Origin of the sequence: Lysinibacillus sp. S1 (assembly GCF_044986265.1) — a bacterium.
Taxonomy (GTDB): domain Bacteria; phylum Bacillota; class Bacilli; order Bacillales_A; family Planococcaceae; genus Lysinibacillus; species Lysinibacillus capsici.
In genome coordinates this window covers 2,298,347-2,356,017 of the sequence record NZ_CP173154.1, presented here as the reverse complement: position 1 = coordinate 2,356,017, position 57,671 = coordinate 2,298,347, and the positions used below count along the sequence as shown (strand labels likewise).

Below are 57,671 nucleotides of genomic sequence, written 5' to 3'. Positions count from 1 at the left end.
CACATGTACTAAGCATTGGAACACCTGAAGCAATGGCAGAAGAGGCAGCTAATCGAGTAGAAATGGGCTATCGCTCTTTTAAAATGAAGGTAGGTACAGAGGTACTTCGTGATGTAGCCCGTATAAAAGCGGTACGTGAGCGAGTAGGCGAAGACATTGCTATTCGAGTGGATGTAAATCAAGGTTGGGGTAATGCTGCCACTACTTTACAAGGTTTACGTGCTATGAAAGATTTAAATATCGATTGGCTAGAGCAACCTGTCGATAGCGAAGACATTGATGGAATGGTAGAAATTAAATCAAAGTCTGATGTAACATTAATGATTGATGAAGGACTACGAGGCGTACGTGAAATGCGTGAAATTATTGCCAAGCGTGCAGCAGATAAAGTAAATATTAAATTAATGAAGTGTGGTGGCATCTATCCTGCTATGAAGCTTGCTGTTATGGCGGAAATGGCAGGAATTGAATGTCAAGTTGGTTCCATGGTAGAGTCGTCAGTTGGTTCTGCTGCAGGCTTCCATGTAGCATTTTCTAAGAAGATAATGACGAGTGTAGAACTAACGGGTCCATTAAAATTCTCAAAGGATGTTGGGAACTTACATTATGATGTGCCATTTATTTGCTTAAATGAGAAACCCGGATTAGGGGTAGATGTAGATGAAGCTGTCATCCAGGAATTATGTAAGTTTTCAACTGTTGTCACAGCCTAAGGAGGCTTAATATGGAAATTATCTATGATGGTATGCTTGGTGAGACACCGTTTTTTGTTATAAAATTAACACTCCAACATTTACAACAAATTGAAGAGCTACAAGTTGAGGTTTATGAAGCTTTAGCAGACCAAAGTATCCTCCAACCCTTAAGCACAGAGGAATTTGAGTATATTTTAAATGGTCATGGAATGATGATAGGTGCTTATGTAGGGGAAGAATTAATCGCCTTTCGTGCACTGTTAAACCCGCCAATTGATGAAGAACACCTTGGCTATGATTGTGGGATTGCAGAAAACGAATTTCAACGTGTTTTATATCAGGAAATATCGAATGTTTCACCAAAATATCGAGGTTACGGATTACAGAAAACATTAGCTACAGTAGTGATGGAAAATATCGATTTAGAAAAATACGATTATGTTTGCTCCACTGTAAAGCCATATAATATTCCGAGCTTAAAGGATAAATTCTCGCAAGACCTCGTTATTAAAGGATTAAAAATTAAATATGTAGATAAGCTTCGTTATATTTTTTATAAAGACTTACGACAAGAGATGTCCCCGAACTTTACTGAAAAACAAGTGATATCGATGGGAGACACAACTGCGCAACAGCAACTTTTAAAACAAGGTTTCCTTGGCACGTCTATGTTTGAAGAAAACAACGGTTGGTTTGTAGTATACGAAAAATAAAGCACAAAGCCTTACCTTTCACATGAATTTGTGGAGGGTAAGGCTTTTTTAAAAGGCTCTATTATTTTTTCATTGGGCAAAAACCACAAGCCATTAAACCAGGGATATCTTTAGAAAAACAGCATGATTTTCTTACAGGAACGTTGACTAAATTAGTCGGGCTAAGACCACCTGTATATTGTGCCCACCAAGATTTATTGGAGAAGCGTGCCCATGTTTTTGGGTCCTCTAAAGCCTCAATATCCTCCATGGCTTGATCGGCTAAGCCAGGATTAGATAATAATATATGATAATGCCATAGCAAATAGCCGAAGAAATTTTCCCAAATGGTAAGGGGGGAGATGGAGGTTACTTTACGAAGCTGTTGGACAATGACATGGCCATCGTAAAGAATTTTCTCAATAACAGCTTGGCGTTCATCTTCATCAACGTAGCGCCAATCATTTGGATTGGCAAACATGGCAACAGTAAAGCTATTAAATTCCTTTGCAGCATCAAAACGCAATTCAAGTGGCTTACCATCCCATACTTCGTCATAAGCGGCAAGCATATAAAATTGCATAGCAAAAAACATCCCATAACGGCGTGCAAAGTGAGAAATAGCTGCTGTTTCTGTTGCTGCATCTGTTATACCCATCATAAGGTTTAAAAAATCAGGATGGTAAAAGTCTTTATGTATATCAGCTAAAGTAAATAAAGTCCGCTTAGGTTCAGTTGTATAAATACTGTACGAGTTTAATTGTTGAACTTGATCCATTGTTAAAGCTGGCATAGTTATCCTCTTTTCCTTTGAACATCTGTTAACTTCATTATAAAGTAATCATTTTTGCTTCACAAATGGAATATCATGTAGTAAAATACATTAAACATATCAGAAAGGTGGGTTTTAGGGTGTCGCAACTTCATACAATTCCAAGACCACTTGTTAGACTGAACCAGTGGACTATTCTTCTGAGTGTCATTTTATCATGGGTAACAGGAATTACCTGGATATTAGTAATTCCACTAGCTGCAAATTTACTAGGTATTTTATGCAACTATAACCCGATACTTCGTGTAGGGAAGCTCTTTTTAACAAAGGCTCCATCTACATATATACCAGAGGATGCTCAGCAGCAAAAATTTAATTCAAGTATTGCTAGCCTTTGTTTAGCAGCTGGTTTATTAGGTTATCTGTTACATTGGCAGGTTGTTGGTCATATCTTTACTGGCCTGGTTGCAATTGCATCGGCCATCGCAATAGCAGGCTTTTGTATAGGCTGTTTTTTACATTTTCAGTTGAAGCAATGGCAGTACCGACGCTCATTAAAAAAATCTTTTTGAAAAAGTAAAAAAATTATAAGATTATGATTGACATTTTAATTGATAATGATTATCATTATCGTATAAAGATTATTCCTCGTCTACAATACAGTGTAGAGAGGATGAACTTTAGCTACTTTTCTCCAGAAGTTTGCTAGTTCATGATTACGCTCCTAAAACCCCCCTCATTTTTTGGGAACGTGAAAATCTCAGACGACTTATTCTAAATTTAGAATAGAGTCGTCTTTTTTTTTGTAAAAAAACAGCCCATAAAATGGACTGCTAAGAAGTTGTGTTTTGTTGCACAGCATTCTTTTTCCCGATAATCATTGTATAGTAACTATGTAATAGCATACCAACAATGATAACTCCGAGACCTGCAAGTGCAATAGGGCTAGGGAAGGCAATTCCTAATAGTAATACCTCACCTATAATAACGAAAAGAATTTCTGTTGACTGAGTTGCTTCCACAGCAGCTAGCTTGCCTTGATGGTCTCTTACGCGATCCGTTGCTATGAAAAATAAAACTGTTGCTATAACGCCTGAGCTAATTCCAACAAGCAATGATTGAAACATTTGACTTGCTGAGGGTAGTCCTACTGTAAGAACGGCATAAATAGCTATGATGATCCATGCTGGCATTGAAGCAATGGTCATTCCTAACACCCGCTGAAAAGTATCGATTCGGCCCCCACAAACTTCCATCATTTTACGATTGCCGAGAGGATAAGCAAAAGCTGCAACGATGACAGGTAAAATACCAAGCATTAAACTTCTAAACGATACTGATTGTGCATGAGGTATTTGTATAAGCAAAATACCTACTAAAATGACGCATGAAATAAGCAAGGATATGAAAGGTATTTTTTGTCGCACTGTTTTACCAGCAATGATCGATACAAAAAGAGGAGCTAATAATACACCAGCAACGATTGTAAACTGCCATGTACCTGAAACCAACCAACCTGGACCAAAAGCAGCAGCAAATGTTAATGGCGCGTAAAATAAAACAAATCCAACAAAGCTCCAAAGTAGCCATGCTATAGGCTGTGCTTTTATTTCACCAGAAAGCTGTGAAAAGCCCTTACGATAAAAGACAATGATAAGCAAGAAAGGGAGCATAAAAAAATAGCGTAATGATGCACTCCATAGCCAACTACCACCTTGCATTTCCATTGCGTGATTTAAAATAAATGTCACGGCAAAGAAAAGGGAAGCTAAAATACCTAATGCAATTTCTTTCATAAACATCACCTCAATTTGAGTTTATAACCTCAAACCCTTTATGTAATTTGAAAATTCAGTAATTATGGCTGAAAAAATTACGAAGAGAGGAAAAACCCCTCTTCGTAGCTATGAAAATTTTTCATGATTCCTTAGGTAAATGCGTATAGAAATAAGCTCACTCAAAATTAAAACTATTATTTTGCTTGCTGTTCAAAAAGCTGAACGATTTCTATGATAACTTGAGTTGCTTTTTCCATTGTTTCAGCGGATACATATTCGAATTTGCCATGCATGTTTTCGCCACCAGCGAAAATATTTGGTGTCGGTAGGCCCATATAAGATAATTGTGAGCCATCTGTACCGCCACGAATTGGCAGGGTATTCGGTGTAATATCTAATTTTTCCATTGCAGTACGTGCAATGTCAACAATTTCTTTTACAGGCTCAATTTTTTCACCCATATTGTAGTATTGATCTTCAATGGTAATACTCAGTGCATGCTCACCAAATTGTGCTTGAATTTTAGCTGCAGCATCACGCATTAATTGTTTTTTCTCTTCAAACTTTTGGCGATCATGGTCACGCACGATATAAGATAGCTCAGTATGCTCAAGAGCCCCTTTAAAGCTCATTAAATGAATGAAACCTTCATAACCTTCTGTCTTTTCAGGAACTGCGTCAGCAGGCATTTCATTTTGGAAGGCAATAGCCATTGTAATAGCATTCACCATTTTATTTTTTGCTGAACCAGGATGGACGCTAGTGCCTTTTGTAATTACTTTTACGCCAGCGGCATTGAAGCTCTCGAATTGTAGTTCGCCAAGTGGTCCACCATCCATAGTATAGGCATAGTCTGCACCGAAAGCGGCGACATCAAATTTATGTGGTCCACGACCGATTTCTTCATCCGGCGTGAAGGCTACACGGATTTTACCATGCTTAATAGTAGGATTTTTAATGAGGTACTCCATTGCCGTCATAATTTCAGCAATCCCTGCCTTATCATCAGCGCCTAATAAAGTAGTACCATCTGTTGTAATAAGTGTTTGGCCTACATAGTTTTTAAGCTCTGGGAAGTCAATCGGAGACATAACTAAGTTTTCGTTTAACTGAATATCTCCACCATCATAATTATCTACACGCTGTGGCTTCACATTTGTGCCTGTATAGTCAGTAGCTGTATCAACATGGGCTAAAAAGCCGATAGTTGGTACTTCTTTTTCTGTATTAGCTTCTAATGAGGCAAATAAATAGCCATTTTCATCTAATGTAATGTCTGTTAAACCAATTTCGGCAAGTTCGTCTTTTAAAACATGTAATAAGTCAAATTGCTTTTGTGTAGAAGGAGTTGTTTCGCTTGTGAAGTCTGATTGTGTATCAATTTTTGCATAGCGTATTAATCGCTCAATTACTTGTTCTTTCATAAGTATGGCCTCCTAATGTATATATGTTAAAATTCTTTGTGCTTTTACAAAGCCGATTCCAGGCGCAATTATGTCTTGGCATAATCGATATTATTGTAACACTTTACTTCGGATTTCGGAATATTGAAGGATACTTAAAGCAATAAGTAATTGGGCGCTATAATAAGTCAGCATGATAATTTCATGAGAAAATGCTAGTGGCATGACAAATTTGTTAATAGCTAAATAAGAATCAGAAGCAATAAATAATATTGCACCACTTGTTGCCAGAGTAGATCCAGTTTTAATAGCTGTCCATCCCATTGTGAGTATCACAGAAATGTAGGCGATTACTGCAATACCAAGTATGGTTTCACCTGTTTTAAAGACAGATCCCGCAATCCATATAGCCATACTTGCTCCATAGAGTAATAATAGTATTTTAGCCCAAGTTGGTACATGCCGCTCATTTGCAGTAGAGAAAGCAAAAATATAAAAGATATGCCCAATAAGAAAGCTAGTTAGACCGATTAAAAACCACTGCAATGTATAGTCTCCAATCATGCAAAATACAAGCCCAGCAATAATCAAAAGTTGGTATTTTTTAATATGTAATGGCTTCTGAATCGCAGCTAAAATAATGATGAGCAACATAGGAATCACTTTAAAGATGAGTTTTAAACTTTCAGCAATATGGGAAAAGAGAAAAATATAATAAAGACCCAATAAAATAATGACACTGATTAATAATTTTTTTAACAAATTTTTCAGCTCCTTTCCTTTTGAAATTCAATATTTATGGTAGAATTCCTTTCTGTACAACGTATGTATGAAACTTTTTTAGTATGTAACCGTAAAGTAAGTAGTGAGAAAGAAGAAGAGAGGATGAACCAAATGACTAAGCTACTGATAGCTTCAGCAGTCATTGCATTGATCGCAAGTGTGCTAGTGACACCGCTTATTACGAAGAAGCGAGAAGATGGACAATCGAAAAAGGTAATAGGATACTTTTTTATTGGAGTCTTTGTACTAGGGTTTTTAGCCACAGGGATTACGTTATATGTAACAAAAATTGATGTAAATTGGCTTGTTTTTTGGCCTGCTATTATTTTATTAACGTTAGTGGGTGCTCTGCTAGCAAGTGGTATCGAAAGGAAAATAAAAGGTGTTTTATTTTTAGCAAGTCTAGGTGTAGCTGTGTATGTTTTATCAGCACCTTTATGGAATGCTAATGAAAAATTTAAGTCATCCGAAATGAAGGAAGAAGTTGAAATAAAACCATTCGATGAGACACAAACACCTGCAAGTGTACCACCGAAATTTGCTCGCAATAAAATGAAGAAGGCTTTCGGTCAAGTGCCAAATACGAGCTACTATGAATTAGGACGCTTACAAATTCAAAAAGTGAAGGGCGAATATGTTTATATCGCACCAGTTGAATTTTCTGGATTCTTTAAATGGATGAACGGTGGTACAACACCTGGTTACTTCATAATGAGTGCTACAGATTCTGCGGATAATCCTAAATTTATAAAAGAGGAAATGAAATATGTACCTTCCGCATATTTAAATGCTAATTTAGAACGTCATATTCGTTTACAACACCCATTCCTTATTTTTTATGGTGACGTACAGCTGGAAGTAGATGATGAAGGAAAGCCATACTATATTCGCTCATATGGGGAATTTATTTCTGCGCGTAATGGCTTTGATGTAAAAGGAATTGTCTTGGTTGATGCGCTGACGGGGAAATCAGAGGTCATTAAACTGGATCAAATACCTGAATTTATTGATGGTGCTGTATCACCAGAGACAGTAAGTTTACAAAACAGTTATTTCGGTAATTATGTACATGGTTTTTGGAATAGTATGTTTGGTAAAAAGGATGTAAAGATTCCTTCTGATGAAGGAACAGAATCGAATGTTAGCCCGATTTTCGATGAGAAGGGTGATATGTATTACTTTACAGATTTTACAAGTCCTAAAGAAGGTGTAGATTCAATGTTAGGCTATTCACTAACAAACGCACGAACAGGGGATGCAACATACTATACAGGGAATCAAGACTCAAGTTATATGGATTCACAAGGTAATTTACAAATAATAGAGAAGAAATTTATTGAGAAAAAGTGGAATGGCGAAATGCCAGTGTTGTATAACTTTTATGGAGAAGCGAGCTGGCTGACAGCGGTGCTAGATTCCAATGGTTTCTTACAAAACTATTTTATTGTTTCTGCAGCCAATCCTGAAATTTCCGTTTACGCTACTACTCCTAAGGAGGCGTTGAAATTATATAAAACAGCCTTAAGTCGAGGAGGAAATACTGTAGATGGTAGCTCAAGTGCTGAGGAAAAACAAATAAGTGGTAAGGTATTACGTGTATATAAAGAACGTCTAGGCGATTTTACAACTGTATCTTTCTTATTAAACAATGGTGAAAATTATTTAGTGAGTGCCGAAACAGAACCTTTAGCAATTTATTTACAGGAGGGTGATGAGGTAATACTCACTTATGGAGATACAGGAGAGCAGTTCCTACCAGTTCGCTCTCTTATAATTAGAGGACTACAATAAAAGAACAAAAGACGATCTTGTTATTACGAAGATCGTCTTTTTTATGTAGCTTGCCCTTGAACATAGGTAAGCATCTTTTCTCTATGGTTCATAAATAGTCTTTTTGCATGATCATTTAGTGTAAAGATTTCTTGTATATACCCCTGTAACAATTTATCTTCATATTCAAAAGCATGGCTTTGAGTGTTTTCTAAAATATAGGATAATAAAAGAGCATGCAAGACAACTACTTCTAAATTCTGTGTATTCGTAACGAATTTTAAATTGAGTATAGTAGTGTGAGAAACGAACTGATTGACATAATCAATGGGTTTTTTATATACATTCAAATCAATATGTGGCTCGAGTCTTTTTCTTAATTGGGTGCATTCATTATTTAGGTCTTCAATTTTTAAGAATAAACCTCTTACACTTCTCTTATGCTGTTGTTCTAAGGTGCGAGCAAGATGTTTATTGATATTGGACATTGTTTCTATAACTCCTTTCTTTAATAGGTATCATTTATTAATATGAATGGAATAGCTGGAAAAGGAAAGAGTCTTTTCGTTTAATTTAAGGTTAGATTTATAGAAGTAATCGTGGCAATATCCCTAGATTGAATATATATATATAATATTTTTATGTAAAAAATGGAATTATTATCATACGATAGTAACTCCATTCTCGTTAATTTATTTCCAATTAAACCCTTTAGTTGCTAAAAACTCTTTGATATGCGGACGTCGTTGTTCAATTAAAAAATCAGCCATCTGTTTTGTCCAGTTATCAATTTTTCTGTTAGACGAACGGCTGTTATAATATATTTCCATTTCCTCGTTGTAGGCTGGTAAAAGTTCTTCATATTTTTCAACATTGTATTCATTTTCATGTAATACAGCAGATACAGGTAAACGAGGTTTTACCTCATTGCGACGTGCAGGAACGCCGATTGTTAGCCCGAATAATGGGAAAACATGGTCAGGCAGATTAAATAATTCACTGATTTCAGAAGGTTTATTGCGTACACCTCCAATATAGCAAATGCCATAACCCATTGACTCTGCCGCAATAACAAAATTCTGTGCAAACAATGATACATCTGCTACCCCGACAAGGACATTTTCAGCTGAATCAGCTACAATATCCACTCCTTCTAGTTTCCCAGCCATTTGAAGTCGCTTGAAATCTACGCAAAAAACAAATGCCCCACCTGAAGTTTCATATTGACGTGGATTACCAGAGAGTAAGCCTAATTTTTCCTTTTTATCTGCATCTGTTACCCATATTACACTATAGGCTTGCACAAAATGTGATGTTGCAGCCATTTGTGCTGTTCCAATTAAATCTTCAATGATTTCTTTTGAAATCGGTTCTCCATCATAGATGCGTACCGAGGAATGGCTACGTAATAGTTCTTTAACCATTAAAAACTCTCTCCTTTGTGTCTGTTCTATACCTTGAGCATAGCACGCTTTTCTAGCAAAATCGAATAATGAGGAACAAAAAGTTATTTATAAATAATTTATAAATGACGAAATTATCTCGTAAAGTAAAATATTTCATTTAATATAGATTAAATATTCTAAATAGTATAAAATTATAGAAGCGACTGTTTATTTGGTTGTGCTACCAAAAAATTACATGATCTTTATTCACAAATGTTTAGACAGCATTAGCTATTAGGTAATGAAATCCTCCTGGAATAAAGATACATTCGCTGACGGATGTCACAGATTTACTGGAACCAAATATGCAAGTTGAACAAAAATAAAGTGGAATGGAGGAATAGGGAATGGAAGAAAAGTTAGCGAAAAAGCTTCGTCATGAACAATTACGAAGCAAGGTTGTAACAGCAGAAGAAGCAGCTTCTTGGATTAAGGATGGTATGGTATTAGGGATGAGTGGATTCACACGTGCTGGTGATGTAAAGGTTGTACCTCTTGCACTTGTAGAGAAAGCAAAAAAAGAGGATTTTCAAGTAGATGTCTTTACAGGTGCATCACTTGGACCTGAGGTAGACCAATATTTAGCAGAAGCAGGGGTCGTACGTAAGCGCGGTCCTTTCCAAGCAGATGCTGGCATTCGTAATAAAATCAATAGCGGTGATATCACATTTGTCGATGCCCATCTTTCCCATAATGCTGAGCTTGTTCGTCAAGGCATTATTGGACCAATTGATTTTGCGATCATTGAAGCGGCTGCTATTACAGAAGAAGGCTTATTAATTCCTACAACTTCAGTTGGTAACTCTCCCATTTTTGTGCAAGAAGCAGACCAAGTCATCATTGAATTAAACGTAGCACAGCTTGATGCATTAGAAGGTATACATGATATTTATGTACCTGCACAACAAGGAAAACGTGATCCAATTCCTTTACAGAATGTCTCTGATCGTCTTGGTATAATTGGAATTCCACTAGATTTAGATAAAGTAAAAGGCATCGTCATTTCGGATATATTAGATGCGCCATCAACGATTGTCCCTGCAGATGAAGAGACAGATGTTATGGCTAATCACTTATTAAATTTCCTACGTGAAGAGATTAAAGTAGGTCGCTTAACAACAAGTTTGCGTCCAATTCAATCTGGGGTAGGTTCAGTAGCAAATGCTGTATTGCTAGGCTTTAAAGACTCTGAGTTTGAGAACTTAGAAGTTTATTCAGAAGTTCTCCAAGATGCAGTATTTGAATTAATGGATGCAGGGAAAGTGAATTTTGCATCTGCTACTTCTATTACCCTTTCTGAGCAAGTAGGAAACCGTGTTTATGGGAATTTTGAAAAATATGCTGATAAATTAGTGTTGCGCCCTCAAGAAATTTCAAATCAGCCTGAAATTATTCGTCGACTCGGATTAATTTCAGTGAATACGGCATTGGAATTAGATATTTACGGCAATGTGAATTCCACACATGTTTCTGGTACAAAGATGATGAATGGTATCGGAGGGTCTGGTGACTTTGCTCGTAATGCACGTTTAGGAATTTTTGTAACAAAGTCTTATGCTAAGGGTGGAGATATTTCGAGTATTGTCCCAATGGTCTCACATGTGGATCATACGGAGCATGATGTTGATGTCATTTTAACTGAACAGGGCGTAGCAGATTTACGAGGACTTGCTCCAAAAGAACGAGTGGGACTTATCATTGATAATTGTGCACATCCTGATTATAGGGAGCAGCTGTGGCAGTACTTTAATGATGCCAATGAGGCAACGGGTGGACATCACACACCACATGACCTAGAAAAAGCACTATCATGGCACGTTAACTATGCGAAAAACGGTACGATGAAGGACCCTGCTTTTACGAAACAATAGTCTTATCTTAAAAGCCTTGAAGGACAGATAGTCTGTTTCTTCAAGGCTTTTACGTTTTAATTTAATGAAAGTTCTATAATAATCCAATCCATTTCCAATAAGTTGCAGAGAACAAAAGTACGAGAAGGAAACCGATAATGGTTAAGGGAATTCCAGATTTCAAGAAATCCTTTGTTGTAAAGGAGCCTGTACCATAGGCAAGCATGTTTTGTGGTGCACTAATTGGTAACAGGAAGCCAAAGCTTATGACGAATTGTTGCACAATAACAAAACCAACTTGATCAACATTAGCCGTTAATGTGGAGGCTAAAACGATAAACACAGGTATAAGTGCTGAGGCTAAGCTAGTTGCGCTTGCAAAACCTAAATGAATCAAAATGTTAAATAAAGTTACGAGTGCGATGGTTGCTAGTAAAGGCATAGTATCTAGCCCAAGTGAACCAAAAACTTTATCTGATAACCATGCAGCACCTTGCGTATTTAGTAAAATGGTTCCTAACATAATGCCTACCGCAAAGACGATAATTGTCCCCCATGGAATATGAGGCTCAACTTCCTTCCATGAATACACACCGATTTTAGGCATTAATAGAATCGCGATAGCAATAATTGTGACTGTTGTCGTATCAAATGGATGTAGCTTCCCTTCAGTTGCCCAGAAAAATAGTAAAACTACGGATGTAATGATTAAACGAATTTCAGGAGCCTTTAATGGGCCAAGCTCTGCAAGCTGTTTTTTGATGACCTCTTTACCACCTTCGATATTGCTAGTCTCAGGTTTAATTAAAGCAATCATAATGAAAAATAAAAAGATCGACATAATAATTGAGAAGGGGGCTGCATAAAGTAGCCAAGCACCCCATGAAATATCCACATTAAATTGCTCTTGGATAAAGTTTAAAGCCACCATATTTTGAGCTGCTGCAGTTTTAATACCAATATTCCAAATGGAAACGGCTTGTACCGAAGTAATAACTAATAAGGCAGCAAGCCGACTATCACGTGGTAAACCAAATGCTGCCACCATTCCAAGCAATATCGGTACTACCGCGCCAGCTCGTGCTGTAGCAGAAGGTACAAAAAATGCGAGGACGATAGACACTAAAATAGCGCCAAATACGATAGCTTTTGTTTTCGTTCCTACCAGTGAAAGAATCCAAAGTGCAAGTCGTTTATGTAGATTAGTAATTTGCATTGCTGCCGCTAGAAAAAGAGCTGCTGCTACTAAAGCAACGGCAGAATTACTAAAGCCACTTAAAGATAATTTTAATGCGCTAGCTGTTCCTAGCTCTGTAGTTGGATTATCCATTGACGGAGCGAGTCCTAGTAAAACAGTTACTAGTGCAATGATCATGGCCGAGCTCACAGGATATGAAACGGCCTCTGTAACCCAAAGGATGACTGCAAAAGCTAAAATGGCTAAAGCTCGTTGCCCAGCTATAGGTAAATCACCATTGTTAGGTAAGAAGGTAATAATGATTAGTAACGCGAATGCCAAGCCAATCCATAGTGGCTTTAAATTAAGTTTTGTAGCTGCTTGCTTTGGTGAAGACATATTTTCTCATCCTTTCTACGATAAAAATGACGATTATTATCCATAACATCGGCCTGTATAATGTTTTATTGAGATAAGAATATGTCTATTTTATTGTAGAAAAAAATCTATGTGAAAATGGTGTTTTTTACAGCAATATGAGTAGATAAAGAGAAAAAATACGGTCACAAAAAATACAAAAATATCCATTAAATATTATTTCTTTTTCTTAAAGGCAGAAGTTACTTTAGGCTCTGTTCCATTGACTAATCGTTTAATATTTTCGAGGTGCAGGATGATGGCTATGCCAAAAAGAAGAAGAGCTATAATGGTTGGGCCAATGCCAGGAATCCATAAATAAGTTGCTGTACAAAACACGAGATAAAATTCTAGAACACCTACAATTAAATAATTTGTTGCAAAGGATAAAATAACAAATAAAATAAGTGCAAATAAACCAATCTTCCAATCAACAGCAAGTAAAATACCAATGATGGAGGCCGTTCCTTTCCCGCCGTTGAAGCCCATGTAGAAGGGGAAATTATGACCTAAAATAACCCCAGCAGCCATAATATAAGTAAGCAGCCAAATTTGTTCTTCTGTTAAATGAATAGCGTCCGCTAGATAAAAATGCGCACCTATAATAGCGACAACGCCTTTGCCTATATCGATGAGGGCTACTAAAACGCCATACTTCCAGCCAAGGGAAAGAGTAGCATTAGAGGCACCAGCATTACCGTGGCCAGCCTTTTTTAAATCAACCCCCGATAAAAATTGAGCCACTTTAGAGCCGTGAATACAGCCTATTAAATAGCCAATCATAAGAAAAATGATCACGGCCTTTACCATAAAAATACTCCTCTCAAAATTTTTTCTAAAATAGTGTATGCGTTCATATTACGTATAAGAGCAGACAGAAGTTTCGGAAAAAATAAAATTTACTTGTTGACAGAAAAAAACTCTATGTTTATACTGTGTAACAACGATGGAAATTGAATCTCATACTCTTATCAAGAGCGGCGGAGGGATAGGCCCTATGATGCCCGGCAACCAGTAAGCAATGAGCTTACTAAGGTGCTAATTCCTACAGATTCTTACTTGGATCTGGCAGATAAGGGGAGGAAAACTTGCAACCGCAACCCTCTTCTTAGCTGAAGAGGGTTTTTGTTTTCTACAGAAAAATCCTCCTCATCTCCGGTACCATCGTAAAAAAATAACCATTTGGAGGTACACAATGACAAATTTTAAACCAGAAACATTGCTGTTGCATGGTGGTCAAGAGCCAGACCCAGTGACGGGTTCTCGCACAGTTCCAGTCTATCGCTCAACTGCTTTCGTATTTAAAGACACTGCTCATGCGCAACGTCTTTTTGCCTTAGAGGAAGCAGGGAACATTTACACACGAATTACCAATCCAACAGTTGATGTGTTTGAAAAACGTGTGGCTTTATTGGAAGGTGGAACAGCAGCAGTAGCACTTTCATCTGGTGCAGCAGCTATCGCATTTTCCATTTTAAATCTAGCGGGAGCTGGTGATGAGATAGTAGCAGCTAGTTCTTTATATGGTGGTACGTATAATTTATTTGCTAACACATTACCAAACTATGGTATTAAAACAATTTTTGTAGATGAAACAAACCCAGAGAATTTCAAAGCAGCGATTACTGATAAAACAAAAGCTGTCTTTGCAGAGGTTTATGGTAATCCAAGTTTAAAGGTTTTAGATATTGAAGCAGTAGCTAAAATTGCACATGATAATGGTCTACCATTAATTATTGACAGCACGTTCGCTTCTCCTTACGGTTCTACACCTATTGAATACGGCGCAGATGTTGTAGTTCATTCAGCAACTAAATGGATAGGAGGTCATGGTACAACTTTAGGGGGCGTTGTTGTAGACGCTGGTAAGTTTGATTGGACTAGCGGTCGATTCCCTGGTTTTACTGAACCAGATGCCTCTTACCATGGTCTACGTTATGGAATTGATACAGCTTCTGCTGCCTTTGCTACAAAGCTACGTGTACAATTATTACGTGATTTTGGTCCAACATTAAGTGCTGATGCTGCTTTTAATTTATTGCAAGGGTTAGAAACGCTTCATCTGCGTATCCCTAAACACAATGAAAATGCATTGGCAGTGGCTGAGTATTTACAAAACCACCCATCTGTGGAGTATGTAAATTATAATGGCCTAGAAGATTTTCCGACACATGAGTTAGCAAAAAAATATTTAAGAAATGGCTTCGGTTCAGTGCTTACATTTGGCATAAAGGGTGGACGAGAAGCTGGGCGAAAGCTTATTGATAGCGTGAAATTATTTTCACATGTAGCAAATGTAGGTGATGCAAAGTCATTAATTATTCATCCAGCTTCCACTACTCATCAGCAACTATCAGCAGACGAATTAGTTCAAGCTGGTGTAACCGAGTCGCTCATTCGCTTATCCATCGGTTTAGAGGCAGTAGAGGATATTATTGCTGATTTAGATCAAGCCATTACACAGGCTACAACAACTGAACAAACAGTAGAAGCTTAAAGTTTAAAGAAAATGGTAAGATGTTGTGACGTTAACGTATTTTCTCATTCGATTAGCCTCATTTGGTAATGCGTTAAACGTTGCTACATCAATCTATTACTGCATCCGTTAATTATCAGAACCTTATAAAAAATAATACCAAGTAATTTTATATGTATTATTGACTTTGTTAAATCCATGTTATATACTAGGAAATAAGTTAACAGTACGAAAATTTTTTTTAAAAGGTAAATGTTTCATAAGTGCTCCCCCACTTTTGAATATATAGAAGAGTAGTTGCCTAGCCAGTGACTACTCTTCCCAAAAACTGATGATAAAGGAGTGTTTAAAATGGGTAACATCTATAGTGCGCAAAACATTGTATCCTATCTAATATATGAGCTAAATGAAGGGCATGTATTTGTCAACAATAAATCCATTCAACACCTTCTTACATCAGTCGAAAGAAAATGGCAGGAAGTATTTGGTCATACAGCATTTCAAGAACATGTTTTTACTGAAAAGGACTTTACTGTAAAGGAAGTATTTGAGGCATATGAACAGTACGGTGTGAGCCATATCTCACTTCCTGCGACAGAGTTTTACTTGAAGTATGGTACATTTCAATTAGTGGAACGTACGTATGCAATACCAAATTTTACAGAAGAAGAGATTAGTCTTGTTCAACAAGCTTTAGCACAATATCGTTATCAATTGCTTTCAAAAGCAAGTTAAAACCCCCTCATATTTTTAAGCTCATTCTCTGCTGCTACAGGGAATGAGTTTTTTCTTTAAAGGGATTGTTATGAGTGTCTGAGCATACATATATATAATAGAAGAAAGACATTCATATATTGAAATGTAAATAGTCAATATTTGTTCAAATCTTATAGATTGATTAATAAAACGTATAATAAAGGGAATGAAACCGATTTCTTTTGCACATCTAGAGAAAACAAATGTCCTTCCTAGAAAGATTTTTCTTGTGCAAAGCGTGTATTTGCGTTACAATTTTCTTTAAGTTAAATTTTGAATTATTTGAATTTGTATGTGTCCTAACACATATAGAAATAGCGAAACTCATACAAAGAGAGTTGTTGGCTAAAGACTGCGGTGGGTGTCAAATTGTCATGACACAACCCCATGGAAAATTAGCTTTAATGAAACTGCGGAATGTAAGTTGGAGGGAATAACAAGAATGGCAACTATAAAGGCAGCGATTTTAGGATTTGGAACGGTAGGTCAGGGGATTTACCATATTTTAAATGAAAAACGAGAAGAGCTAAAAAATAAATTAGGTATTGAATTAGAGGTAGCGAAGATTTTAGTGACAGATGCTAGTCGTGAACGTGTACCAGGTACAGCACATTTAATGACAACAAGTATGGATGAAGTCTTAGCAGAGCCAGGTATGCAGGTAGTGTTTGAAGCAATTGTGAACGAAGAACCTGCATACAGTTATTTAAAGCGAGCGGTGGAACATAAATGTCATGTTATTACTGCCAATAAAGTGATGTTTGCCAAACGAGGTTTGGAGTTGCAGGATCTTGCAAAAGCTAATGGCGTTTTTGTAGGCTATGAGGCTACTACCGCTGGTGGCGTACCTGTGATAAAAACAATGAAAAATATCTTACTTGTAAATGATGTAAGTCGTATACAAGGTGTCTTAAATGGCACATGTAATTATATTTTAACAAAAATGCGTGCACAGGGCTGGTCGTTCGAAACAGCTTTAAAAGAGGCACAAGGCTTAGGTTATGCCGAAGCAGATCCATATAATGATATATCTGGGCAGGATGCATTTAAAAAATTAATGATATTAAGTGCCTTAGCTTTTGGTGAGCAGCCTGACTGGTCAGATGTAGAGGTAATTGGGATCGATAGTATCTCTGCTGAACAGGTTCATGAAGCATGTGAAAAGGGTCTTCGTTACCGCCATGTTGCTGAGGTGGAAAAACTAGCTAACGGTAAGATTATTGCAAAAGTAGGTCCTCAACTAGTTGATAAAGAGCATCCACTTTATCCAGTCGATGATGTGTTCAATGCGGTGGCATTAGAGACTAACTATATTGGTACATTAACATTAATCGGTCCTGGAGCAGGGATGTATCCAACAGCGAGTGTCATGGTAGAAGATTATGCTGAAATCATTGGGAAAAGAGCAGGATTTGTTGTGACAATCTAATAAAAGCTTTAAAAAAGGCCCGCCATTCAACAATGTTCAATTGTATGAATGGTGGGCTTTTAGTCTTCATCTTTGACGTCTATGTCCTCTGGAATAGGAGTAGCACGCCAAATTTCAATTTCCTCTTTTATACGTTCCAATTGTTTAAAATAAGTGCTGAATTGTCCACTATTGATTAAAATTTGTTGGCCATCGTAAACAGAACGGATGCGTCCTTCGTAAATTAGACGCATTACTTGATCCTCAGGCATACCAAGATCAATAGCTGTCTCTTCAATTGATTTGTACATACGATTCGCTCCTTTTACTGTTTTTATTATAACGTCCATTCATGAGAAAACATACTATTGGAATTAAAAGAAAAGTAAAAATGATAATTGTTTGATTTTGGATAAATATGTATGATTAGTATGGAGAAAGATGTGAAGCGGGGATGAGCTGAAAAATGTTAAATTCATTGTTTGTATTACTAGCAGCTATTCTATGGGGAATGACAGGTACTGCCCAGACATATTTGGATGAAGAGGTATCTCCAATAGCTGTAGCCACGATTCGTTCTGCAATTGGTGGCAGTTTATTATTAGCTATTACGATTATAATGAGGAAAATTAATTTTTTAAGGTGGTCATGGAAATGGACAATTTTAGCTGCGGCTAGTATTGCGTTTTTCCAAGGTCTTTTCTTCTCATCAATTCGTCTAACAGGTATAGCCATTGGAACTGTTGCTACTATTGGTAGTGCACCAGTGTTTTCTGGTGTATTAGAGTGGCTAGTATGGAAAACACGTCCCACAGCAGTATGGGGACTTGCTACATTGATGGCCATTATCGGATGTCTTTTATTGTTTATGAATAATGGAGAGGAGTCTGTTCACGTTGGCGGATTCACATTAGCGCTTTGTGCAGGTTTATCCTTTGCATTTTACACAAACATAAGTAAAAAATTAATGGCACAAGAAGAAGCGTTACCCGCAGTTGCTATGACATTCTCCATTTGCGCTTTGTTTTTACTGCCGTTTTCTATACAAGGTGGATTTTCCTGGTTAGTAAATGTGCACAACTTATGGACAATGTTATTTATGGGGATTATGTGTACAAGCGTAGCGTATTTCCTGTTTTTAAGAGGACTACAAAAAATTAGTTCATCCACAGCTGTAACACTTTCATTAGCAGAACCATTGACTGCTGCAATTCTTGGTGTGTTTTTAATTGGAGAACACTTAAGTATAGTTTCCTGGCTTGGAGTAGCGATGCTTTTAGGTGGCATTGTTGTTTTAACATTGGGTGGGAGAAAAAAGCTAAAACCTTAAGAAATTCTTCATTTTTATAATAGCTGGTTTTTAAGATTTAAAAGATACACTTATATTTGAGAGCGAGGTGTATATCATGACGAAATTAACAGTTCTTGTTACAGATGACGATCAAGATATTCGTGATGGTATTGAAATCTATTTAAAAAATGAAGGCTATCATGTTATTAAAGCAGCAGATGGCTTAGATGCATTAAAAAAGCTAGAGAACAATGAAGTACATTTAATAATTTTAGATATCATGATGCCAAATATGGATGGAATTACAGCAACCTTTAAAATTAGGGAAGAGCGCAATATTCCCATTATCATGCTGAGTGCAAAGGCGGAGGATGGCGATAAGATTCATGGATTATCGGTTGGAGCAGATGATTATGTAACAAAGCCATTTCATCCATTAGAGCTGTTGGCACGTGTAAAATCCCAGCTGCGCCGTTATGTTCAGCTAGGAACGTATAGTGAGGGAGCTACAAAAGTGGAAATAGACGGACTTATTCTTGATGAAGAGGCAAAAGAGGTTGTACTAGAAGGAGAACCAGTTCGACTAACCCCGATAGAATATAAAATTACAGAACTATTAATGAAAAATGCAGGGCGTGTGTTTTCGATTCGTGAAATTTATGAACGTGTTTGGAATGAGGAAGCTTATAATGCTGAAAATATTGTAGCTGTTCACATTCGGAAAATACGTGAGAAAATTGAAGCTGATCCGAAAAATCCACGCTATCTAAAGGTGGTATGGGGCGTTGGCTATAAAATGGAAAAATAAATTAGAGAAGTATATGACTATTGCTGGATTTATTGCAGGTGTTATTGGGCTTATCTATTTTGGAATTTATGCCTATCAAATCGTCGATTCTCGCTCCTCAGAGGTTTTACAATTGTTAGAAAGAATTTTTTAGAGGAGTGTAAAAAGGGATGATAAAAAAATGGAAATCTCTTCTCGTATTAATGTGTTTAATCTGGACAATTTTCGGAGTCTTTACTTTTTATAATGTGGGCTATCAGTATATTGGTAAATCATATTTTGATTCGGAAAATTTCCAACATGAAATCGATAATTTCACGGCAGAACTAGGACCGTTAGTAATTAATGTACCAAATGCAGAGGAATTGAAAAATAAAATTGAGATTACTCAAACTGAAATAGAAGATCATCGTAATTATTATGGTACATTAGGACAGCAAATCGATAATATTAAGGCACAATACGAACAACGTATTCAGGAAGCTATAGATGCCAATGCAACAGAATTAAAGACAAAGCTAGTGTCTGAACGTGATAATAAAATTAAAGATATTACAGCAAATTTTGAAGATGATGAGCATGTAAGAAAAAAGATTCTTGCTGAAAAGGAAGCCCTCATTGATAAATATATTAAAGCAGCAAAAGGTGAATCCAAAAACTTTGGAAAAAACTATGACTATTGGTCTTATGAGTTGACCAATACAGAAACTGGTAAAACGTACCGTGCAGGTGATGTTACCGAAAGTAGTGCCTATAAAATTAAGTATACTGATCGAAAACCGCTATATGCATGGAATATCAGTGAGAATTTAAGAGATATTTTTTACAATACCGAAACATACGTGAATGTAGATGATCTTTACGAAACAGCTGAATATACAGGTGTAATAGCTATTTCAAAAAAAGCAGCTATGTCAGAAGATGTTATACAGGGAGGGTATCAACAATTTCAACAGTTTCAACGCAATCAATATACTCATTACTTTATTTGGCTCACAAGTATTTTAATGGCCGTCTTTGTATGGAGGGGGCGTAAAGACTTATTACAGATAGTTACGAGTATGAAGGAAAAAGATCTTTTAACAAAGTATAAAATCGATGTACAAATTATTCTTTTGTTAATAACGAGCCTTATGTATTTCATTTCAGCCCAGGTTGTTTTTGAATCTATTGAATATAATTCTGTTTATAATTATAATTATGTCCGTTTTATACTCGATATTGGCTTTAAAATAGTTGTTTTAATGGTAATTGGTAGTGCTTTCTTCGTGCAATTAATTTGGTTGTATACAAGAGTAAATACTTTGAAAAAGCTAGAGGAAAATGTGAAATCGAGCTATTTATGGTCACTTGGGGATTCGTTGACTGACTTATTTATTAATCGTTCGATCGCATTACATTCAATTGTAATGCTAGCCGCAGCCTTCTTTGGAGGTGGTAGCCTTGTTGCTACCATGATAGGAGGCGGAGCTTTTCCGGTCCTTGTACTTGGCATTTGTATGTTTATAGGATTTCCTGCTATGATTGTTTTCCTATCAAGAATGGGTTATTTAAACCGTATTATGAAAGATACGAAGGATATGGCTGAAGGACGTTTAAATCGTGATGTAAAGGTAAAAGGTAAATCTCCGCTTTCAGGTCATGCAGAAAACCTCAATCATTTACGAGAAGGTGTGCGTACGTCCATGCATGAGCAGGCGAAAAGTGAGCGGTTAAAAACAGAGCTGATTACAAATGTGAGTCATGATTTACGTACTCCTTTAACCTCTATAATTACGTATACCGATTTACTGAAGAAGCCAAATATTACAGAGGAAGAACGGAAACAATACATTCATATACTAGATAAAAAGTCTGAACGTTTAAAAGTGCTGATTGAAGACCTTTTTGAAGTATCGAAAATGGCTAGTGGTAATATTGAACTTCACCGCAGTCGAGTAGATTTAACACAGCTTATCCAACAAGCTGTAGGGGAGCATAAAGAGGATTTAACACAGTCACAACTAGATTTACGAATGACCATGCCTCATGATCCAATCTTTGCATATGTGGATGGTCAAAAATGGTGGAGACTTATTGATAATTTAATTGTCAATGTTTTGAAGTATGCGCTAGAGGGAACGCGTGTTTATGTGACATTTAAGCGTACGGCAGATGGCGATGCTGAATTTACGGTGAAAAATGTAGCAAAGTATGAAATTAGTGAAGATGCTGAGGAATTATTTGAACGCTTTAAACGTGCAGATGCCTCACGTCATACAGAGGGCTCAGGGCTTGGATTAGCCATTGCACAATCCATTGTCGATTTACATGGAGCAAGAATGAGCATTGATGTAGATGGTGATTTATTTAAAGTAATCGTTCGAATTCCAGCAGTTTAATGGTAAAAAGGCGGCAAACTTCTGCCGCCTTTTTTATTATAGGCCTAAATTTTTGGCGATAATAACCTTCATGACTTCATTAGTACCAGCATAGATCGACATAACAGGTATATCTCTATATCTTCTAGCAATCTTATATTCCTCCATATAGCCATAGCCACCATGCAATTGCATACATTGCGTAGCAAGGTCACGTGCATTTTCGGTAATCCAGTATTTTGCCATAGAAACTTTTGTCACAACATCATTGCCTGCAATATGCTCTTCAATCAATGATTCCAAAAAGGATTTACCAAGCTCGATTTTAGTAGCCATTTCAGCTATTTTAAATTGTGTATTTTGGAAGTCACCAATTGTTTTGCCAAAAGCCTGACGTGATTTCACATAGTCTAGCGTTAGTGTAAGCATATCCTCAGCGGCTGTTTGTGCGGCAATCGCTACTGCTAATCGCTCTTGCTGCAGTTTTTCCATCATATAATGAAAGCCCTTGCCTTCTTCGCCAAGTAGGTTTTGAACAGGCACTCGACAATCTTCAAAATAGAGTTCAGCTGTATCTTGGGCATGCATACCAACTTTTTCGAGCTGTCTTCCTTTTGTAAAGCCAGGTGTGCCCTCTTCAATAACAAGTAGGCTAATACCACGATGTTTTTTCTCAGCCTGAGGATTTGTTTTTACTGCAACAACCGCTAAGTTTGTATGGATGCCATTTGTTATAAAGGTTTTTTGACCATTTACAATATAATGGTCCCCATCGCGAATGGCTGACGTTTTGATATTAGCCAAGTCTGAACCTGTACCTGGCTCCGTCATTGCAATAGCTGTTATATAGTCGCCTGTAACACATTTTGGAAGCCAACGAGATTTTTGTTCGTGTGTCCCATATGCTTCGATATATGGAACAACAATATCATTATGCAGGCCAACCCCGATAAGACTTGAGCCTATACGTTCAAGTTCTTCTTGTATGATGACGCCAAAGCTGAAATCCAAGCCCAGCCCGCCATATTGTTCTTCTACTTGTGGACAAAGATAGCCCATATCGCCAAGCTTACGCCAAAAAGAAAGCGGAATAAGATGATCTTTTTCCCACTGGGCATAATGCGGTTCAGCTTCTTCAGCTAAAAACTTACGAAAGGTTTTGCGAAATAATTCATGCTCTGTTGTTTCAAATTTATAACGTGTCATTTGAAATAGCACCCCTTTTTCTTCGTAAATACGCGAATTTGCTCGTTCACCTACTATGTTACTGGAAGAAATGAGAAAATAAAAGTAGCGTTTAGTATGTAAATGACGAAAATGTCATCTATATACAGTGAAATGTCATGTAAAACGAGAGTAACGAATGAAATGAAAAGGTAAACTTAAATTTGGACAAGTTCCTACTTTCTTTAGAAGATTATTCAAGTGCTTTAAGCAATATGATTGATAAGTATAATGGTATAATCAATTAAATTATAGAAAGAAAGTAGAGGACTTGGTTATGCCAAAAGTAATCGGCGCTGTTCTTTTAATTAGTATTTATAGTGCTTTGACTTTCTATTTAGGGTGGGGAGTAAAGCAGTGGCTTGTAGCAATGGGGTGGTTTCGTTTTCCAGTATTATTTTGGATCGTGCTGTATATGGTTGCTTTTAGTATTATAATCGGAAGATTACACGAGTCATTACGTGTGTTTTCTGTAATCAGTAATTATTGGATGTTTATCTTTGAATATGGCTTATTGCTATGTTTAGTTGCACAATTCATTATTTGGCTTACACCTTTTAAAAACGTGCAAATAATAGGTAGTATAGCAGTAGCTATCCTATTCTTGTTAAGTATCATTGGCTCCTATTTAGCCTACTCTCCAGTTGTTCGTCATTTAGAAATAACTGTTGATAAACAAGATAGTGACTTAAACACACTAAGAGCTGTTGTAGCATCTGATTTTCACTTAGGTGTTTTATCACATAAACGACATTTACAACGTTTTGTCAGCTTAGCTAATGAAGCACAACCAGATATTGTGTTGTTAGCTGGGGATATTGTGGACGATGACCCTAAATGGTTTGTTCAAGAGGGTATGGCAGATGTCATGAAACAATTAACATCTACATATGGAACATATGGTATATTAGGTAACCATGAATATTATGGCAAAAAAATTCCTGAATTTATTAAGGAAATGGAAAATGCCAATGTGAAAATGCTCCTAGATGAAACAATTCTTATAGAAGATGCGTTTATATTAACAGGGCAAGAGGACAGAACGAATAAAGAAAGAAAACCACTTGAGGTGCTAAAGCCTTCTGCTAATTTACCATGGCTTGTAATGAATCATACACCTGACGATTTAAACACGCCTTCCCAAATGGGCGTTGATTTACATATGTCTGGTCATACACACAAGGGACAGCTGTGGCCGAATCAGTATATAACAGCTCGTGTATTTGAACTGGATTATGGTTATAAGTTGAAGGAACAGATGCATACACTTGTTTCATCAGGCTATGGCTTCTGGGGCCCACCGATGCGAATTGGCAGTAGATCAGAGCTTTGGGTAGTAGATATAACATTTAAATAGTATGTGATAATCTAACAATCGGCTTCTTAGGTGAAAAGGCAGTAGTATATAAAAACGTAGTATTTTATAATAAGTGGGTATTTGATTAAAAAAGGTAAGGTGACATGGTGGAAATTATAGAGTTATTAAAAGCATTAATATTAGGCTTTGTCGAGGGTATGACAGAATTTGCACCAGTATCTTCTACGGGACATATGATTATCGTGGATGATATGTGGTTAAAGACTGAGGAGTTTTTAGGGAAATATCCTGCCAACACATTTAAAATTGTTGTACAACTTGGTTCCATATTAGCGGTTATCGTAGTTATGTGGAAACGTATGCTAAGCTTAGTTGGTTTATATAAAATTGAAGGTCAAGCTAAGTCCATAAATGGCCGCTTTAACTTATTGCATGTTATTGTTGGTATGCTACCAGCAGTTGTCTTAGGTTTTGCATTCAAGGATTTTATTGACGACCATCTTTTTAAAGTAGAGCATGTTGTTTATGCACTAGTGGCAGGAGCAATTCTGATGATTGCTGCAGATAAGTTGGCACCGAGAAAACCAAAAGTTGATTCTTTAGATAAGATTTCTTATGGTTTAGCATTTAAGGTAGGACTTGTACAATGCCTATCACTATGGCCAGGTTTTTCTCGTTCAGGTGCAACGATTTCGGGTGGGGTACTATTTGGTATGAGTCACCGTGTTGCAGCCGATTTTACATTCATTATGGCTGTGCCAATCATGGCAGGAGCTAGCCTCGTATCCGTTTTGAAAAACTGGGATACTTTATCAATGGACTATTTTGGCTTTTATGCTGTAGGATTCATTAGTTCGTTCGTCTTTGCATTATTGTCCATTAAGTTTTTCTTAGCGCTTATTTCAAAGGTAAAATTAATGCCTTTTGCCATTTATCGTTTAGTTTTAGCAGCAGTTCTTTGCGTTATCATTTTCATGTAAACAATAAGTCACGCTTCTTCTTCAAGAAGCAGTGGCTTTTTTTGCGTTAAGATTATTGAATCATATATCCATTTTTTCAATAAATTGATAGAAAATGAGTATAAAGAATCATGTTAAAGCATAAATTAATAGCGAATTATAATAATATTAGACAACATTTACCTACATATTGTTCATTTAGATGTTTTGAGATTATAATTGATACATAAAGTGTCTAATTATTTGTTGTTTTTTTATAAAAAGTAGGAATATAGACTTATTAAGATATATGATTAAATATATGAGGTGGAGAAAATGTTTCAACTTATCAATAGATCTAAGAAAAATACAATTGAAATAAGCAATGAAACAACAATCGGTATTTTTATAGAAGATCCAGACCGTTTACTACAATTAAATCTTGTAGGGTTAAGTGTGCATGATCTTCAGCTGATTAATAGTTTAAAACCATATGTAGAAAGAAATGTAGTAGAAGTGGTAGCGGCATTTTATCATGCAATAGAAAGTGTTCCTGCCTTACAAAAGGTTATTCAATCACATAGCTCCAGCGAACGTTTACGACAGACATTACGTCACCATATTATTGAAATGTTTGAGGGGAGAATAGATGAAGCCTTTTTAGAAAAGCGAAGACGTGTGGCCAAAATGCATGTAAAGATTAATTTATATCCGAAGTGGTATTTAGCTGCTTTTCAAATACTTGAGAAATCACTTCGCAAAATAGTCTATGAACTACGATTACCAAAGGGCGAAGAAGAGAAGTTTTGTGATGCTATCAGTAAAATATGTAATTTTGAACAACAAATCGTTTTAGAAGAATACGATAGCTATGCAAGTATACTAATTGAAACACAACGCAATAATGTTAGGGACCATGTAAAGGATGTTATCGGCGGAGTTTCTACACAATTAGAGGTTCAATCACAAACTACAACTGAAACAGTAACAGAACTTGTATATAGCGCAAAGCGTGTCAACGCTTCTTTGAAGGAAAGTATGTATGAAGCAGGATCAATGCAAAAAGTGTCTAATGAAGGCTATACTAAAATAATATCTATTAATGAACAAACAGGGAAGATTCATCATAAGACCGTTGAAATGGCAAATATGGTGGAGCAATTAGATGCATCCTCTTCGAAAATAAATGCCGTTGTAGAAATTGTGAAAAGTATTTCTGGGCAAACAAATTTACTTGCGTTAAACTCTGCAATTGAGGCGGCACGTGCCGGTGAGCATGGTAAAGGCTTTGCAGTTGTTGCAAACGAAGTACGCAAGCTTGCGGATCAAACGAAAAGCTCTGTTGAACAGATTGCTGAGTTAATCATGACGTCAAATGGTATCACAACACAAGTTGTACAAGCAATTCAGAACATACAGGAGCTTGTAAATAGTAGTATCGAACGTAATGCTGAATCTCTAAAAGCTTTTGATGCGATTTCGGGTTCTGTAGAAGTTTCGATCTCAAATTTCCAAAAAGTCGATAATCAAGTATCTGAATTAGCTACTATTATTGAATCGATTGGTGAATCTTCGGAAGAATTAGCGAGGGTGGCTAATCGCTTAAATACAACAATAAGAGAGTTTTAAAAGAAATATAGCTATGCATACTATCTATGCATAGTTTTTTAGTATGTGAATTAGGATAAAAGGTCTTATTTTATGGATAAATCAACTAAGAGGCTGATGAATTAGCTAATAGCAAATTTTATAGAAAGAGGAAGATTACAAAACCCTAGAAAATGCTTGTTTTAAGTGTTACGCTATAGGCGAATTAGGGAATTGAGTAGAGGGGTGTTTGGAGCATGAAAAAGAAATTATTTATAACACGTAAGTTTCCTACACATATTGTTGAACTGCTACAGGAGTTTTATGAAATCTCACAATGGGATGAGGAAGAAATTGTGATTCCACGTGAAAAATTGCTCGCAGCTGTCGCTGACTGTGAGGTACTGTGGGTAACGATAGCTGACCAAGTAGATGAAGAATTACTTTCGCATGCACCCAACTTAAAATTAGTGACGAATTTAGCAGTTGGATATAATAATATCGATGTGAAGGCTTTAAAAAAACGAGGCATTATGGCGACAAATACGCCTGGAGTTTTAACTAATACAACTGCGGATTTAGTATTTGGCTTACTGCTTGCAACTGCTCGTAGAATTCCAGAAAGTGAAAGATATTTACGTGAGGGCAAATGGAAAAGCTGGTATCCAATGCAACTGGTTGGCAAGGATGTTTCAGGAGCCACAATTGGCATTATTGGCATGGGGAGAATTGGCCAAGCTGTTGCTAGAAGAGCAAAAGGGTTTGATATGAAAATCTTGTATAATAATCGCAGACGTCGTCATGAAGCAGAAGAAATGTATGGCTTCCAGTATGTTTCGCTGGAGGATCTATTAAAGCAATCTGATTTTGTTGTGATTATGACACCTTATAATAGTGATACGGAAGGACTCATTGGTGCAAAGGAACTTGCTTTGATGAAAGAAGATGCGGTATTAATTAATGCCTCACGTGGTGGAATTATTGATGAGGATGCGCTATACGATGTTCTTAAAAATGGGAAGCTTTGGGCTGCAGGACTAGATGTGTTTGAACAAGAGCCGATTGCGATGGATCATCCCTTATTAACACTTCCAAATGTAGTAGCTCTGCCACATATCGGTAGCGCGTCATTAGAAACGAGAACGGCTATGCTAATGTTAAATGTAAAAGCTTTGACTGCTTATGGACAAGGCAAGGCAATATCCAATCGAATTGATTAAAAAGAGGAGCATATCGGTGAAAGATATGCTCCATTTTTTTATCTATTGAATAAATCGAATAAGCCGCCGATACCGCCTTCACCTTTAGATTGACCGCCTCCACCTTGCGAAATAGGTGCAGCTGCAAAGACACGACTGGCTAAACGGCTAAATGGTAATGATTGTACCCACACTGTTCCAGGACCACGTAATGTAGCAAAGAAGATTCCTTCGCCTCCAAACAGGGCTGTTTTTACGCCTCCAACCATTTCAATATCGTAATCCACATTGGATGTCATTGCTACAAGACATCCTGTATCCACACGTAAAACTTCACCCGGTTGTAATGTTTTTTCATGAATGGCTCCTCCTGCATGAACAAATGCCATGCCGTCACCTTCTAGCTTTTGCATAATGAAGCCTTCACCACCGAAGAAGCCTACTCCAATTTTTTTCTGAAATTCAACGCCAACAGAGACCCCTTTAGCAGCAGCTAAGAATGCATCTTTTTGACAGATAATTTTACCGTTTAATTGGCTTAAATCCATCGGAATAATCTTCCCTGGGTATGGTGATGCGAAATAAACATGCTTCTTACCTGAGCCAACGTTTGTGAATGTTGTCATGAATAAACTCTCACCTGTTATTAGGCGTTTTCCGGCACCTAATAATTTACCCATTAGACCACTTTGTGAGCCACCTCGTGAGCCGTCACCAAAAATAGTTTCCATATGGATCGAATCATCCATCATCATTAACGCTCCTGCTTCTGCAACAACTGTTTCCTGAGGGTCAAGCTCAACTTGCACATATTGCATGTCGTCACCAAATAACTTATAGTCAATTTCATGATTATTCATAAAGGGATTCCTCCAAAAATAAATTTAATGATATTGTATACGATTATAAGTTACATTGGTTTCAATAGAAAATTAAATATTTTAGAAAAAAAGGGAATTAGTTAGAAAATGTCGAATATAAAAAACTAGAATGTTTATTATTTATTTTCATTTAACTAAGGGTATTGTGAATATACATAACCTTAAGAGGCTTCTAAATTTAGAAGTCATCCTCTATATTGAGGTAAGGAAGTTAAGTGGAAATGAAGCCTCTGGCAGTTGTCACCGATTATTATTGAAATGCTAGTATTACAAGGTGTGGTGTATATTGAAAATTCGGAATTTTGACATATTTTATCTCCGCTCACTCCAAGATTCTTAATGAGACATTTTTTCTTTTGGTGGGGAGCAACTATTGATGTATGGAGATAAAGCCACTGGTAGCTGTCACGAATAGTGAAACGTGTAAGCACATTCCACTGCTCGGACGCAATTATTCCAAGGCGAAATGGATTCTGGTTAAATTCATAGACTTATACCTATGGAATACGACTGGTACAACAGCTGAGGCATCATAGAGTATTTCAGGGGGTGTATGTAGTGGAGATTAAAAACTATATCGGTGGTAAATGGATCACACATTCACATTTACAAAGTATAGCAGTGACGAACCCTGCAAACGGTGAGCAGCTTGCCACCATTCCACGCTCTACTTCGAATGAGGTAGGCGAGGCTGTAGCTGTTGCTAAACAAGCACAAAAGAGCTGGGCACTTATACCAGCACCAAAACGTGCAGATTATTTATATGCCATCGGTCAAAAAATGAAAGAGAAAAAAGAACATTTGGCGACCGTTTTAACAAAAGAAATGGGCAAGGTCATTGAAGAGGCTAGAGGAGAAGTCCAAGAAGGAATTGATATGGCATACTATATGGCTGGTGAAGGACGTAGATTGTTTGGTGAAACAACACCGTCTGAGCTTGCCAATAAATTTGCTATGAGTGTAAGGGCACCTATAGGCGTTGTAGCACTCATTACACCTTGGAATTTCCCTGTTGCTATCGCCACATGGAAGTCATTTCCTGCCGTTGTTGCAGGGAATACATTCATTTGGAAACCGTCTAATGAGACTCCAATGATGGCCTATGAAATGGGTAAAATCTTTGAGGAAGTAGGCTTACCAGATGGTGTCGCTAATATCATATTTGGTACAGGACCTACAGTAGGCACAGCATTAATTGAACATCCTGACGTCAAGGTTATTTCTTTTACAGGTTCTACAACAACGGGCAGTAAAGTAGCTGAGCTTGGCGGGAAGCATTTGAAAAAGGTTTCTTTAGAGATGGGTGGCAAAAATGCTGTTATTGTCATGAATGATGCTGATTTACAGCTAGCTACAGAAGGGATTTTATGGAGCGCATTTGGTACTGCTGGGCAAAGGTGTACAGCATGTAGTCGAGTCATTGTGCATAAAGATGTAAAAGAACAATTAGAGAAACGTCTCTTAGATGAAATGCAAAAGCTCACAATTGGGGATGGTCTAGATGAGGGAGTAAAAATCGGGCCAGTGATTAATAAAGCAGCATTGGAAAAAATTAATCACTATGTACAAATAGGTAAACAAGAGGGTGCTACATTATTAGCAGGTGGCAGGATACTAAATGAACCACCTTATGATAAAGGGTTCTATTATGAGCCAACATTGTTTACAAATGTGAAGCCTGACATGATTATTGCTCAAGAAGAAATCTTTGGTCCAGTCGTATCTCTAATTGAAGTGGCAAGTTTGGAAGAAGCAATTGAAGTAAATAATGGTGTGAAATTTGGCTTATCTAGCTCAATATTCTCCCAAGATGTCAATACAATTTTCCGCGCACAACGTGATTTAGATACAGGTATTGTTTATGTAAATGCTGGCACAACAGGTGCTGAAATCCATTTGCCATTCGGAGGTACTAAAGGGACAGGAAATGGACACCGTGATTCAGGTGTAGCAGCCCTAGATGTATACACAGAGTGGAAGAGTATTTATGTAGACTACAGCGGTAAATTACAAAGAGCACAAATCGATACAGAGTAACAGATCAACGAAAGGGGATGTTCTTGATGAAAGTTGTTGTATTAGGTGCAGGTTTAATGGGGAAAGAGGTAGCTCGTGATTTAATAAAAAACGATAAAGTGGAGCGTGTGTATTTAGGTGATATCGATGTAAAAGTTGCACAGGACTTTGTAGATACGCTAGATACAAATAAGGTAGAAGTGGTAGAGCTACACGCAGAACGTGACGATTCATTAATGAGTGTTATTTCGAAGGGGGATGTTGCCGTCAATGCATTGTTTTATTCGTTCAATGAACGAGTAGCAAGAGCAGCTATTGAGGCAGGCGTCCATTCCGTTGATTTAGGTGGTCATATCGGTGGCGTTACAGAGAAGATATTAGATTTACATGAGGTAGCAAAGGCAAAAGGTGTTACAATCATTCCTGACCTAGGTGTTGCTCCCGGCATGATCAATATTCTAGCGGGCTATGGTGCTTCAAAATTAGACGAAGTAGAATCTATTAAACTATTTGTTGGTGGTATTCCAACTGAGCCAAAGCCTCCGCTTCTTTATACACGCGTGTTTTCTTTAGATGGCGTTTTCGATCATTATACTGAGCCTTCAAAAACGATTCAGAAGGGCAAGCTTGAAGAAGTTCCATCCCTATCAGGCGTTGAACCTATTTATTTTGATGATTTCGGTGTGCTTGAGGCATTTTATACATCTGGTGGTATCTCCACATTGTATAAGACATTCCCGAATGTCCGCACATTAGAATATAAAACCATCCGTTATAAAGGCCATGCTGAGAAATTTAAACTTTTAGCAGACTTAGGCTTCCTTGATTCTGCGAATAAGGTAGAAGTGGATAATCAAGAAGTGCCTGTTCGTGCAGTCGTACGAGAGGCACTCAAAAAGAAGCTTGAATTGGGCTCAAAACCTGATGCTGTATTGTTACGTGTTATTGTAGCAGGTGAAAAGGCCCAACAGCAGGTGACATATGAATATGAAATGGTTGTACGTAAAGATATGACAATTAATGAAACAGCTATGGCCCGTGCTACGGCAAATACGATTTCAGTTGTTGCTCAGATGATTGGTGCCGGTGTTATTACAGAGCATGGTGTATTCCCGCCTGAAGCAATCGTGCCAGGTGATACGTATATTGAAGAGATGGCTAAACGAGGTGTTGTCATTAAAGAGACATCACATAAGTCTGCTATGATTGTGAAATGGTAGGTGCTGACCATGAACTTTGAAATGTCCACTGAGCAGGAAATGCTAAGAAAAACAGTAAGACAGTTTGTTGATGAGGAAATCATTCCCTATATTGCAAAATGGGATGCTGAAGGTGGCTTTGATGCTAAAATTTGGTCCAGACTTGCTGAGCTTGGCTTAATGGGTGTTTGTGTTCCTGAACAATACGGAGGTAGTGGCATGGATTATAATGCACTTGCTATCGTATGTGAGGAGCTTGAACGGGGAGATACGGCATTTCGCACAGCCGTATCTGTTCATACAGGTTTAAATAGCATGACCTTAATGCAGTGGGGGACTGAAGAGCAAAAGCAGAGATACCTTGTTCCGCAAGCTAAAGGTGTACGGATTGGAGCTTTTGGTCTCACAGAACCAGGGGCTGGGTCTGATGTAGCTGCCATGTCAACAACTGCTGTCCGTGATGGGGATCATTATATCCTCAATGGGCAAAAAACGTGGATCTCTTTATGTGATATTGCAGACCACTTTATCGTATTTGCCTATACAGACAAATCGAAAAAACATCATGGAATTAGTGCGTTTATTGTAGAACGTTCCATGGCTGGCTTTACATCTAAAGCGATAAAAGGAAAATATGGTATTCGTGCTGGTAATACAGGTGAGCTCTTTTTTGAAGATTTACGCGTGCCAATTGAAAACCGACTTGGTGAAGAGGGCGAGGGTTTCAAAATTGCCATGTCTGCGCTAGATAATGGTCGATTTACAGTAGCAGCAGGTGCTGTTGGTTTGATCCAAGCTTGCATAGAGGCTAGTGTGAAATACTGTCATGAACGAGAGACATTTGGTAAACCTATTGGTGAGCATCAGCTTGTCGGACGAATGATTGCTAATATGGAAGCAGGCTATCAAATGAGTCGTCTCCTTGTCTATCGTGTTGGAGAATTGAAAAATAAAGGTGTTCGAAATACTCGAGAGACATCATTGGCAAAATGGCAGTCTTGTGATTTTGCGAATAAGGCTGCGGATGATGCGGTCCAAATTCATGGAGCCTATGGCTATTCAGACGAGTATCCAGTTGCCCGTTATTTAAGAAACTCCAAAGCACCAGTCATTTATGAAGGGACTCGCGAAATTCATACTATTATGCAGGCAGATTATGTATTGGGAAGACGACAAGATAAGCCATTAAAAAATATGTTGCCTAAATGGCCATTTGAAGAATAGACGAGAGGGAAGTGTTTCCCTCTCGTTTTTTATTGTGCCTCAACTTACTTAGAAAATTTCAGAAAAATGTAACTTTCCTCTTTTTTACTAGTCTAATTAATAAACAAGTATATGAAGGAGAGGAAAAATGATGAAAAGTAAATGGTTCGCAATTATGCTGATTATCGTTCTAGCTATCGTGCCTGGAATTTTTACATTGATAGTGAATACAGATGTGACGGCAAAGGCGGCTAGCGCAAGTATGGCAACACAAAACTGGCAAGCATCTTTTTCAGTTGCTTTAAAGAAAAACAAAATAACTGAGGAATATGTCTATATCACTACGGAAAAAGGAAGCAAAGTACCTGCAACAATTGAATTGTTGGAAGATCAAAAAACGATAGTAGTGAAAAAGTTAGCACCAGGTAATTATCAATTGCATGTAAAAAAGGAGGCCTTTGCACAAGGCGGACTGAATGTAGCTTCACAGACAATTCCATTTACAATTATCGAGACATTAACAGCCGTTAAATCGGAGAAAGAGTTACAGCAGTATTTTAAAAAGTTGTTAACAACTCAAAGAGTAGAAATTAGAGAAGAAGAGAGCTTACAAAGTACAGCAAGTGAAGATAAAGCAACAGCTAATAATGAGTCTACAACTAATAATCAAGTAGAGGGGGTAGAAGAGGGTGACATTGTAGTAGTAAAAGATGACTTTATTTACACTGCAAAAGATCAGAGCATTACAGTGGTGAATGCTAAAGATCCTAAGAATTTAAAGATGGCTACAAGTATCAAATTAAAACATTCCCAATATATTTCTAAGCTTGCCCTATATGACAATCTATTAATTGCCATCGGGGATCAATATATTGAAAAAGCAGGCACAGCTATGGTAACAGCCTCAATTTATGATATTTCAAATCCAAGCAATCCAAAGCATGTACGTGATGTTGGGCAAGAAGGCTTCTTGCAGGATATTCGCATAACGAATGACACATTATATTTAATCGGTAATATGTATCCAAATTACTGGATGCTACAAGAAGACAATAAAACCGATTTAAAGCCTAAAACATTTGATAGTATGGCAGGAACAGAGTACCAAAGTCTGCCTTTAGAAAAAATCTCAATCTTACCAAATACGATGGATGGTACCTATAGTTTAATTACAGCTGTCGATTTAAAAAATGGAGCTAAGACAACTGCCAATACGAAAGGGTACTTAGGTGGAAGTAGTGGTCTTTATATGTCAGAGAATGCCCTGTATTTAACGACACCAATGTATGAAAGTAGTATTGATGTTTCATCAGAAAAGCGCGTTATGGATATGATTTGGTTACCGAGGTCAGCCGACACTCAAATTTTCAAGTGGAATGTAGATGGAACGACTTTGAACTTTGTCGGAAGTACGGAAGTAAAGGGAACTGTGTTAAATCAGTATTCAATGGATGAATATAAGGGGAACTTCCGGATCTTTACAACAGAAGGTAATACGTTGAATGAGAAAAGTACTTCCTATAACCATCTCTTTATTTTGGATGAACATTTAAAACCGCTTGGTGCAGTAAAAGATATGGCGCCTGGAGAAAAGATATATTCAGCTAGATTTATGGGAGAAAAAGCATATGTGGTGACATTTAAACAAGTGGATCCACTATTTGTCATTGATGTAGCGAATCCGAAAAAGCCTGCTGTACTAGGGGAATTGAAGATTCCTGGCTTCAGTAATTACCTACATCCATTAGATGATACGCATTTAATTGGTATTGGTTATGATACGGAGCAACGCTATGATTCGTATACGAAACGTAATTTTACTGTGACAACCAATATGAAGATGTCCCTATTCGATGTATCAGACTTCCGAAATCCGAAAGAACAATCAACCGTAAAAATTGGTGGGAAAGGTTCTTCCTCTGAAGTGCAATACAATCCTAAAGCGCTATTCCGCAATAAGGAATACAACTATTTTGGCTTCCCTGTAGTACTGTATGAGGCAGGTAAGGGAGACGAAGTTGTCTATCAAGGTCAAGGTGCTCAAATTTATGAAATTACTGCAGAGAAAGGGATAGTATTGAAAGGAAATATAATCAATCGTAATAATAATGAGTCCTATGAAAATTGGGAGCAAGTTGTACAACGTGTTGTCTATATAGATGATACGCTGTATACAATAGCGCGTAACGAGATAAAAAGCTATCAGTTAAATGACTTCAAGCCTTTAGATACATTAACAATAAAATAATAAGAAAAACAAAACAGTCAATTGAAAGGTATCAAGTAGCCTTTACTCCAATCCTGTATCTTTAGCAACGGTTTTCAAATATAGTGAAGGTGTTCATTATTCTTTATGAAGAGGTGTTGTCACCCATCATCCTCTGATAATGGGCTATTTGATCACTATGCTACTATGAAAAAGTAAAGACAATTGGCAGAATGGTTGATTGGAGTGGAGCCAGCGTCACTCCTAGGGGATTTAGTGAACTGCACCCAAAATATTGGACTTAAAAAATCTAATATAGGGGGTGCAGTTAGTGATTTCTGATGAACAAAAGTTAGCCGCAGTTCTAGCTTACATTGAAGAAAAGGAAAGTACGTATCAGATTGCCAATAGATTACAGAGGGATCGACAGTACGTTCGATTATGGATTGAATTATATCGATACCATGGCATTGAAGGAATTATTCGTCCTCAAGGGTTCACGAATTACGAAGATTCTTTTAAAATAAAAGTAATTCAACACCTGATAGAGACGGGCGATTCGCTCCTTCAGACTGCTGCGAAGTTTAATATTCCTTCTCGTGAAACCATTCGGAGATGGAAAAAACAGTGGATGTCCAAGGCTGGAAAGGTGCTCTATCAAATAGAAAAGGAGCACCAATCAATGCCAAAAAAACAACCACCTTCGTCTGATTTAAATGAAAAAACAACGGAAGAGTTAAAAGCGGAAATTGAGTATTTACGGATGGAAAATGCCTATTTAAAAAAGTTGAAAGCCTTAGTTCAAGAAAAGGAAGCATTCAAACCGAAGAAAAAATGAGAGCTGTGTATGAGCTAAGGCTGGAATTTCCACTTCAAGCTCTATTAAAAGTGGCAAAAATCAAGAAAAGTACGTATTATTATCATCTTCAAAAATGGGTAAAACCAGATAAATATCAGGCGATCAAAGAACGAATCCAGACACTTTTTCATCACCATAAGGGGCGTTATGGCTATCGTCGTATTTGTCTTGCCCTCCGAAATGAAGGTTTTTTCATCAACCATAAAACGGTACAACGATTGATGCAAGAATTGGGCTTAAAAGGGACGGTACGCCCTAAAAAATACCGTTCGTATAAAGGGACAGTCGGCTATGTCGCAGAGAATGTCATCCAACGTGATTTTGAAGCCACTGCATCCAATCAGAAATGGGTAACCGATGTCACAGAGTTTAAAATAAACGGTCAAAAAATCTATGTATCGGCTGTATTAGATTTATTCAATCGAGAAATCGTTGGATATGAGGTATCAAAATCACCTAATTTTGAGTTAGTTCAACAGTCTTTTAAAAAGGCGTTTACGTATACAAAGTTATCGAAAAAGAGTGGCTTAATCATTCATTCTGATCAAGGATGGTTATATCAAATACCCCGTTTTAAAGCGTTATTGACAACGCATGAAATCAAGCAAAGTATGTCACGGAAAGGAAATTGTTTAGATAATGCCGTAATAGAAAGCTTTTTTGGTATTCTGAAATCAGAATTTCTGTACACAACTACGTTTAAAAACTATGTAGAATTTACAAAAGCATTAGCAGATTATATTTACTATTACAATCATGAGCGGATTAAAAGAAAACTCAACGGAAAAAGTCCCGTTGAGTATCGAAAAGCTTCGTAAAAAAGTTTATATTTTTGGGGTCAGATCATAGCGTCACAGATGAGACCCTGGATGAACGTAGGTGAGTGAAGCGGCTCATTGGACGCCCTGGAAAGGACGCTGGCGGAACAGAAGTCAACCTCTCGCCTTGCAAAGTTGCTTTTTCTGCCGTTGACATCATCTTTTTCAACCAAAAAGAAAGTCCAATGAATATGGAGAAATTCATTGGACTTTTTGTTTATTACTATTGTCGATATGGCAGTATCTCGGATACAGTCACAAATTCATAGCCCTGCTCTTGTAAATAGGCAAGAACAGCGTCAAGTCCGTCTGCAGTGGATTGATGAATATCATGCATTAAGACAATGGCATTATTGTGTAAATTATTTTTTACATGTGGCAATAGCTGCTGTGCATTTCGATGTTTCCAATCCAATGTATCAATTGTCCATAGCACAACAGGGATAGGAATCTCGGCATTAATTGTGTCATTAGTTGCACCGTATGGTGGTCTAAAAACTGTGGCACCTTGATTGATTGCCTTCTCAATTTCAGTGGCAGTCGTGTTATATTCTTTCATCACTTGTTCCTGCGTAAGCTTTGTTAAGACAGGGTGGTTCCACGAATGGTTTCCAATTTCATGACCGCGCGCAAGAACATCTTTTACGATGTCAGGATAGTATTGTACACGACTACCGAGCATGAAGAAAGTAGCCTTTGCGTGATACTTATCAAGAATATTTAAAATTTGCTCCGTGACTTTTGGATGTGGACCATCATCAAATGTTAAAGCAATACGTTTTTTATTCGGATCACCAGTTGGTGGTGGATTAATTGGTTTTACATTTTCCATTGCGATTTGAAATTCGGAGGCTAACAAAGGGTTAATAAGCGAAAGGGGTAGTTTCACTATTGGGGTACCTGCTGCTCCACTAGCAATCTCATATTCATCGAAATAGATTTGTAATGAATCATCAACAATAGCAAAGCGATTGAAGTTAGACCATTTTGGTTCGGTAGCTTTTAATAGTTCATCGTTGAAAAGCTCATCCTTTAATTGGAGGTTTTTTTGCAAATCTTTTCGGACGTTTACAGCCAACGTAGATAAGTTATTCTCATCATTTTGTAAGAGCGTTTGGATCGTAATTTGTTCGCCCGTTTCGTTGTTAATGAAGAATGTTTTTGTGGAGACTTCGTGATTGGCTCCACCTACATATAGCATTTTTGTTAGCACAAAGGAATAGTAATGCTCTCGGTACGGAAAAGTTTCTAGACTAATATTTAATTCACCCATAGCATCTGTATCTTTATTTTTCTTCATCGATGTTAGATAGTTTTCTTTTGAATCCGATATGTATTGTAATACGGCATCATTAAAAACCTCGTTATCTGTTTGTGGGTAATGTATAGCAAATGGTGTTCGTTTGTCATTTGAAACGTCTGTAACAATACGTATGCCTGGAAACGCAGAACTTTCGGTCGATAAATGACTATTCACCGATTCCGTCTCGGATTCTTTTGAAGCACTAATCTTTTGAAACTTAAAGTCATCCTTTGAAAGGATAATAAAAAGTATAATAGTTGTTAAGGTCACAATAAGGCTAAGTAATAAGAAATCAATTATTGGACCGCGTCTTTTTCTGCGTTCCTGCATGGTTTTGGATACGCTCCCCTCTTTTTTTATTTTCTATACAATCAGACGTGCCAGTCATTAAAAAAGTTATACAAATCTAGAATCTTTTTATGTAATTTTGTGGAAAATTATTAAGATCACTTTTTCTTCAAGAATCAGCGAATTAATTGTAGTTGTACTTCTATTTAAGAGGTTGTAAAATACCTACTAAAATAGAAAAAACACATGCGTAATATTAGTGTAACTGTAAAAATAAATTGAAAGATAATCCGTTGCTTAAGAAAAAAATTTTCAGTTGAGTTTTTATTGGCAGTTCGTTAATATTGGCAAGGAACCTTTTGAAGGAGGCAGATAGCTGCAATGGTCTTACAAGATGCGGATAATGAACTTACGATTGACTGTTTGTTGCTTGCAGGACGCATTATGATTGAAAGTGGTGCAGAAACATACCGCGTTGAGGATACGATGCTGCGTATGGCACATTCTCAAAATATGCCAAATGCTCAATGTTATGCCACACCAACGGGCATCATTTTTTCGTTAGGCAAGACACAGCCAACAAGAATTACATCAATTCCCAGTAGGGTTACAGATTTGCAAAAAATCGCCTTGGTAAATTCAGTATCTCGTAGACTCACATCTCAAATCATAACATTAGAAGAAGCTTATGACGAGTTAAAGTCGATACAAAAAACAAATTATTTTTTACCAACTTATTTGCAGGTTTTGGCAGCTGCGCTTGCTAGTGGTTGTTTCCTTATTATGTTTAAGGGTGGATGGTCGGATTTTCCGATAGCTTTTTTGGCAGGCGGGCTCGGTTTCCTAGTACTTGTAATCATTAATCATTTAACAAGGGTAAAGTTTTTTTCTGAATTTACTGCATCACTCGTCCTCGGCTTTGTTGCCTTCTTTGCAGTAAAGTATGGTTATGGTACTGAACTTGATAAAATTATTATTAGTTCCGTCATGCCACTAGTACCAGGTATTTTGATTACAAATGCTGTACGTGATTTAATGGCAGGTCATTTTATGTCAGGGATGGCAAAGGGAGCAGAGGCCTTTTTAACAGCCTTTGCTATTGGTGCAGCAATAGCCGTCACACTAGGATTTTAGGAGGCGGATAATATGCAGATGATGGACATTATTATACAATTAATAGTTAGTTTTTTTGCGACAGCTGGGATTGCCATTATTTTTAATGTTCCTAGAAAAACACTACTTCATTGCGGACTCGTTGGGGTAATTGGCTGGATTATATACTATGTTCTAACAGAGCAAGGCATGGATGTTGTCAAAGCTTCTTTCTTTGGCTCATTTGTCATTGCCATCGTTGCTCATTTATATGCCCGACGCTTTAAAATACCCATGATTATTTTTATTGTTGGGGGAATTATACCATTAGTACCAGGGGGCATGGCTTATAATGCAATGAGAAATGTGGTAGAAGATGATTACTTACAAGGCTTGCAATATGGCTTAAAGGCATTTTTAATTACAGGTGCTATTGTTATTGGACTAGTTTTTGCAGAAGTAATTATCCAACTCATATTCCGCTCAGTTCGTTCCAGTAAAGTAAAATTACAAAAGGTTTATAAAAAATAGAAGGAGACTGCGTGCAAAATAAACGCAGCCTCCTTCTTCATTATTGTTATTTTGTCAGTAATAGTTCAATCTCTTCAGGTGTAACAGGTTTACTAATATAATAGCCCTGAATGGCATCGCAGCCGTAAGTGATTAATAGATCTGCTTGTTCAGCTGTTTCTACACCTTCAGCGACCACTTTCAATTCCATGGATTTACCTAGTTGTACCATACCATTCATAAGCTTTTGGCTCTTTTCGGATTTCAAGAGTGAATTTGTAAACGTTTGATCGATTTTTAATGTACTTATTGGTAAAATTTGCATATATCTAAATGAGCCGTAGCCAGTACCGAAATCATCTAATACAAAAGAAATGCCTTCGTTTTCAAGCTTACGCATTTGCTGTGCAATAGACGTTGCGGCTTCAGCTTCTAAAGCAAATTTTTCAGTAATCTCAATTTGTAATAGGTTCGCTGGACAACCTGTTTTTGTAATCATTTCAAGTATAGATTTTGCCATATTCTTATCACGGAATTCGCGTACAGAAGAGTTAATAGATACTTTTAAATCATAGCCAGCCTTTTTCCAAAGTAATGCTTGTTCACAAGCCTTTTCCAGCATGAAGGACCCAATATTATTAATTAGGCCTGTTTCTTCAGCGATAGGAATTAACTCATCAGGCGTTACGACACCTATGACCTCATCTTCCCAACGTACAAGTGCTTCAACAGCAGTAACTTTTCCAGAATACACATCGATTTGTGGCTGATAGAGTACCTTCAAGTTCTTTTGGTCAAGTGCTTGGAGTAAGCGCTTTTCAATTAATGCTTTACGATTTAAAGCCTTATGTGTTGCTGTTGATAAAGAAACAATTTTATCTCCGCCAGCCTCACGGACTGTAGAAATAGTAGCAATGGATGCCTTCATAAGCTGAGAGAATGTTGATTGATCCTCAGGATATCTAGTTATGCCACCACTAATAGAAATTGGTACAGCAATATTGCCGCTATAAATCGGATGTTGTTGTAAGTAAGATAAAAAGCCTTGAATAAACCATTCACTTAAAGGCGTAATGACAACAAAATCATTTTCATTTATACGAGCCATCGTGCTATCTTGGAAATACATTTTTATACGATTTGTAAATTCAACAATAAGGCTTTGATCGATTTGTTGATCATGTAATTCTTTAAGTGTATAAAATTTATCAATACTTAGATAAACAAATGAAAAGTGTCTCTCATCGTCAATCATATTGGTGATTACTTTTTCAAGTCGATGTGCATTCATCAAACCGGTTTCTGTATCGATGTAAGCAATTTTTTCAAGTTGGTGTTGAATCGTTTTTGATTTAGTTACATCCTTTTCAATTAGGATAAACTGTTGTTCATTTGTTTCAAGATTAACGAGGGGAATAGCCGTTAGTAGCACCCAATAGGATTGCCCCGTTTTTGTAATTTTTTCAACTTCTCCTTGCCATGTATGACCATTATTTAAATTACGCCAGATCGTATGTGTAATTTTTTCACTCACTTCATTATCAGGGAACAGTTGCCAAAAGGTTTTGCCGATAACACGCTTTGGTGTCCATTGGCTTGTTTTTAGAAATTCATTATTACATTCCAAGATAAATCCATCGTGATCGAGTGTAACGGTCATAAAGGTTGCATCTAAACCTTGCTTAAGGTTTACAAAGGTATTGCATTGAGAGATAGCCTGCGTCATTAATTCTGGGAGCATAAAAATCAATAGAATAAAACGTTCTCCCTCATCTGTAAAAGGTTTAGCTAGCAGAGCTGTTGTTATTTCTGCATTTGAAGTTGTGTGTACTTGAATTTTTTCTAGATACGTACTGTCCTCATTTTGTAAAATAGATTGAAGTGTTTCGACAGGAAGCTGACGCAGTAGATTTTCGTGTATAGATGGAGTAGTATTTCCTTTAATATCATTAGCTAATAAGCCAATCAGATGTTCAGCACTCTTTCCCCAGACTGTTGCTTGTCCATCTTGATTAATGATAATTGCAGGAAAAGGAAGTGAATTTAAATAATGTTCATCAATCGTAAATGATTTATGCATATGACTCATGATTATTCGATCTCCTTGGGTAATCAATATATACTAATATTATAGATAATAATCGGGAATTAGTCATTATGAATATATTTGTAAATATTTKATAGTAMAAATTAATAGGACTTTTMTAGTGAAATATMAGAAATGATTTGAAGAAAAGTAACAATTTTTAGTACGTATATAGGAAGCAGGATTGGTATGAAACGTTTAAAAGGAATAATATTTATCGTCTCGGGTGCTATGTTATGGGGAGCAACTGGCCCTTTAATGGAGTGGTTGCTTAATCATACACCTTTGACTGTATCCTTTATGTTAACAATCCGTTTATCGGTTGCAGGTATATTACTACTTACATATTTATTGTTAACAGGAAAAAATATTTTTGGAATTTGGCAGCACAAGCTATGGGGGAGACAACTCATAGTTTTTGGTATTGCAGGTATGCTTGGTGTCCAATTTACATTTGTTGCTGCAATTAATGAAAGTAATGCTGTGCTTGCTACCTTACTACAGTTTTTAGCGCCAATATTTGTTGTCGCGTATGTCTCTCTTAGTTTAAAGAAATGGCCACCAAAATATCAAGTGTTAGGTATTATTGGTACCCTTATAGGGTTGTTTCTGTTACTAACGAATGCATCATTTGAAAGTTTACTTATTAGTCCAAAAGCCTTGTTATGGGGAATAGGAGTAGGCTTAACATTTGCATTTTACACCTTGTATCCTGCACGCTTAATGAAGGAGTGGAGTGTGCTTTTAGTAGTGGGCTGGGGGATGCTGGTGGGTGGCTTCACTTTGGGCTTAGTAAGCCGTGTTTGGCAGCAGTCCACTCAATGGGTTGTTYTADTAGATTTTAAAATTTTAATGTTAKTAGTTGCTTTAATATTTTTTGGAACAGTAGCTTTTATATTGTTTTTAAGTAGTATGAAATACATTACGGCAGTTGAAACGAGCATTCTTTCTAGTATTGAACCATTAACAGCAATGGTGATCTCTGTTATTATTTTCGGTACTTCTTTAGGTTTTTGGCAATTAATAGGAGTATTCGTTATGCTTGTTTGTGTAACCTGGCTTTCTATAGCAGGAGAAAAAGCATAAATATACTATAGTGTTAGTAGTTTTTAACTATCATTAAATTTTATCTACCAACAAGGGGGAAAGAATATGAAAGAAGTTTTTTCCTATGTAAAGCCATATAAATGGACAGCTATTTTTGCTTTATGTTTAATGCTTTTAGAGTTATTTGTAGAGCTTGTGCAGCCACTCATTATGGCAAAAATAATCGACGAGGGAGTAAGGGCACAAAATCAAGGAATGGTTTTGCAATGGGGGGCTGTTTTACTTGGGCTATCTTTTGTTGCCTTTCTGGCGGGCGTTATCAATTCTTATTTTTCTTCACATACAGCTCAAAGCTTTTCATATGATCTTCGAAATGCCCTGTTTGATAGGATTCAATCCTTTACGCTAGCAACCTATCAAAAATTCTCCACTGCATCGCTTATTACTCGATTAACAAATGATGTTACACAGGTACAAACGGTGCTGTTTATGAGCTTACGTATTATGCTTCGAGCGCCACTTGCTGTGATWGGAAGCATTATTATGGCTTTTGTCGTAAATCCGAAATTAGCTTTATTTTTAGTTATTGGTGCACCGATCATTTTTATTTTTCTTCTTTTTATGGTGGCAAAAGGTGTGACTTATTTTGGGCGTGTACAAAAGAGGGTCGATCGTTTAAACAGAGTTTTACAGGAGAATTTACAGGCGATACGATTAGTAAAGGCTTACTTAAGAGGGGCATATGAGGCTACACGCTTTGATGAAGTTGCATCACGGTTAAAGGTTGATACTGTGAAGGCCTTACGCATAATGGAATATATTATGCCGGTTCTTTTGTTCATTATGAATATGAGCCTGCTCGCAGTTTTATGGTTTGGTACAAAACAAATTGCTACAGGAACAACGCCACTTGGTGATATTGTGGCTATTGTGAATTATGCAATGCGTATGACAGGCTCATTTTCAATGTTCGCTTTTATTATTATCTTCTACGCACGTGCAAAGGCATCTGCAGAACGTATGGCAGAAATCCTTTCCGTTGAAAATGAGGTTGAAGATACATCTCTTTTAGAAGAAGTAGGTCATGCCACACAATATGGAGAATTAACCTTTGACCATGTTAGTTTTACTTATCCAGGAGGAGATGTTCCTGTTCTGTCAGATGTGAGCTTTCAAGTTAAGTCTGGCGAGAAACTAGCGATCATGGGGGCAACTGGTGCAGGAAAATCAACATTATTACAGCTCATTCCTCGGTTCTATGAAGTAACGCAAGGCAGAATACTTGTGGAAGGTCAGGATGTGCAACATTGGGATTTACAAGAGTTGCGGGAAGTGATTGGCTATGTCCCCCAGCAGTCATTGTTATTTACAGGAAGTATTGCAGATAATGTGCGTTGGGGAGATACACAGGCTGAAATGGATGCTGTATTACAGGCTACAATGCAGGCGCAAATTCATGCATCTGTTGAAGATTTTCCAAATGGTTATGATACCAAGGTTGGGCAAAAAGGTGTCAATTTATCGGGGGGGCAAAAACAGAGGTTATCTATAGCTAGAGCTCTATTGAGAAAGGGACATATTTTAATGCTTGATGATAGTACTAGTGCTTTAGATGTGAAAACTGAACAGTCTTTGTGGGCGGCACTGAGTGAAGAAAAAGCAACGATGCTTGTTGTTACGCAAAAAATACGTACAGCTAAAGGTGCAGATCGCATTTTACTGATTGATGCTGGAAAAGTAGTTGCTTATGGCACACATGAAGAGCTTTTAGAGACTTCCTCGCTTTATAAAAAAATAGCTATCTCTCAACAGGAGGTGGAGGATTAATGGGATTTTTCCAGAAACCTTTTGGCTATGAACCGCTTTTGACAAAAGATGATCTGAAACAGGGTGTGAAGAAAAAGAAGGGGCCACGTGCAGCTGATTGGAGAAGTACATTGCTGCGGTTATGGAAAATTGTCGACGAACAACGCGCACTGCTTATTGTGGTGCTCTTATTAGTGATGATTAGCTCCATATTAGCTTTAGTTGGTCCTTATGTAATCGGTCAAATGATTGATCACTATGTTATGCATGGCGAGCTTTCAGGCTTAGATAAAGGGATTGGCTTATTAATTGGTATTTATGTGTTATTAGCCGTTTCACTTTTCCTACAAAACTATTGGATGATTGGCATCGCCCAGCAAACGATCTATAGATTAAGGACAAGTGTATTCACTCATTTTCAAAGACTGCCAGTGGCATTCTTTGATCGTCGTCAGCATGGAGAATTAATGAGTAGAATGACGAATGATATTGAAGCTGTCAGCTCAACATTGAACAGTTCCTTTATTCAGGTATTTTCAAGTGTACTTACGCTTGGTGGAACCGTCATTATTATGCTCAGTTTAAGCCCATTGCTGACAGTTCTGACGATGATCATTATTCCACTGATGTTTTGGGCGATGCGATGGATTACACGTCGTACAGCACCACTGTTTAAAGAACAACAGGTAGCTATTGGCGCCTTAAATGGGATGATCGAAGAAACAATTTCAGGACAGCGGATTGTGAAGGCATTTTCACAAGAGGAGCGAATGAAAGCAGAATTTCGTGAAAAAAGTTTGCGCTTAAAAAGAACTGGTTTTTGGGCACAGACATACTCAGGTTATATTCCTAAAGTTATGAACTTCTTAAATAATATGAGCTTTACCATTGTAGCAGGTGTAGGAGGAGTCCTTGCGTTATATGGACATGTAWCGATAGGGGTAATTGTTATATTCACTGAATATGCACGACAATTTACACGTCCTTTAAATGATTTAGCAAWCCAGTTTAATACGGTACTGTCAGCCCTTGCTGGTGCAGAACGTGTATTTTCCTTGCTTGATGAACAACCAGAGGCAGAAAATGTGTCAGCACAAAAGCATCAGCTATTGGGACATGTAACGTTTAAGCAGGTGTACTTCAAATATGAACTAGAAGAAGAGGGGTACACACTAAAAAATGTAGACTTTAAAGTGGAACCTGGTCAAACGGTAGCCCTTGTTGGTGCAACTGGGGCTGGTAAAACGACAATCCTTCAACTTATTGCAAGATTTTATGACGTCTCAAAGGGAGAGGTATTATTTGATGGTATAAATGTACAGCAAATTGATCGACAATCCCTTCGTTCACAAATGGCCTTTGTCTTACAGGATCCATTTTTGTTTGAGGCTTCTGTTCGCGRGAATATCCGATATGGCAGACTGGATGCGAGTGATGCAGAGATTGAGGAAGCGGCCAAGCAAGCTAATGCACATGAATTCATTATGAAACTAAAGGATGGGTATGATACTATTCTTGCAGCGGATGGACGCGAGATTTCCCAAGGCCAAAAGCAATTACTTTCTATAGCAAGGGCACTTATAGCTGATCCGAAAATTTTACTATTGGATGAAGCGACAAGCAGTATCGATACTGTGACAGAACTGGCGATACAAGAGGCACTCGATACGTTAATGCAAGGGCGCACGAGCTTTGTGATCGCACATCGTTTAAATACTGTCCATAATGCCGATATGGTCTTAGTGATGCATAAAGGGGAATTAGTGGAGGCTGGACCTCAGCAAAAGCTCATCGAATCAGGTGGTCTTTATGCACAAATGCTGTATTCATCCTCACACCATCTTGAGGAATAGATGGAAAAAGAGCAATTTCATTTGAAGTTGCTCTTTTTTATTGAATTNAAAATGTTATTAATTTGAATAAATGGTATAATTATTATATAACATTATTAAAATATGAAGCAGTAGATAGTTTAAAAGTAATGGGTTGTGAAAGAATAAATATCTCTATTTTAGAAAAATTAGTATATTATTTCTAGTAAATTTCAGTCATTTTACTGAATTTTTATAGTATAAATCCTTTTATTTTTCTAATATTTGAAGTAAAATTCTGATTAATAGCGGGTATTAATATATTTTGTTGCCAGCTTATTTTCATTCTTGCTACAATAGGGCAATAGTCTGTTACAGGAACGGAGTAAATGATGAATATTTCAGTGATGACAGTGTCTTTTCCATTAGATGGAGAAACATTGAAAGAAGTAAAGTTATTATGTGAAGAAGCAACAGTTCAAGATTATCGAGTCTATGAAACCATTATGAATGTACCTATGGCTAGCTCTTTCGAGAATAAAGGCTTCATGGTACTAGCGTATGAGGATGATAAGGATTTACTAGTTGGTGCTGCTAGTGCTATCGACTTAATGGGACTTCATACATATGAGTGGTCATTAGTGGTGACACCTGCATATCGACAAAAGGGTATTGGAACTGCGTTAGTTGAGGGTATACAAGTAGGGCTAAAAGAAAGAGGGGCAGAGGGGCAATTAGCTGTAGTAATTGATGGTTCCCCTTATGGGCACACATTTATTGAAAACAAAGGGTTTACCTATAGTTTTTCAGAAACGACCCTAGAAACAAAAGCAGAGCCTGTTACATTACGAAGTGATATAAATATTCAAGCCTATAACGGAGAGCAAGCTGAACTGATTACTATTTATTGTGAGGCTTTTGGAGATCTACCCAAAGAATCAGAAGAGCTTATTGCTTTTAATACATCAACAAATGGAAGAGAGCTTTGGGTTGCTTACAGAGATGGTGCAGTTGTTGGCACAGTGACTACAGCTAAGGAAAATGAAATCCAGTGGGTAACAGCACTTGCTGTACATCCAAATTGTGAAGGACAAGGTATTGGGACAGCCCTTCTTTCCTTTTCAAAGGATTATGCGAGTAAGGTTGGTGCAGCGTTTGTCATGCTAGATGTAGAAGTAGACAATAAAAAAGCACTTTCTGTCTATGAAAAAGCAGGCTTTATGAAAGCACAGCAAATTGATTATTATGTAAAACAATAGAAAAAAGGGTGATGAGAGGTATTTAATATCAACTCATCGCCCTTTTTTATCATAATCACCTACTATCTTCATATAATATTAATAAGCTTTAAGAAAGGAGTCGTGATCATGCGCATGCCAGCATTGCCAAAGAAGAAGTCTCCTCCGAAGGAAGCCCCTAATTCATGGTGGAAAGTTGTGAAAGCTTATTTATCCAAAGGGAAGTTTTATAAATTACCCCCAAGAAATTAATGATGCAAAGAAAAAAGTCGCCTTTTAGCGACTTTTTAATTTTCTAATAAAAATGTCTTTTTGGATGGACCGATTAAGTATAGCTCGTGCATGGCTCGTGTAAGAGCTACATAAAGTAGCTTTCGGTCAATGGGTGTATCGTAAAATGGTGTATCGTAGGCAGCTACAATGACAGCATCAAATTCAAGTCCCTTAGCTAAGTGACTTGGCACAACAAGTAACATTTCTTGATTAATAGATTCATTTTCCGTTAGTAGTTGTGAAGCAATATCATTGTCTTTTAATGCCTGTTGCATAGTAATGGCTTCTGCAGTAGTTTTGCAAATTAAAGCGATGGATCGATGGCCATTTTGACGAATAGCTTCAAAGATCTCTTTAACTTTGAAGGCATCAAATTGCTCCGCTTGAATAAAACTTGGTACGCTACCGTGACGCACAACGGGTTCTACTAAAGGTAGCTGTTCATTCATCTGTGCTAGAATTTGATTCGCGACTTCCATAATTTCAATTGTTGTTCGATAGCTTTTTTGCAAAGTGCGGAAGCTTGCACGAGGAAATAAGCTTTGGACAGGTTCCCAGGCTGTTAATGAGCGATAGCTATGGATACCTTGTGCTAAATCACCGACCATAGTAAACATATCTGTATCAAGACCTGCTTTTAAAGCAGCAAGCTGAAATAAACTGTAATCTTGGACCTCATCGATAAAGACAACACGCATCTTCCATTCATCTGCAATGCCTTTTAAACGTGCTTGTAAATAGTATAGTGCAGCTAAATCTTCGAGTGCCCATTGTTCTTTACGATGTGCCTGCAAAAATTGTTGCTGTTCAAGGTAATGCCATTCAGGGGCGAGTTCTGCTAATAATTCTGCATCGGTGAGAAGGGTACGATAGAGTGTTTTAATATTATGTTTGGGAAAGCGACGCATATAAGCTGATGCCGTTGTCTTCGTTTCTTTTTCAATGGCAGGAATTCGTTCATCACGCTCATCAATGAATTTTGTGACAACACGTCGCCGTTTTTCATCATCTCGAATTCCATTTAAGGCTTTACCCAATGCTTCATCATACTTTTTATGGAGTGTAGCTAAAACAGCCTGTTTTTTTTGACGTACATGGCTTGCTAAGACCTTTTTAATATGTTCAAGTCGCTTTTCGATAGGCATATATGAGAATTCATATAAAAACAGCTTCTTCAGGTGGGAAGCACGCATGATACAGTATTTTTCAATATAGACATCTTCGAATTGCTCTGCGATCTTTTGTTCCAGCTTTTGTACGTAGCGTTCGATGACATCACGATAGTAAAGTGAGCCTTTCATTTCAGCAATCCAGGTAGTAGGCTGACTTCCTCCAGCAACGAGCAATTCTAATTGTTCATTTGGATTTTGAAGCTTAAGCTTTAATTTAGTGGCAGAAAGAACGTAGTCTGTAAAAGTAGTTTGGCATATTTTATCGACGCCAAGCTCTGGTAAAACATCGCCTATATAATCAATAAATAACTTATTCGGTGCTAAAATCATGAGCTGCTCAGGATTAAAATGTTCACCCATTGTATAAAGGAAATAGGATATTCTGTGTAGAGCAATGGTTGTTTTTCCACTACCAGCAGCACCTTGCACAATAATTGGTTGACGAAGATGTGCTCGAATAATTTCATTTTGTTCCTTTTGAATGGTTGAAACAATTTCAGTTAGACGGACATCAGCTTTTCCAGCTAATGCTTCTTGTAGTAGTTCATCATTTGTGGTTAGATCAATATCTCGTATATCGAGTAATTCGCCATTTTCGATCTTGTATTGCCTTTTAGCAAAGAGATGTCCTTTATGAACTTCACCACGGACATCGTACTCCATGTCACCAAGACGTCCATCATAATAAACATTAGCTACGGGTGAGCGCCAGTCAACAATAATGGGCTCATGGGTTTCACGATGAAATAGTGATGTTTTCCCAATATAAAGGAATTCTTCTGGGTCACCGGTTTTTTGGAAATGGATTCTAGCGAAATAGGGCTTMTTGCGAACGGCCTCTAGACCTTCTTTTTGATTACGTGCCATTTCAAAAAATCTGGCATTTGTTAAGATATTTAAATAACTTAAACTCGAATCTAAGTAATCAAGATCGGCCATAGATTTGCGGAWATTTTCTTGWGCAGATTTTAAATCTCGTTGTGATTCGTCTAATATTTGTTGCATATAGCCTTGGKTATACGCTATCCGCTCTACTTCAGCCTGAWAATCTGGATGTTGTACASTCATTTTTTAGCACCTCCTAGGTACTTACAATTTCAAAGTAGATTATCATACTACTATATATAATATTTACCAGCAAGTGAAAGCTAAAATGTTAATTATGCTACTATTACATGGGGCTGGAAGGTTTTTCTTTGAATAATAATAGAGGAGGTTATTGAATTTGGACATATTTGCACATAGAGGTGTTTCGATAAACTATCCAGAAAATACGATGGCTGCCTTTCAAGCAGCATCAAAGCTTCCTATAGCAGGGATAGAGCTAGACGTTCATTTAACCGCAGATAAAGAGGTAGTGGTTATTCATGATGAGACCATTGATCGTACCTCCAATGGCTCAGGCTATGTAAAAGATTTTACATTACAACAATTACGTACATTTGATTTTGGCTCGTGGTTTTCACGGGAGTTCGGAGATGAAGTAATTCCTACCTTAGGGGAAGTGTTGGAGTTATTTGCAGGTACCAATCACCGTATCAATATTGAACTGAAAACAGACATTATTGCATATGAAGGAATCGAAGCGCTCGTGCTCAAAGAAGTAGCAGCACAGCAAATGACAGAGCGGGTGATCATTTCATCTTTCAATCATGAATCATTGCAAACAATATCAAAAATAGCGCCTTATATAGAAAGTGCAGCATTGTTTGCAGAGGTGCTGGTGGATTTCCCAACTTACATTGCTCTTATACCAGCTAAGGCGTTACATGTAAGTTTGCCAACTTCCTTCCGTAAATCAGTTAAACTAGCTCTCGCTGAAGGTGCAACTGTACGTGTGTATACCGTCAATGAACAACGCGATGCTCTAAGTTTACAACAGCTCGGTGTACAGGCGATATTTACAGATGATCCAGAAAAAATATTAAGAGCCCTTAGTTAGAGCAAAAGTGGACAGTTAGGAGACAAAAGCTTCCGTGGAATCATTTGCATTTTCAAAATACCCACGGAAAGCAACGTCCTCTAGAGGGTTTTTACCATTTTGCACGATGTTCCTCAATACATCCGAGCATTTGTTGAATAACCAGTGTTTCACCATTGTCGAGTAAAATAGAACCGTCGTAATAGCCAAATAGTTGATGTACCTCTGATTTAACTAGTTTGGCATTCGTTTGGGCTATACGCTCAAAAAAGGGTGAAAAGGTTAAGGAGACCTGATTAGAAAATTTTGTTTTCACTTTCCAACGCTGCATATAATCTTCAGAATCATATTGAAATAATAAATCCTCATGTATTTTTGTCATTTTACCATCAACAAAAACAGCATTTTCAGTCATGCCTGTGCCATCTGTCCATTTACCTCCTAAATTAAGTCCGATGCGTCGTCCACGTACTCGTTGAGAGGCCATTCCCCAATTCCATAATGCTTCACGTGGCCATACACCTCGTCCATAATCCAACACAGCAAAATTCTCCTCAGCTGAGAAATTAAAACGCCGAGTACCAATTGTGACAACACCTGATGTTGGCAATATGTGATGCTTGCCTGTGAACTGAAATGTTTTGCGATTCCAAGGAATGACTACATTTAAGGTTTCGTCCGCTGGTGGGTGCTGAATGATAAGCTTTGCTCGTAAAACATCTCCGTCAAAGTTTGGTATGGAAACAGATAGATGTGTTTCATTTTGTATATATAATAAATCAATCATCATTTCACTATTTTTAAATGAAACAGATTCTAAAACCTGTGTAGGCATTTTTAGTTTACCACCAAAGGGGATTGTGATCGTTTTTTCAAAATAGCGCTGTGTTTCATATTCAAGGAAATAAACGAAGCAGACTGCTGCGTAATCTAGATGACTAATCGTAGCTGAAAACAAGATTTCATCACCGTAGACACACCAATAGTTCCATTTCTTTTTGCGCATGAGATGGCCGCTTAAATTGCTATTAATAAGTGGTTTGCGTGCAAATCCGATGGCTGCTGGATTTAAATTACCTTTTTTATCGCATAAAAGAGTTGGCTGTAAAATCTCTTTTTCAGCATGCTGCCTCACATTCAACATCCCTTCTGGTCATAAAATAAAATTGACATATCTTTAATCCTTATTGTAGCAAAAATGTTCTTGAAATTGGAAAGGAACATGCTGAATATAATGGATTTCAATAAGAATTATGAGGAAGGACCTAACTAATAGAAATGCTTAAATAGACATATGATGGCATGAGGAGGTTATGTATGGCAAAAATGTATAATAGGCAGGCTGCAGTTCAATATGCTAATTTGTGGTGGAACAGACGCAATCCTGCTTTTCCAAATTTTGATGTAGATTGCACGAACTATATATCTCAGTGTTTACTTGCAGGAGGGGCACCGATGCGAGGTGCACCAAGTAGAGAGAAAGGCTGGTGGATTCAGCAAGGGAATTGGAGCTTTAGCTGGTCTGTTGCCCATTCATTACGATGGTATTTAGAAGGATCTACAACAGGATTGAAGGGTAGACGTGTTCAATATGCAGAGGAACTAGAGCTTGGAGATGTCATTTTTTATGATTTTCAAGGGAATGGTAGAATTGACCACTCCGTTATTGTTACAAGTATTCAAAATGGTATTCCTTATGTGAATGCCCACACCTCAGATAGTATTAATCGACCTTATTTTTACGAGGATTCCACCGCCTATACGCCAAGCATGACCTACTTTTTCTATCATATAGATGACAGCTTTGCTTAGGAACAGGTAGTTTTAAAGCATACAAATATATGATAATGTGAAAGATAGAAGAGATAAACTCTAATATGTTGTCTTATGGTAGAAGGAGAATTGATATATGAGCGAACAAATTTTATCTGTTAGAGATGCAATTATTCAACGTCGTTCCATTAAAAAGTTTAATGGCCAGCCTGTAGAGCGTGAGGATTTAATGGCTATTATTGACGATGCAGTATGGGCTCCCAATCATGGTAATCGTGAGCCGTGGCGATTAGTTGTTGCCTGTGGAAAGGAATTAACAAATCTTCACCAGCTATTACGTGACTTAACAATTCCTAAATGGCAGGAGCTTTCAAGCGAAGATTTAGCGAAGCAGATGTTGAAATTTACATTACCAGGTGGCTATGCCTTTGTTATCGTTCCAGAGGATGCGCGTCAAAAAGAACGTTTAGAAGATTATGCAGCAGCAAGTACATTTATTCAAAACATGCAGTTACTGGCATGGGATAAAGGCATAGGCTCTTGCTGGAAAACACCAGGCTTCCTAGATAACCCAAAATTCCGTGAAGCTTTAAAGGTACAGCCAGGTGAGCGTGTCATTGCTATGCTACAAGTTGGTTATTTTGATGAAGTGCCAAAAGGCAAAGAGCGCAAACAAGCAGCTGATATCGTTACGATTTTTGGTKAKTAMTCAWAGCAAAWAAATCSCTKCMYTYKSWCRGTBAKKGGATTTTTTAATTAATCGATATTTATTTTTGTAATCCTGAAACCTCATATAAATAATCACTAAGAACACGTAAGCCTTTATCAAAGTTTTCTAAATGGAAGTGTTCATTTGGTGCATGGAAGTTTTCACTTGATAGACCGAAGCCCATTAGCACTACAGGTAATTCTAGAATTTCATCAAACGCAGCGACGATAGGGATGGATCCACCGCCACGTGTGTATGCTGTTGGTACATTATATACTTTTTCATAGGAGCGTCCAGCAGCCTGGATAAATGGATGATCGAAAGGCGTTAGGAATGGACGGCCTTTATCGAATTCAGAAATGTTGATTTCCACACCAGCAGGTTTGTGCTTTTCAACATGTGCTTTTAAAAGTGCTACAATTTCATCGGGCTCTTGATTTGGTACAAGACGGCATGTGATTTTAGCGCCAGCTTCAGCGGGCAGCACTGTTTTGATGCCTTCACCTGAGAAACCACCAAATACACCGTTAACCTCTAGGGTTGGGCGGGCCCAAGTACGTTCTAAATAAGAATACCCTTGTTCACCGAATAATTCTTTTACGCCAACTTCCTGTTTAACAGACTCTTCATCGAAGCCAAGCGCAAGATAAGCCTCACGTTCCACTTCTGTTAATGGCAACACTTTGTCGTAGAAACCTTCAACTTGAATCGTACCATGCTCATCACGGAAGGATGCTAAAATTTCAGCTAATGCGTGAATAGCATTTTGTACGCCACCACCATAAAGACCGGAGTGTAAATCTCCCTTAGCTCCACGCACATCAATTTGAATGCCCGTTAAGCCCCGTAAACCATAGCATACCGCAGGCTTCCCAGGACCATAAAGACCTGTATCGGAAATTAAAATTAAATCTGCCGCTAGTTTTTCTTTATATTGTTCAACATAGGCAGGTAGATGTGGACTACCAATTTCTTCTTCACCTTCATAAATGAACTTAACATTGACAGGTAATGTCCCTGTTGTAGCAAACAATGCCTCAATCATTTTTAAGTGCATAAAGACTTGTCCTTTATCATCACTCGCACCACGAGCAAATAATTTATTGTCTCGAATTGTAGGATTAAAAGGCTCACTGTCCCATAAATTTAGTGGATCAACAGGTTGAACATCATAATGACCATAAAATAAAATAGTTGGTTTACCCTCTGCATGTAGCCAGTCTGCATAAACAACAGGGTGCCCAGCTGTTTGTGTWATGGAGATATTTTCAAGATTTAGTTTTTCAAACGCACTGGCTAGVCDCTCAGCTGVATGTTGAATATCCTCTTTATGCTCGGATAAAGAACTGATACTTGGAATTCGTAAAAATTCATTCAATTCATTTAAATGTGCCTCACGGTGTTCTGCAAAATAAGCATCAATTTGCTGTAAATYAGTCATTAAGCATCCCTCTTTCTAATATTTCGATAATAGAAATAGTATAGCACAATTTGCTTTTAGGAATCTTAAATTGAATTGAAAGATTACACATAGCACCTACAAAATAAACCACAAGAGCTAAATAGCAATTGTGGTTGAGTCTTACTTGAGTGGATTATAAATTCGTCATTTTTCAGTGAAGGGTTCAGATACAACAGCCAGATCGCTTCGCACTTTTAACGGCTAGAATGGCATCATTAAATGCACTAGCTTTTAGGCGAGTCTATTCAAAGCCTCATTAGTGAGCAGTATAACCACCATCAACAAGAAGCGTTGTACCATTAACAAAGCTTGCGTCATCGCTTGCTAAAAAGAGAACGGCTTTAGCGATTTCTTCTGGTTTACCAAGTCGACCTTGTGGGTGAAGGGATGCTAAATATTCTTTCTTCTGAGCATCGACCTCAGCTAATAGAGGAGTGTCGATATAGCCAGGACACACCGCATTTACACGAATACCCTGTTTAGCGTAAGCAGTACATAGGTTTTGTGTTAATAATTTAACGCCACCTTTTGCAGATGAGTAGGCTGTAGGGTTTGGTAAGGCAACGAAGCTATGAATTGAACCAGCGTTAACAATGACGCCACCTGTTCCTTGGGCAAGGAATTGTTCAATGGCATATTTATCCGATAGAAATACACCTGATAAATTAATATCAATTGTTCTTTTCCATTTTTCAAAAGAAAGCTCGTGTGCTGGTGCATCGTCAGCTACGMCTGCATTTGCATACATAATATCAAGTTTACCGTATTTAGTAACGGTTTCCTTTATCATGTTTTGAATGTCCGCTTCATTTGTTACGTCTGTTTTTACGAAAAGTGTATCAAAACCATTGTTATTTAATTCTTCAGAAACGCTTTGTCCACGATCAGAAAAATCGGCAATAACGACTTTAGCGCCTTCTTCTACAAATAAACGAACTGTGGCTTCACCGATACCACTAGCCCCACCTGTAACAATTGCTACTTTATCTTTTAGTTTCATATAAATGACCACCTTTAATTATTTTGCTGTTGCTCCGCCATCAATAACGAATTCTGCACCTGTTGAGAAGGAAGATTCATCAGAAGCTAAAAACAATACAGTTTGCGCTACTTCCTTTACAGAGCCTAAACGTCCTAATGGGAATAAGTTTTTGCCTAATTCATCTTTTGAGCTTCCTGTTGTTGCTGATGCATAGTCTGCCATACCTGTATCAATGTAGCCAGGATGAATGGAGTTGACACGTACGCCGTATGGAGCATACTCCATAGCAGCATCTTTTGTCATAATGCGAACAGCCCCTTTACTAGCGCCGTATAATACGTGACCAGCAGCACCTGTTAAGCCTGCAATAGAGGAAGCATTAATAACAGAACCATTATGTTGTTTAGCCATAAGCGGCATAATATGTTTCATGCCTAAGAACACACCTGTCACATTGATGGACATTAAGCGGTTCCAGTCAGAAAGCTCGATTTCTGCAAGGGGTTTTATGATATAGATACCTGCATTATTGAAAAGAATATCCACTTTCTTAAATGTTTTTATTGATTCATCTGCAACCTTTTTCCAGTCTTCTTCATTACTAACATCGTGGCGGATAAATACTGCCTCACCGCCGATAGTTTGAATATCACGGACTGTATCGTTCCCAGATTGTTCATTTATATCAGTAATAACTATTTTTGCTCCCTCTTTAGCAAATAATAGTGCAGTTTCTTTCCCGATTCCTGTACCTCCACCTGTAATAATGGCCACTTTGTTTTCTAATCTCATTTCAAGCACGCACCTTTCATTATTTCTGGTTATATGGTTGCCTTAGGATTCAAAAGTATTCGCATTGTTTAGCGATACCTGCTTCTTACTCCCATCAT

The 57,671-nt window shown here is 37.5% G+C and carries 48 protein-coding genes, 1 pseudogene and 1 riboswitch (1 of these 50 cut by a window edge); of the genes and pseudogenes, 31 read left to right on the top strand and 18 right to left on the bottom strand.

Going from position 1 to position 57,671, the window contains the following annotated elements; translation table 11 throughout:
- Together ACHZEU_RS11735 and ACHZEU_RS11730 are read left to right on the top strand one after the other, a co-directional pair.
- Positions 1 to 713, top strand: the 3' portion of a protein-coding gene (locus ACHZEU_RS11735) for a mandelate racemase/muconate lactonizing enzyme family protein (protein WP_004229770.1). The gene continues 400 nt to the left of window position 1, outside the view; the window shows 713 of its 1,113 coding nt (coding positions 401–1,113); its start codon lies off the left edge, out of view; the stop codon is at positions 711 to 713.
- An 11-nt stretch (positions 714 to 724) separates the two neighbouring features.
- On the top strand, positions 725 to 1,408 hold the full coding sequence (locus ACHZEU_RS11730) for a GNAT family N-acetyltransferase (protein WP_257961687.1): 684 nt from the start codon (positions 725 to 727) through the stop codon (positions 1,406 to 1,408).
- Positions 1,409 to 1,469: 61 nt separating this feature from the next.
- On the opposite strand, the gene ACHZEU_RS11725 is transcribed toward ACHZEU_RS11730, so the two are convergent.
- Complete coding sequence (locus tag ACHZEU_RS11725) at positions 1,470 to 2,180, bottom strand: hypothetical protein (RefSeq protein WP_036078049.1); 711 nt, start codon at positions 2,178 to 2,180, stop codon at positions 1,470 to 1,472.
- A gap of 119 nt (positions 2,181 to 2,299) precedes the next feature.
- Between ACHZEU_RS11725 and ACHZEU_RS11720 the strand changes: the two genes are divergently transcribed.
- A complete protein-coding gene (locus ACHZEU_RS11720) occupies positions 2,300 to 2,731 on the top strand; it encodes a DUF4395 domain-containing protein (protein WP_054549066.1) in 432 nt (143 codons plus the stop codon).
- A 261-nt stretch (positions 2,732 to 2,992) separates the two neighbouring features.
- On the opposite strand, the gene ACHZEU_RS11715 is transcribed toward ACHZEU_RS11720, so the two are convergent.
- From ACHZEU_RS11715 to ACHZEU_RS11705, 3 genes are all read right to left on the bottom strand, one after another.
- Complete coding sequence (locus tag ACHZEU_RS11715; protein ID WP_048393266.1) at positions 2,993 to 3,955, bottom strand: multidrug resistance efflux transporter family protein; 963 nt, start codon at positions 3,953 to 3,955, stop codon at positions 2,993 to 2,995.
- Between the two features lie 176 nt (positions 3,956 to 4,131).
- Positions 4,132 to 5,361 (bottom strand): peptidase T, encoded by a 1,230-nt coding sequence (gene pepT, locus ACHZEU_RS11710; RefSeq protein WP_279493751.1) that lies wholly within the window; start codon positions 5,359 to 5,361, stop codon positions 4,132 to 4,134.
- 90 nt (positions 5,362 to 5,451) lie between these two features.
- A complete protein-coding gene (locus ACHZEU_RS11705; RefSeq protein WP_279493753.1) occupies positions 5,452 to 6,102 on the bottom strand; it encodes a lysoplasmalogenase in 651 nt (216 codons plus the stop codon).
- 132 nt (positions 6,103 to 6,234) lie between these two features.
- On the opposite strand from ACHZEU_RS11705, the gene ACHZEU_RS11700 reads away from it, so the two are divergent.
- Positions 6,235 to 7,914, top strand: a complete 1,680-nt coding sequence (locus ACHZEU_RS11700; protein ID WP_054549130.1) for a tripartite tricarboxylate transporter TctB family protein — start codon at positions 6,235 to 6,237, stop codon at positions 7,912 to 7,914.
- Positions 7,915 to 7,955: 41 nt separating this feature from the next.
- On the opposite strand, the gene ACHZEU_RS11695 is transcribed toward ACHZEU_RS11700, so the two are convergent.
- Both ACHZEU_RS11695 and chrR read right to left on the bottom strand, forming a co-directional pair.
- Complete coding sequence (locus ACHZEU_RS11695; RefSeq protein ID WP_054549068.1) at positions 7,956 to 8,381, bottom strand: hypothetical protein; 426 nt, start codon at positions 8,379 to 8,381, stop codon at positions 7,956 to 7,958.
- A gap of 204 nt (positions 8,382 to 8,585) precedes the next feature.
- Complete coding sequence (gene chrR, locus ACHZEU_RS11690; protein ID WP_048393273.1) at positions 8,586 to 9,317, bottom strand: class II chromate reductase ChrR; 732 nt, start codon at positions 9,315 to 9,317, stop codon at positions 8,586 to 8,588.
- Between the two features lie 368 nt (positions 9,318 to 9,685).
- On the opposite strand from chrR, the gene ACHZEU_RS11685 reads away from it, so the two are divergent.
- On the top strand, positions 9,686 to 11,209 hold the full coding sequence (locus tag ACHZEU_RS11685; protein WP_279493755.1) for a succinate CoA transferase: 1,524 nt from the start codon (positions 9,686 to 9,688) through the stop codon (positions 11,207 to 11,209).
- A 73-nt stretch (positions 11,210 to 11,282) separates the two neighbouring features.
- Here the strand turns inward: ACHZEU_RS11685 and ACHZEU_RS11680 are convergent, their stop codons facing one another.
- Together ACHZEU_RS11680 and ACHZEU_RS11675 are read right to left on the bottom strand one after the other, a co-directional pair.
- Positions 11,283 to 12,764: a DASS family sodium-coupled anion symporter gene (locus tag ACHZEU_RS11680; protein WP_048393276.1), complete on the bottom strand. Its 1,482-nt coding sequence runs from the start codon at positions 12,762 to 12,764 to the stop codon at positions 11,283 to 11,285.
- Positions 12,765 to 12,959: 195 nt separating this feature from the next.
- Positions 12,960 to 13,592, bottom strand: coding sequence for a glycerol-3-phosphate acyltransferase (locus ACHZEU_RS11675; RefSeq protein ID WP_112117201.1), 633 nt, complete (start codon positions 13,590 to 13,592; stop codon positions 12,960 to 12,962).
- Positions 13,593 to 13,747: 155 nt separating this feature from the next.
- A riboswitch (SAM riboswitch) is annotated at positions 13,748 to 13,861 on the top strand.
- A gap of 116 nt (positions 13,862 to 13,977) precedes the next feature.
- On the opposite strand from ACHZEU_RS11675, the gene ACHZEU_RS11670 reads away from it, so the two are divergent.
- The 3 genes from ACHZEU_RS11670 to ACHZEU_RS11660 all read left to right on the top strand — a co-directional run bounded on the left by ACHZEU_RS11670 (position 13,978) and on the right by ACHZEU_RS11660 (position 17,443).
- The gene (locus ACHZEU_RS11670; protein WP_054549070.1) at positions 13,978 to 15,279 is read left to right on the top strand and encodes an O-acetylhomoserine aminocarboxypropyltransferase/cysteine synthase family protein; all 1,302 of its coding nucleotides are present in this window, start codon (positions 13,978 to 13,980) and stop codon (positions 15,277 to 15,279) included.
- Positions 15,280 to 15,609: 330 nt separating this feature from the next.
- Entirely contained in the window at positions 15,610 to 15,993 is a 384-nt protein-coding gene (locus ACHZEU_RS11665) for a hypothetical protein (protein ID WP_048393282.1), read from the top strand.
- Between the two features lie 463 nt (positions 15,994 to 16,456).
- On the top strand, positions 16,457 to 17,443 hold the full coding sequence (locus ACHZEU_RS11660; protein WP_048393283.1) for a homoserine dehydrogenase: 987 nt from the start codon (positions 16,457 to 16,459) through the stop codon (positions 17,441 to 17,443).
- A gap of 59 nt (positions 17,444 to 17,502) precedes the next feature.
- Here ACHZEU_RS11660 and ACHZEU_RS11655 read toward each other — a convergent pair whose 3' ends face one another.
- Positions 17,503 to 17,733: a hypothetical protein gene (locus ACHZEU_RS11655; protein ID WP_004229745.1), complete on the bottom strand. Its 231-nt coding sequence runs from the start codon at positions 17,731 to 17,733 to the stop codon at positions 17,503 to 17,505.
- 155 nt (positions 17,734 to 17,888) lie between these two features.
- On the opposite strand from ACHZEU_RS11655, the gene ACHZEU_RS11650 reads away from it, so the two are divergent.
- From ACHZEU_RS11650 to ACHZEU_RS11635, 4 genes are all read left to right on the top strand, one after another.
- The gene (locus tag ACHZEU_RS11650) at positions 17,889 to 18,752 is read left to right on the top strand and encodes a DMT family transporter (RefSeq protein WP_257961677.1); all 864 of its coding nucleotides are present in this window, start codon (positions 17,889 to 17,891) and stop codon (positions 18,750 to 18,752) included.
- Between the two features lie 76 nt (positions 18,753 to 18,828).
- Positions 18,829 to 19,521: a response regulator transcription factor gene (locus tag ACHZEU_RS11645; protein WP_048393287.1), complete on the top strand. Its 693-nt coding sequence runs from the start codon at positions 18,829 to 18,831 to the stop codon at positions 19,519 to 19,521.
- Entirely contained in the window at positions 19,499 to 19,654 is a 156-nt protein-coding gene (locus ACHZEU_RS11640; protein WP_155483369.1) for a hypothetical protein, read from the top strand. The genes ACHZEU_RS11645 and ACHZEU_RS11640 overlap by 23 nt, the downstream gene beginning before the upstream one ends.
- Positions 19,655 to 19,670: 16 nt before the next feature.
- Positions 19,671 to 21,881 (top strand): HAMP domain-containing sensor histidine kinase, encoded by a 2,211-nt coding sequence (locus ACHZEU_RS11635; protein ID WP_279493756.1) that lies wholly within the window; start codon positions 19,671 to 19,673, stop codon positions 21,879 to 21,881.
- A 36-nt stretch (positions 21,882 to 21,917) separates the two neighbouring features.
- Here the strand turns inward: ACHZEU_RS11635 and ACHZEU_RS11630 are convergent, their stop codons facing one another.
- A complete protein-coding gene (locus ACHZEU_RS11630) occupies positions 21,918 to 23,066 on the bottom strand; it encodes an acyl-CoA dehydrogenase family protein (RefSeq protein ID WP_004229727.1) in 1,149 nt (382 codons plus the stop codon).
- Between the two features lie 295 nt (positions 23,067 to 23,361).
- Between ACHZEU_RS11630 and ACHZEU_RS11625 the strand changes: the two genes are divergently transcribed.
- From ACHZEU_RS11625 to ACHZEU_RS11610, 4 genes are all read left to right on the top strand, one after another.
- Positions 23,362 to 24,441, top strand: a complete 1,080-nt coding sequence (locus ACHZEU_RS11625) for a metallophosphoesterase (RefSeq protein WP_066038436.1) — start codon at positions 23,362 to 23,364, stop codon at positions 24,439 to 24,441.
- A 104-nt stretch (positions 24,442 to 24,545) separates the two neighbouring features.
- On the top strand, positions 24,546 to 25,382 hold the full coding sequence (locus tag ACHZEU_RS11620; RefSeq protein ID WP_175400802.1) for an undecaprenyl-diphosphate phosphatase: 837 nt from the start codon (positions 24,546 to 24,548) through the stop codon (positions 25,380 to 25,382).
- Between the two features lie 294 nt (positions 25,383 to 25,676).
- Positions 25,677 to 26,969 carry a globin-coupled sensor protein gene (locus ACHZEU_RS11615; RefSeq protein WP_279493760.1) on the top strand — a complete coding sequence of 431 codons (1,293 nt, stop codon included), beginning with the start codon at positions 25,677 to 25,679 and terminating at the stop codon, positions 26,967 to 26,969.
- A gap of 215 nt (positions 26,970 to 27,184) precedes the next feature.
- Positions 27,185 to 28,147, top strand: coding sequence for a D-glycerate dehydrogenase (locus ACHZEU_RS11610; protein WP_004229713.1), 963 nt, complete (start codon positions 27,185 to 27,187; stop codon positions 28,145 to 28,147).
- Positions 28,148 to 28,185: 38 nt separating this feature from the next.
- Here ACHZEU_RS11610 and ACHZEU_RS11605 read toward each other — a convergent pair whose 3' ends face one another.
- Complete coding sequence (locus tag ACHZEU_RS11605) at positions 28,186 to 28,986, bottom strand: TIGR00266 family protein (protein WP_004229711.1); 801 nt, start codon at positions 28,984 to 28,986, stop codon at positions 28,186 to 28,188.
- Positions 28,987 to 29,565: 579 nt separating this feature from the next.
- Here ACHZEU_RS11605 and ACHZEU_RS11600 point away from each other — a divergent pair.
- The 6 genes from ACHZEU_RS11600 (at position 29,566) to ACHZEU_RS11575 (ending at position 37,308) form a co-directional block, all read left to right on the top strand.
- Positions 29,566 to 31,044: an aldehyde dehydrogenase family protein gene (locus ACHZEU_RS11600; RefSeq protein WP_279493761.1), complete on the top strand. Its 1,479-nt coding sequence runs from the start codon at positions 29,566 to 29,568 to the stop codon at positions 31,042 to 31,044.
- Positions 31,045 to 31,070: 26 nt separating this feature from the next.
- Positions 31,071 to 32,243, top strand: a complete 1,173-nt coding sequence (locus ACHZEU_RS11595; protein WP_279493762.1) for a saccharopine dehydrogenase family protein — start codon at positions 31,071 to 31,073, stop codon at positions 32,241 to 32,243.
- A 9-nt stretch (positions 32,244 to 32,252) separates the two neighbouring features.
- Positions 32,253 to 33,446 carry an acyl-CoA dehydrogenase family protein gene (locus ACHZEU_RS11590; protein ID WP_048393298.1) on the top strand — a complete coding sequence of 398 codons (1,194 nt, stop codon included), beginning with the start codon at positions 32,253 to 32,255 and terminating at the stop codon, positions 33,444 to 33,446.
- A gap of 130 nt (positions 33,447 to 33,576) precedes the next feature.
- On the top strand, positions 33,577 to 35,673 hold the full coding sequence (locus tag ACHZEU_RS11585; RefSeq protein ID WP_259955546.1) for a beta-propeller domain-containing protein: 2,097 nt from the start codon (positions 33,577 to 33,579) through the stop codon (positions 35,671 to 35,673).
- Positions 35,674 to 35,962: 289 nt separating this feature from the next.
- A complete protein-coding gene (locus ACHZEU_RS11580; protein ID WP_066038258.1) occupies positions 35,963 to 36,469 on the top strand; it encodes a helix-turn-helix domain-containing protein in 507 nt (168 codons plus the stop codon).
- On the top strand, positions 36,466 to 37,308 hold the full coding sequence (locus ACHZEU_RS11575; RefSeq protein WP_066038259.1) for an IS3 family transposase: 843 nt from the start codon (positions 36,466 to 36,468) through the stop codon (positions 37,306 to 37,308). Before ACHZEU_RS11580 ends, ACHZEU_RS11575 begins: the two co-directional genes overlap by 4 nt.
- 223 nt (positions 37,309 to 37,531) lie before the next feature.
- On the opposite strand, the gene ACHZEU_RS11570 is transcribed toward ACHZEU_RS11575, so the two are convergent.
- The gene (locus tag ACHZEU_RS11570; protein ID WP_048393300.1) at positions 37,532 to 38,941 is read right to left on the bottom strand and encodes a polysaccharide deacetylase family protein; all 1,410 of its coding nucleotides are present in this window, start codon (positions 38,939 to 38,941) and stop codon (positions 37,532 to 37,534) included.
- Positions 38,942 to 39,280: 339 nt separating this feature from the next.
- Between ACHZEU_RS11570 and ACHZEU_RS11565 the strand changes: the two genes are divergently transcribed.
- Both ACHZEU_RS11565 and ACHZEU_RS11560 read left to right on the top strand, forming a co-directional pair.
- The gene (locus ACHZEU_RS11565; RefSeq protein ID WP_009371811.1) at positions 39,281 to 40,033 is read left to right on the top strand and encodes a threonine/serine exporter family protein; all 753 of its coding nucleotides are present in this window, start codon (positions 39,281 to 39,283) and stop codon (positions 40,031 to 40,033) included.
- A 12-nt stretch (positions 40,034 to 40,045) separates the two neighbouring features.
- Positions 40,046 to 40,522 carry a threonine/serine exporter family protein gene (locus tag ACHZEU_RS11560; RefSeq protein ID WP_081010948.1) on the top strand — a complete coding sequence of 159 codons (477 nt, stop codon included), beginning with the start codon at positions 40,046 to 40,048 and terminating at the stop codon, positions 40,520 to 40,522.
- Between the two features lie 46 nt (positions 40,523 to 40,568).
- Here the strand turns inward: ACHZEU_RS11560 and ACHZEU_RS11555 are convergent, their stop codons facing one another.
- Positions 40,569 to 42,590, bottom strand: a complete 2,022-nt coding sequence (locus ACHZEU_RS11555; protein WP_048393302.1) for a GGDEF domain-containing phosphodiesterase — start codon at positions 42,588 to 42,590, stop codon at positions 40,569 to 40,571.
- A 186-nt stretch (positions 42,591 to 42,776) separates the two neighbouring features.
- On the opposite strand from ACHZEU_RS11555, the gene ACHZEU_RS11550 reads away from it, so the two are divergent.
- The 4 genes from ACHZEU_RS11550 to ACHZEU_RS11535 all read left to right on the top strand — a co-directional run bounded on the left by ACHZEU_RS11550 (position 42,777) and on the right by ACHZEU_RS11535 (position 48,510).
- Positions 42,777 to 43,673, top strand: a complete 897-nt coding sequence (locus tag ACHZEU_RS11550; RefSeq protein ID WP_404804556.1) for a DMT family transporter — start codon at positions 42,777 to 42,779, stop codon at positions 43,671 to 43,673.
- Positions 43,674 to 43,739: 66 nt separating this feature from the next.
- On the top strand, positions 43,740 to 45,461 hold the full coding sequence (locus tag ACHZEU_RS11545; protein WP_048393307.1) for an ABC transporter ATP-binding protein: 1,722 nt from the start codon (positions 43,740 to 43,742) through the stop codon (positions 45,459 to 45,461).
- Entirely contained in the window at positions 45,461 to 47,293 is a 1,833-nt protein-coding gene (locus ACHZEU_RS11540; RefSeq protein ID WP_404804554.1) for an ABC transporter ATP-binding protein, read from the top strand. The genes ACHZEU_RS11545 and ACHZEU_RS11540 overlap by 1 nt, the downstream gene beginning before the upstream one ends.
- A gap of 347 nt (positions 47,294 to 47,640) precedes the next feature.
- On the top strand, positions 47,641 to 48,510 hold the full coding sequence (locus tag ACHZEU_RS11535; protein WP_279493769.1) for a GNAT family N-acetyltransferase: 870 nt from the start codon (positions 47,641 to 47,643) through the stop codon (positions 48,508 to 48,510).
- Between the two features lie 266 nt (positions 48,511 to 48,776).
- On the opposite strand, the gene helD is transcribed toward ACHZEU_RS11535, so the two are convergent.
- Positions 48,777 to 51,002, bottom strand: coding sequence for an RNA polymerase recycling motor HelD (gene helD, locus ACHZEU_RS11530; RefSeq protein WP_404804553.1), 2,226 nt, complete (start codon positions 51,000 to 51,002; stop codon positions 48,777 to 48,779).
- Positions 51,003 to 51,159: 157 nt separating this feature from the next.
- Between helD and ACHZEU_RS11525 the strand changes: the two genes are divergently transcribed.
- A complete protein-coding gene (locus ACHZEU_RS11525) occupies positions 51,160 to 51,876 on the top strand; it encodes a glycerophosphodiester phosphodiesterase (protein ID WP_054549081.1) in 717 nt (238 codons plus the stop codon).
- Positions 51,877 to 51,967: 91 nt separating this feature from the next.
- Here the strand turns inward: ACHZEU_RS11525 and ACHZEU_RS11520 are convergent, their stop codons facing one another.
- Positions 51,968 to 52,990 carry a DUF2804 domain-containing protein gene (locus ACHZEU_RS11520; RefSeq protein ID WP_054549082.1) on the bottom strand — a complete coding sequence of 341 codons (1,023 nt, stop codon included), beginning with the start codon at positions 52,988 to 52,990 and terminating at the stop codon, positions 51,968 to 51,970.
- A 182-nt stretch (positions 52,991 to 53,172) separates the two neighbouring features.
- On the opposite strand from ACHZEU_RS11520, the gene ACHZEU_RS11515 reads away from it, so the two are divergent.
- Both ACHZEU_RS11515 and ACHZEU_RS11510 read left to right on the top strand, forming a co-directional pair.
- The gene (locus ACHZEU_RS11515) at positions 53,173 to 53,667 is read left to right on the top strand and encodes an amidase domain-containing protein (RefSeq protein ID WP_004229655.1); all 495 of its coding nucleotides are present in this window, start codon (positions 53,173 to 53,175) and stop codon (positions 53,665 to 53,667) included.
- 97 nt (positions 53,668 to 53,764) lie between these two features.
- A pseudogene (locus ACHZEU_RS11510) lies at positions 53,765 to 54,388 on the top strand (nitroreductase).
- A gap of 7 nt (positions 54,389 to 54,395) precedes the next feature.
- Here the strand turns inward: ACHZEU_RS11510 and ACHZEU_RS11505 are convergent.
- The 3 genes from ACHZEU_RS11505 to ACHZEU_RS11495 form a co-directional block, all read right to left on the bottom strand.
- Positions 54,396 to 55,778, bottom strand: a complete 1,383-nt coding sequence (locus ACHZEU_RS11505) for a dipeptidase (RefSeq protein ID WP_404804552.1) — start codon at positions 55,776 to 55,778, stop codon at positions 54,396 to 54,398.
- A gap of 277 nt (positions 55,779 to 56,055) precedes the next feature.
- Positions 56,056 to 56,799, bottom strand: a complete 744-nt coding sequence (locus ACHZEU_RS11500; RefSeq protein ID WP_404804551.1) for an SDR family NAD(P)-dependent oxidoreductase — start codon at positions 56,797 to 56,799, stop codon at positions 56,056 to 56,058.
- Positions 56,800 to 56,817: 18 nt separating this feature from the next.
- Positions 56,818 to 57,573 carry an SDR family NAD(P)-dependent oxidoreductase gene (locus ACHZEU_RS11495; protein ID WP_048393320.1) on the bottom strand — a complete coding sequence of 252 codons (756 nt, stop codon included), beginning with the start codon at positions 57,571 to 57,573 and terminating at the stop codon, positions 56,818 to 56,820.
- Positions 57,574 to 57,671 lie beyond the last annotated feature (98 nt).

Bases quoted from the DNA above. Each gene is read 5' to 3' on its own strand.
- ACHZEU_RS11495 (WP_048393320.1), bottom strand. From the start codon at position 57,573: ATGAGATTAGAAAACAAAGTGGCCATTATTACAGGTGGAGGTACAGGA.
- ACHZEU_RS11670 (WP_054549070.1), top strand. From the start codon at position 13,978: ATGACAAATTTTAAACCAGAAACATTGCTGTTGCATGGTGGTCAAGAG.
- ACHZEU_RS11560 (WP_081010948.1), top strand. From the start codon at position 40,046: ATGCAGATGATGGACATTATTATACAATTAATAGTTAGTTTTTTTGCG.
- ACHZEU_RS11680 (WP_048393276.1), bottom strand. From the start codon at position 12,764: ATGTCTTCACCAAAGCAAGCAGCTACAAAACTTAATTTAAAGCCACTA.
- ACHZEU_RS11515 (WP_004229655.1), top strand. From the start codon at position 53,173: ATGGCAAAAATGTATAATAGGCAGGCTGCAGTTCAATATGCTAATTTG.
- ACHZEU_RS11635 (WP_279493756.1), top strand. From the start codon at position 19,671: ATGATAAAAAAATGGAAATCTCTTCTCGTATTAATGTGTTTAATCTGG.
- chrR (WP_048393273.1), bottom strand. From the start codon at position 9,317: ATGGTTAAAGAACTATTACGTAGCCATTCCTCGGTACGCATCTATGAT.
- ACHZEU_RS11605 (WP_004229711.1), bottom strand. From the start codon at position 28,986: ATGAATAATCATGAAATTGACTATAAGTTATTTGGTGACGACATGCAA.
- ACHZEU_RS11725 (WP_036078049.1), bottom strand. From the start codon at position 2,180: ATGCCAGCTTTAACAATGGATCAAGTTCAACAATTAAACTCGTACAGT.
- ACHZEU_RS11695 (WP_054549068.1), bottom strand. From the start codon at position 8,381: ATGTCCAATATCAATAAACATCTTGCTCGCACCTTAGAACAACAGCAT.
- ACHZEU_RS11625 (WP_066038436.1), top strand. From the start codon at position 23,362: ATGCCAAAAGTAATCGGCGCTGTTCTTTTAATTAGTATTTATAGTGCT.
- ACHZEU_RS11730 (WP_257961687.1), top strand. From the start codon at position 725: ATGGAAATTATCTATGATGGTATGCTTGGTGAGACACCGTTTTTTGTT.
- ACHZEU_RS11685 (WP_279493755.1), top strand. From the start codon at position 9,686: ATGGAAGAAAAGTTAGCGAAAAAGCTTCGTCATGAACAATTACGAAGC.
- ACHZEU_RS11570 (WP_048393300.1), bottom strand. From the start codon at position 38,941: ATGCAGGAACGCAGAAAAAGACGCGGTCCAATAATTGATTTCTTATTA.
- ACHZEU_RS11630 (WP_004229727.1), bottom strand. From the start codon at position 23,066: ATGACACGTTATAAATTTGAAACAACAGAGCATGAATTATTTCGCAAA.
- ACHZEU_RS11610 (WP_004229713.1), top strand. From the start codon at position 27,185: ATGAAAAAGAAATTATTTATAACACGTAAGTTTCCTACACATATTGTT.
- ACHZEU_RS11650 (WP_257961677.1), top strand. From the start codon at position 17,889: ATGTTAAATTCATTGTTTGTATTACTAGCAGCTATTCTATGGGGAATG.
- ACHZEU_RS11660 (WP_048393283.1), top strand. From the start codon at position 16,457: ATGGCAACTATAAAGGCAGCGATTTTAGGATTTGGAACGGTAGGTCAG.
- ACHZEU_RS11565 (WP_009371811.1), top strand. From the start codon at position 39,281: ATGGTCTTACAAGATGCGGATAATGAACTTACGATTGACTGTTTGTTG.
- ACHZEU_RS11585 (WP_259955546.1), top strand. From the start codon at position 33,577: ATGAAAAGTAAATGGTTCGCAATTATGCTGATTATCGTTCTAGCTATC.
- ACHZEU_RS11620 (WP_175400802.1), top strand. From the start codon at position 24,546: ATGGTGGAAATTATAGAGTTATTAAAAGCATTAATATTAGGCTTTGTC.
- ACHZEU_RS11595 (WP_279493762.1), top strand. From the start codon at position 31,071: ATGAAAGTTGTTGTATTAGGTGCAGGTTTAATGGGGAAAGAGGTAGCT.
- ACHZEU_RS11615 (WP_279493760.1), top strand. From the start codon at position 25,677: ATGTTTCAACTTATCAATAGATCTAAGAAAAATACAATTGAAATAAGC.
- ACHZEU_RS11665 (WP_048393282.1), top strand. From the start codon at position 15,610: ATGGGTAACATCTATAGTGCGCAAAACATTGTATCCTATCTAATATAT.
- ACHZEU_RS11655 (WP_004229745.1), bottom strand. From the start codon at position 17,733: ATGTACAAATCAATTGAAGAGACAGCTATTGATCTTGGTATGCCTGAG.
- ACHZEU_RS11675 (WP_112117201.1), bottom strand. From the start codon at position 13,592: ATGGTAAAGGCCGTGATCATTTTTCTTATGATTGGCTATTTAATAGGC.
- pepT (WP_279493751.1), bottom strand. From the start codon at position 5,361: ATGAAAGAACAAGTAATTGAGCGATTAATACGCTATGCAAAAATTGAT.
- ACHZEU_RS11555 (WP_048393302.1), bottom strand. From the start codon at position 42,590: ATGAGTCATATGCATAAATCATTTACGATTGATGAACATTATTTAAAT.
- ACHZEU_RS11715 (WP_048393266.1), bottom strand. From the start codon at position 3,955: ATGAAAGAAATTGCATTAGGTATTTTAGCTTCCCTTTTCTTTGCCGTG.
- ACHZEU_RS11700 (WP_054549130.1), top strand. From the start codon at position 6,235: ATGACTAAGCTACTGATAGCTTCAGCAGTCATTGCATTGATCGCAAGT.
- ACHZEU_RS11575 (WP_066038259.1), top strand. From the start codon at position 36,466: ATGAGAGCTGTGTATGAGCTAAGGCTGGAATTTCCACTTCAAGCTCTA.
- ACHZEU_RS11590 (WP_048393298.1), top strand. From the start codon at position 32,253: ATGAACTTTGAAATGTCCACTGAGCAGGAAATGCTAAGAAAAACAGTA.
- ACHZEU_RS11645 (WP_048393287.1), top strand. From the start codon at position 18,829: ATGACGAAATTAACAGTTCTTGTTACAGATGACGATCAAGATATTCGT.
- ACHZEU_RS11535 (WP_279493769.1), top strand. From the start codon at position 47,641: ATGATGAATATTTCAGTGATGACAGTGTCTTTTCCATTAGATGGAGAA.